Consider the following 56,747-nt stretch of genomic DNA (forward strand, 5'->3'; position numbering starts at 1 on the left):
ATGATTGTAGAGTATCTCAATGAAACCCACGATTATGTATTGGCAAATTTGAAGGGATTAAAAGATGACTTCTTAAAAGAGGGACGAGAAAAGGTAAAACCTTGGTATTTGGAGGGCCATACCCATCTTGACCTCATACTCCGAGCCGAAAACCATACGGTCCACCACAGGGCACAGGCAGTTAGCTATTTGCGGATGAAGGGGATTCAACCTCCGGGGTATTCCAAACACAATACGTTGTAATCATAGATTTTCATCCAAAGAAATCCCAGTTACTCTATTACAAATTCCACAATTTCCCGAAGCTCCTCTTCCAAGGACAATTTTGAAAAAGGCCTATTTGCCTGTCGGTACCAATAGCCGGCATTGAATCGGTCGCCCTCCTTTCGGTGGAGGTAGGCATGGATCCAACTCCCTAATGAATTATGCATTTCCTGGGCAATGTCGTGGGATGCTTCCCAGTCGCCTTTGGCATCGAACCAAAGGGCTTTTAGTCCCTCTGGCCAATCGGATGGTGGATGGGATGCTAAAAGTGTCGCTTCAAATTCGGTATAATCCTTTGGTTTCATTTTGTAACGCGTTCTACTAATTTACCAACAGTGAGACCTTGGGCAATAATGGAAAAGACCACCACTACATAGGTTATAACCAAAAACAAATCCCGATTCATATCCTGCGTCAGACCCAAAGCCAAGGCGATGGATATCCCGCCCCGCAGTCCGCCCCAGGTCATGACCAAATTGGTTCCGGGTACAAAATCCAACCGTTTCTCAAAAAACTTTATGGGCATCAACAAACTTAAAAAACGACATCCCAACACGATGGGAATGGCAATCAATCCGGCTACGATATAACTGGTTTCAAAACTGATGACCAACATCTCCATACCGATGAGCACGAACAACAAGGTGTTAAGGAGAATATCTAGCAATTCCCAAAACTTGTCCACATAAGTTTCCGTGGTTTCGGACATGGCCGAATTTCGCACCGTATCGTTCCCCACGACCAAGCCTGCAGTTACCATGGCCAATGGTGCGGAAAGATGCAACTTTTGGGCCACCACCGTTCCCATCATTACCGCGGCAAGCGTAATAATGACCTCGATATCGTAATCATCTATACTGCGCATCATTCGGTACGTAACCCAACCAATCAATAATCCCCAAAGAATACCACCAATGACCTCTACCCCAAAAAGCTCCAAAATTTCGATGGGTTCTACTGGGGCACCACCGGAGGAGGCCATTTTAAAAATCGTCAAAAATACGACCACGCCTACCCCATCGTTGAAAAGGGATTCACCCACAATTTTGGTTTCCAGCTTTTTGGGAGCTCCCACTTGTTTCAAGATTCCCAAAACCGCGATGGGATCCGTTGGGGAAATAAGCGCCCCGAAAAGCAAACAATGGATATAGTTTACGTCCATGGGCATCATTTTCAATAGATAAAACATGATGGTCCCCACCAAAAAGGTAGAGACCAAAACGCCCAAGGTGGAGAAGACCAAAATGGGCCATCGCTGCACCTTCAATTGCTCAAAGTTCGTATGCAGGGCCCCGGCAAAAAGCAGAAAACTCAGCATGATATCCAAGAGCACGGTCTTAAAGTCGATTTTGGAAATAATATACCTTTCGGCATTCAAAAGGGTGTCATCCACATAACCTATAACAAAAACGGCTAGGGTAAACACAATGGTGATCAGCATCAGGCCAATAGTATTGGGCAACTTTAAAAATCGGACATTGATGTACCCAAAAATTGCAGAAATAAAAACCAGTATTGCACTGATAATGAAATAATCCATACCTTTTATTTAAATCATTGCTAAAAACTCCTTTTCCGTGATAATCGGGATACCCAACGACTCCGCCTTGGTCCTTTTGCTAGGTCCCATTTTGTCCCCGGCGACCAAATATGCTGTTTTGGAAGAAATGGAGGAACCCACCCTGCCGCCGTTGTCCTCTATTAGTTTTTTAAGTTCGTCCCGACTCACTGTTTCGAATACGCCCGACACTACAAAGGTAGCACCTTGCAAAACATCGGTTTGATTTTCCAGTTTTTCTGCCGATAGTTCCAACTGCACCCCCTTCTGTCGCAATCGACCTATAGCCTCTAAGTTCTTTGGGTTTTGAAAAAAATCCACCACGCTTTCTGCAATCCGGTCGCCAATTTCATCCACCGAAACCAGCTCCTCCTTGGTAGCCACCATCAGCGCATCGATTGATTTATAGGCTTTCGCCAATTTCTTGGCAACGGTCTCGCCCACATAGCGAATGCCCAAGGCGAACAAAACCCGCTCGAAAGGCACCTTAACGGAATCCGCAACCCCCTGGACCAAATTTACTGCCGACTTCTCCGCCATACGCTCTAAGGGCAACAATTGCTCTTTGGTAAGATCGTACAAATCCGCATAATCATTGATCAGGCCTTCCTTAAAGAGCAACTCTACCGTTTCACCGCCCAAACCCTCAATATCCATGGCCTTTCTGGAAATATAATGCTGGATCCTACCCGTAATTTGTGGCGGACAGCCGTACTCGTTTGGGCAATAATGCTTGGCGTCGCCCGGGGTACGGATCAATTCAGTGTGGCATTCCGGGCACTTAGAAATATACTGCGTCGGTTTGGAATCTGCTGGCCGTTTGGATACATCCACCCCAATGATCTTGGGAATGATTTCCCCGCCTTTTTCCACAAAAACGGTATCCCCTTCGCGGATATCCAGTTTTTCAATTTGATCGGCATTGTGCAAGGAGGCTCGTTTGACGGTCGTTCCCGCCAACAAAACGGGCTGCAGGTTGGCCACGGGAGTTATGGCCCCAGTACGGCCCACCTGATAGGTAATTTCGTTCAATACGGTGTATACCTGCTCCGCCTTGAATTTATAGGCCATGGCCCATCTTGGGGACTTGGCGGTATACCCAAGTTCCTCCTGGTGCTGGATACTATTCACCTTCACCACTACGCCGTCCGTTTCGTACGGCAAACTGTGTCGGTTTACGTCCCAATATTCCACAAAATCCATCACCTCTTGGGTACTATGGCACAATTTCGCCACAGTGGGCACCTTAAAACCCCATTCCCTCGCCTTTTCCAACATTTCAAACTGGGTGCTTATCCCCGTGTTCCTACCAACGATACTATATAAAAGACACTCCAAAGGCCGTTGAGCCACTAAGGAACTATCCTGTAATTTCAAACTTCCCGAAGCCGTGTTTCTGGGATTCATATAGGGTTCCTCCCCGTTGGCGATACGCTCCTCGTTCATCTTGGCAAAACCATCAAATGGCAGTATGATTTCCCCCCGGATATCGAACTTGTCCGGATAATCCCCTTTTAATTGCAAGGGAACCGACTTGATCGTTTTGATATTTGTGGTGACATCATCGCCCTGAAAACCGTCGCCACGGGTCACCGCGCGCACCAATTTCCCGTGTTCATAGGTTATACTGATAGATGCGCCGTCATATTTAAGCTCACAGGTGTAGGATACAGGTGCGTCGCCCAAATTACGCTGGATTCGTTTTTCCCAATCTTCCAGATCCTCCTTGGAATAGGAATTGTCCAAGGAATACATGCGATGCTCGTGCACAACGGTTTCAAAATGCTTTGTAACCATACCACCCACGCGGATGGTAGGCGAACTTTCATCATAAAACTCGGGATGCTGTGATTCCAAAGCTTGAAGCTCCTTGAGTTTCATGTCAAACTCATAATCGGAAATCGTTGGCTTGTCTAACACATAATAATTATAGTTGTGGTCTCTCAGCTCCTCCCGTAAGGCCTTGATGGTTTCTTCAATATTCATAGTTGGCTATTCTTTATGGCTTTTATCATTCGGTCGTTCCCGTACATATCCTTGCGCAATTCAATGGTATTGAAATCGAAAGTATCCAATAAGGTGCATGTTTCAGGGCCAAGGTATTGATTGATTTCCAGGTACAACATACCGTTTGGTTTTAGATGTTTGGATGCAAAACGGGCCACTCCCCTATAAAAAATCAATGGGTCTTCATTGGAGACAAAGAGTGCGGACTCAGGTTCGAACAATAGTACATTTTTATTCATTTTATTTTTTTTCAACTCCCTGACATAAGGAGGATTGGATATAATTATATCAAATGACAGTTCACTAAGAAAATCCAACATATCGGCCTTAAAAAAATGAACGTCGACCTCGTTTTTAAGGGCATTCCCTCGGGCGACTTCAAGCGCCTCTTCCGAAATATCCAGAGCCTGAACACTTGCATTTTTCAAGGATTTGGCAAGGCCGATGGCGATACAACCGCTCCCCGTTCCCATGTCCAAAATGTCCAGATTAGCCTGTTTATCCACATCGGCCAACACCCATCGCACCAATTCTTCCGTCTCCGGACGGGGTATCAGCACCTGCGGACCCACCTTGAAGTCCATACCCATAAAGTGCGCCGACCCGATTATATGTTGAATGGGGCGATGCTCCTTCAATGCTGACAATGCTTCGAACATCTTTGGTTCCTCATTCTTTTGGATTCTCAAGTCGGGCTGAATGGCAAGAACAAATCGCTCCAGACCCAAATATTCCTCGGTCAGCAAATAAAAAAAACTGGAAACTTCCTCTTTGCCGTACAGCGCATCCAATTCTTTATGAAAAATCCTTTTTAGTTCACTGAGCAACATATTACAAGGTCTTCAGCATCCAAACGGGACAGGAATAATGCCCCGTATTTCCCATGGGCGCATCGATATAGTCGAAACCCGCCTTTTTATAAAGCTTTTGGGCGTCTTCCATGTAAGGCATGGTTTCCAAATAACATTTCTCAAAACCGAATTCCCGTGCGCGTTCCAAACAGGTCTCCATCATTTTTGCACCCAAACCACGCCCACGGGCAGCCTTTAAAAAGTACATTTTTTGAAGCTCACAAACGTTGCCATCATAGTTTTCCAACTGGGCAACACCGGCACAACCAATGATTTTGCCACCGTCATCGATAACAAAATAGGTGGCCCTGGGCACATCATAGGTTTCATACATGCGGTCCAAGGCGGCATCCGCGTAGGCGGTACCTACTTTGGGAACACCCATTTCTACCAAAACCTCGCGCACTACACGGGCCACTTCCTCATTATCGGCGGGTCTTATCTCCCGTATTACAACCTCTTGCATTGCTTTTAAATAATAGGCCTTAAAGTACTATTTTTGATTGGTGAAGATACACGAATTGGGCAAAAAGCTAAAAAACAGTTTTCAACAAGCCGTACCTTTTGGGTATGGACTCCATCAACCCGAACCACCCTATGTCCGTGAATGAAAAATACATGCGACGTTGCCTTGAAATCGCCAAAAATGGTATAGGCTCTACGGCTCCCAATCCTTCCGTAGGTGCCGTTATCGTCCATAGCGACCGTATTATTGGGGAAGGCTATACCAGCCCCTTTGGTGGACCCCATGCCGAAGTAAACGCCATTTGTTCCGTAAAGGATAAAACCCTGCTTTCAAAATCAACCCTCTATGTAACCCTGGAGCCTTGCTCCCATTATGGAAAAACTCCGCCCTGTGCCAATTTAATTGTTGAAAACAAGATACCCAAGGTCGTCATAGGTCTAAAAGATCCACACGAAAAAGTTGCCGGAAAAGGCATGGAAATCCTGGAAAAGGCTGGATGCTCAGTCACCTTAGGGGTTTTGGAAAAAGAATGCAGGGAACACCACAGGCGATTTCTGACTTTTCATGAACAAAAACGCCCGTACATAATACTAAAATGGGCGGAAACAGCCGATGGTTTTATAGCGCCCATCAAGGAACTTCGAAATTCCAAAGCCGAACCTTATTGGATTACCAACACCTATTCAAGGCAATTGGTCCATAAATGGCGGAGCGAGGAACAGGCCATTTTGGTGGGCACCAATACCGTATTGGAGGACAATCCAAAATTGGACACAAGACTTTGGAAAGGAAGTGCACCCATCCGACTCATCATCGATAAAAATCGCAAAATACCAAAAGGTTTTCATGTTTTGGACGGGAAACAGCCCACCATTGTTATTAGTTCTATTAATAATTTAGATAATAAAATACAAAATTATGATTTACAGTTTATTGAATTTAATGATAAAATTATTTTAGGGTTGTCTAAAAATCTCTTTGTAAGGAATATACTGAGTGTTTTTGTGGAAGGTGGGGCCAAAACCCTGCAAGCTTTTATCGATGCAAATCTTTGGGACGAAGCCCGAATCTTTATCGGCAAAAACACGTTTGAAAAAGGAATTAAAGCCCCAACATTCCAGGGGCAACTCACAACAGAAAGATCAATAGTAAACGACCAATTAAAAATAATAAGGAATGATAAAAAACATCATATTTGATTTTGGGGACATCTTCATCAATTTGGACAAAACGGCGGTGTTCAAAAAGATGGCCGCTTTTGGATACACGGAATATACCGATGCTTTGGATTTGCTATGCAAGGAATATGAAATGGGCCTTATGTCCTCTGAGGATTTTTTGGCAGGTTTAAAGGAAATGTATCCGGAAGCAACGGAAACTGATCTATTGGATGCCTGGAATTCCATTTTACTTGATTTCCCGGAACACCGATTGGCATTCATTGAGAATTTGAAAGCACAAGAATCTCACCGTTTGTTTTTATTGAGCAACACCAATGACCTACACATTGAATATGTAAAAAAGACGATGGGCCAAGATCGTTTTGACCGGTTCAAGAATTGTTTTGAAGGCTTCTATCTGTCACAACAAATCAAGATGCGGAAACCGAACAGCGACATTTACGAGCATGTACTCAAAAATAACGCATTGATTCCCCAAGAAACACTATTTATTGATGACACCAAGGCAAATACGGATAGTGCGGAAAAATTGGGAATACGTTGCTGGAACCTCCAAGTTGGCAAGGAAGAAATTACGGAGTTAAACAAAAGATTGTAATGGAGTATTTGGCGTTAAGCGTTCTTGCATCCAGCTTGATCTTCGTGATTTTTAAATTATATGCCAGATACGGGGTCCAGACCCTCTATGCCATAATCGTCAATTACTTTATCGCATGTTCCGCGGGCCTCTATTTCTATCAAGGAAAGGTTACGTTTTCAACAACCACTCAAAGGCCATGGTTTATGGGAACGTTGGCTTTGGGGATTTTATTCATCATCGTTTTTAACCTAATGGCGGCAACCTCACAAAAAATAGGTGTTTCCGCGGCATCGGTTGCGACAAAAATGTCCTTGGCCATCCCTGTCGTCTTTGGCGTCTGGATGTACGGGGAAAGGCTTGGCCTATTTGAAATCCTAGGCATCCTTTTGGCCTTGGTGGCGGTGTATCTCGCCACCATGCGTAAAAAAACGGTAGTGGAACATACGTATTTGCTGTTATTGCCGATAGCCGTCTTTATAGGATCGGGGATAATCGATACGAGCATTAAATATGCCCAACAAATATCCGTTCCAGAAGAAGAATTTCCGCTGTTTTCTGCCATGGTATTTGGCTCTGCCGCCACCTGTGGTACCCTCTTTGTTTTAGTAAAGGCCGTTAAGAATGGTATCCTTGTAAATCTAAAGAATGTGCTGGGCGGTATATGTTTGGGTGTTCCCAATTATTTTTCTATCTATTTTCTAATGAAGGCATTGGATAGTAATACTTTAAATAGCGCTTCAATATTTACGATTAACAACGTAGCCATTGTCATGTGTTCTACCTTTTTGGGAATTCTATTTTTCAGGGAACGGATAAGTAGTAAAAATTGGTTTGGAATAGGCCTGGCCATTGTAAGCATCGTACTTGTGGCTTTGGGAACCAGAATAGAGTATATATTATTAGGACAAACCCCATAGATGGAACCGGAAGCAACCAAATACCAATCGGTCGATAAACCAAGCGAGGAGGTTCTTTTTAAGGAAAGGAAAAGCAAATTCTATGGCTATACTTTTCCCATAGATTCCGAAGAAGCCGTAAAACCGATTCTTGAGGAACTCCGTAAGCGGCACCCATCGGCGAATCATGTTTGCTATGCGTGGCAATTGGGGGTCAGCGATATCCGGTACAGGGCCAACGACGATGGGGAACCCAATAATTCCGCAGGAATGCCCATTTACGGACAAATCCAATCCTTTGACGTAACCAACATTCTTGTTGCCGTAGTCCGAATTTTTGGCGGCACCAAACTAGGGGTTGGCGGTTTGATAAGCGCTTACAGGGAAACGGCCAAAATGGCCTTGGAAAATTCCCTAATCATGGAAAAAGTGCTAACCCAGCAATTAATTCTTGTCTTCGAATATTCGGAAATGGATTCCGTCATGCGATTCATTAAAAAGCATCAATTGGACATTGTGGACCAAAAGCTGCATTTGGATTGCGAAGTGGTGCTTAAGGTTCAAAAAGACATGGTACCGGATATTTTGAAACAATTGAAAGCGTTTCACAAAATTTCAATCAAAATACCCGAATAGTTTTGTAGGATTTACGATAACTTTTTCAAAATATATTCTGGACATTTTATTGGTTTTCTTTTATTGGAATCCATAAATACCAAAACAGTATTTGCCTCGATTAAAATCTCACCCTTTTCATTCGTGATAATATAGTCAAATTCGATACGTACGGAGGGTATTTTGTTAAGCTGTGTACGTACCGTAATAAGATCGTCATAAAGTGCCGGAATCTTGTAATCGATCTTGAGGGAAATTACCGGCAACATTACCCCATGTTCCTCCATCCATTTATAGGATAACCCAAGGGACCTTAGCCACTCAACTCTTCCCATCTCCAAGTATTGCGCGTAGTTACCGTAATACACCACGCCCATTTGGTCCGTTTCTCCATATCTGACCCGAAAAGAAATTTCATTAAATCCCATTGATTTCTAATTAAATACTATATATTTAAAGCCCCCGTTGGTAGGCAACGAACATGAGAAAAAAAAAGGTCAAATTCAATAGGCGTTGATTTTTTTTTTAGAATTTTTGTTCACATATTTGTCCACCTTACAGAGCCAAAATAATGGTCTCTATTTTTAGAATTTGTTCGCTTTTAACTAACCAATAACAAGAGCTTTAATTATTATGAATGTTACTGCCGATTCCGTATGGAAAAATTGTTTGGTATTTATCAAGGATAATATCCAACCGCAGGCATTCAAAACTTGGTTTGAACCCATTAAACCTATAAAGCTCTCAAACAATGCTTTGAGCATTCAAGTCCCCAGTAAATTTTTCTATGAATGGCTGGAAGAGCATTATGTGAAATTGCTCAAGGTCGCATTGACAAAACAATTGGGTGAGACTGCCAAATTGGTGTACATTATTAGAATGGAGAACACCTATGGCAATAAAGAACCATTCACGGAAAAAATTCCTAGTTCCAACCGGGGCAATATGAGTCCCCAAGAAATGGACGTCCCCATTAAATCCAAAAACCCGGAACTTCGCAATCCTTTTGTAATTCCAGGTATACGGAATATCAAAATTGAATCACAATTAAACCCCAATTATAATTTCGATAATTATTTGGAAGGCGATTCCAATCGCTTGGCCCGTTCCGCAGGGATGGCCGTAGCCAATAAACCCGGGGGCACCTCCTTTAATCCCTTATTGATTTTTGGCGGCGTTGGATTGGGAAAAACACATTTGGCTCATGCCATTGGGGTTGAAATAAAGGACAAATATCCAGAGCGTACCGTATTGTATATATCAGCGGAAAAATTTACACAGCAGTATATCGAGTCCGTTAAGAAGAATACCCGAAACGATTTCATTCATTTCTATCAATTGATAGACGTGCTGATTATAGACGATGTGCAGTTTCTATCCGGAAAGTCCGGTACCCAGGATGTGTTCTTCCATATTTTCAACCACCTCCACCAAAACGGAAAACAGGTAGTCCTAACTTCGGATAAGGCTCCTGTGGACATGCAGGATTTTGAGCAGCGTCTGTTGTCCCGCTTTAAATGGGGATTATCGGCGGAGTTGCAGAGTCCGGATTATGAAACTCGAATTTCCATTTTAAAGAACAAGTTATATCGTGATGGTGTGGAAATGCCGGATGATATTATTGAATATGTGGCCAAACACATCAAGACCAATATTAGGGAGCTGGAAGGCGCCATTATTTCATTGATCGCACAGTCCACCTTGAATAAAAGGGAGGTCACCATAGATTTGGCACAGCAGGTCGTTGAGAAATTCGTAAAAAATACAAAAAGGGAAGTTTCCATTGATTACATTCAAAAAGTGGTATCTGATTACTTTGAAATGGATGTAGCCACCCTACAATCCAAAACCAGGAAACGTCATATTGTACAGGCCAGGCAATTGGCCATGTTCTTTGCCAAAAAATTCACCAAGGCTTCTTTGGCCAGCATTGGTTCACAAATAGGCAAAAGGGACCATGCCACTGTGCTGCACGCATGCAAAACGGTCGATAACCTTGCTGAAACGGACAAACAGTTCCGAAAATATATAGATGACCTGACAAAAAAATTCTCCTAAAAAGGTATGAAAACCAAAGTCTTAATGGTTTGCCTTGGAAATATCTGTAGGTCGCCATTGGCCGAGGGCATTCTAAAAAACAAGGTAGATACAAGCATGGTTTTTGTGGATTCTGCCGGAACGGGAGGCTATCATATTGGAAATCCGCCCGATTCCAGATCTATTGCGGTCGCTAGAAAATACGGTATCGATATCAGTAATCAGATATGCCGAAAACTAACCGCTGCCGATTTGGAAGAATTTGATGTCATCTATGCCATGGACAAAAGCAATTATGGAAACATCATCGGGTTGAGCAAGAACAAGGAACAGGCACGTAAGGTTAAACTATTATTAAGTGAAGTCAAAACAGGTGATGTAGAGGTACCCGACCCATATTACGATTCGGTCGATGGATTTGAAAAGGTCTTTCAGATGATAGATGCGGCCTGTGGGGAAATTGCCAAAAAGCTTTCAGAATAACATGGCAGACGCTACATCCAAAAAGGGCAAACTCTATCTGATACCATCCACACTTGGGGAAATCCCGCCTTTGGAAGTGTTGCCCATTTCCATAAAACGGGCCATCGAGGAAATAAACATCTATATTGTAGAAAACGAAAAGACGGCCCGTCATTTTATCAAGAAACTTTCACCTAGAAAATCGCAACCCTCATTAACACTTTTTGCACTGAACAAATTTACGGAAGCATCGGAAATACCAAGTTTCCTGAATCCTTGTTTGGAAGGAAACGACGTGGGCATCCTATCCGAAGCAGGTTGTCCCGGTATCGCAGACCCAGGTGCCGCCGTAGTTCGCATCGCCCATGAAAGACAAATCCAAGTAGTACCTTTGGTAGGCCCTTCCTCCATTATACTTGCCCTTATGGCGAGTGGCATGAACGGTCAGAATTTTGCTTTCAATGGGTATTTGGCCATTGACGGTGCGGAAAGAAAAAAACAAATAAAGAAGCTGGAAAGAAAATCCAAGGAAGAAAATCAATCCCAAATCTTTATCGAGACCCCTTATAGGAACAATAAATTATTGGAGGAACTGGTGAGAACGGTTTCAGGAACTACGAGAATCTGTGTTGCCTGCGATATTACGCTGAATACCGAATTTATCCGAACCAAAACCGCTTCCGATTGGAAAGTTGAACAGGTGGACCTTCACAAACGACCCGCGATCTTTATCATCCAAGCATAAAAAAACCTTGACATCGCTGCCAAGGCTTTCCCATTTTCATATCTACTTATTACTTTAAATCCTAGGATTTTTTACCGGTTTGATCATCGTAATGTCATAGCCCGAAAACATTTTAAGATAATTCGCGATGGTCGTACCGTAGCCATCGATAACATCGGTTCTACCAAAGGAACGTAAATACCTTTTTACGTTTCCCGGCCCTGCCAAATGCGCTGCGGCCACGATTCCAGATTCGGTAATCTCAATTCCATTGATCTGTTTGCCTACAAATCTTTTGATATCCTTCCGTAAGATCCATTTGTTTCGGGCAATGTTCTTTTCGAATACCTCTTCCTGTAAAGAAGGGTTTTCCAAAAAGTGTATGGAATCATGTACACCTACCAAAGCCAGTGTATTCACACCAAATTGGTATTTACCCAAATAACCAAAGGAATTTACAGCTGAATAGCTTCCTTGCGATTCCTTAAAGGCCAAGGCCTCCTTAAAACCGATGTACCTGCTACCAATAAAGGGCGGCCGTACGTTCATTTTCTCAAAATAAGCTTTGTCCTGGGGGAACAAAAACGGAGGGGGTTCTTTTACTTTTAGAGCTTCTGGAACTTCAACGTTGTACAGACTGAAACTGAAGCTCGAAAAAATAAAAATCACGATAAGAGGACAAGTAAACAATATCCATCTTTTCATAAAGTGTTTTTCTTAAGACTTACAGCGAAAAAAGTGCTTGCTTAAATTTCTGGGGGCAAAGTTAGACATGTTAAAAAGGTAAAATGGCAAGAATTTGTTAAAAATATACACTTTTAGTTAACATGTCTTAAAATTCCGATTAGGGCCTATCTGTTGATTTTCTGAGCGTTAAGCCAGCGGATATACTGCTCCTTATTTCGGTTATGTTGCGCAATGTTCTCCGCGAACATGTGGTATCCAAAGTCCTCAACATTGGCCACAAAATAGTAATAGTTGTGTTTTTCAGGATTTAGAACAGCGTCTACGGCGCTGATATCGGGCATGGTAATGGGCCCTGGGGGAACACCGGCATATTTATAGGTATTATAGGGAGAGTCCATTTCCAAATCCCTGTACAGCACCCTTTTAATTATAGTGTCGTAATTACCTGTTTCCTTTTTTATAGCATAGATTACGGTAGGATCCGCCTGTAAGAGCATACCGGCCTTTAATCGGTTAACATAAACACCGGCTACCCGCGGCCTCTCGTCCACCTTGGCGGTTTCCTTGTGGACAATGGATGCCAACGCAACAACTTCATTGGGGCTCATATTTTGGGCCTTTGCCTTTGCCAGCCTATCCTCGTTCCAAAACCGTTGATACTCCTTTAGCATACGGTCCCGGAATTCCTCCGCGGAAGTGTTCCAAAAAAATTCGTAGCTATTGGGAATGTAGAGGGCCAACTTGGATTCCTGGTCAAAGCCGTTACCCTCCAAAAAATCCCCATCGTCAAAGGCTTTCAAAAGACTGAGACTATCGGCTTCAATTTGTTCGGAGATCCTACCCGCCAAAGAGGCCGTATTCTCCTGATTGTTGAAGGAAACGCGAACGGGAATATTGTTTACCCTTAGGTTGTTTATGATATCATTGTTGGTCATTCCCTTAGTAATTCGGTATTTACCACCCCTAATGTTGGAGGCATATCCCTTTCTTTCCGCGGCCTTTTGAAAGGAAGAAACATCGGTCAGCAGTGGTTCCATTTGTTCCTTTACATCGGCAAAGGAATCATTTGAGCCAATATAAACAAAGGCCTCCTTATTGTTAAAACTGGTATTGGGCGTAAAAAAAGTACTATAGACTACATACGCAAATATGCCTGCTCCTATCAATCCGAGCAGCAAAATGGCGACCACAATTTTTTTGATGTACATTATTTAAAAATCTTTTGAAACAACAGTTCGTTTTTAAAAATACCTTCGTTGAAAATCCAATCCCGTTTGGTTCCCACCAATTCAAAACCCAGTTTTTTAAATAGGTACAGGCTTCGTTCGTTTCCTTCCAAAATATTGGCGTACAACTGGCGTAAATTTAAGGTCTTGAATGCATACTTACACAGTATTTCCAATGCTTCCGTACCGACCCCCCTGTTTCTGTTCCCTTCATCCGATATAACAATACCCACTCCCGCCCTTCTATTTTTCGGGTCGAAATCAAATAAATCTATCAAACCGATGGCCTCATTATCCAAGGTAGAAATTACCAAACGTAATTGTTTGACATCATAAATATCCCTGTGGGCATTTTCAAGATATAAATTTAGGACATCCCTCGAGTAGGGTGCCATGGTACCACTGATTTCCCAAACCGACGGATTGTTCTCCAATTCAAAAAGCAAATCCAAGTCCGCCGTTTCCAGGGCTCTCAGCTTTATGATATTTCCCTGTAGACTTACCACGAAATCTCCCCTTTAAACACTTGCTTGGCCTCCCCTATCAAATGCACGTTGTTATAGGTATTATCGCTGTAATCAAATTCAACCTTCAAATTACCGCCCATTGCCTTGATATTCGCATAGTTACCGTTGATCTTACCTAAATGGTGCATTGCCAACGTTACGGCGGTAACCCCTGTTCCGCAAGAAAGTGTCTCATCCTCCACGCCCCGTTCGTACGTCCTTACCTTGAAAGTGTCCTTAGACTCCTGTTCCACAAAATTGATGTTGCTACCGGTTGCCCCATAGATCCCGTATCGTATTTTGGAACCCTCCTTGGCCACGTTGAACTTCTCCAGATTCGTGACAAATTGCACATGGTGGGGCGAACCCGTATTTAAATACAAGGCATTGGGTTTGGTCTTCAGTTCCTTTACATCCTGCATTTTAAGGCTTACCGTAGTCCCATTGACCGTTGCGCTATGAGGTCCATCCACGGCAATGAATTCGGTTTTTTCATCGATGATACCCAAAAATTGGGCAAAGGCCACAACACATCTTCCCCCGTTTCCACACATACTCCCTTCCTTGCCATCAGCATTGTAATACACCATCCTAAAGTCGAGGGAGTCATCATTTTCAAGAAGAATGAGTCCGTCGGCTCCAATGCCAAACCTCCTATTACACAAAAAAGCTACGAGTTCATGGTTTTCCTTTGGAAAAAATAAGGTCCGATTATCGAATAGAACAAAATCGTTCCCTGTTCCCTGATATTTAAAAAAAGTAGCGGTCATAGGCCAGATTAAAGCACAAAGATATGATTTAATTGAGGCTTCCTTGCAGTTAAAAAGTCGTTAAACCACTACTACAAAAATGGAAATGATGTAATTTTACTGTTAAAAGGTTAAAACAGTATAGATTATGAAGAGAATTGGAGGACTTTTACTTGTTTCCATCTTTGCAGGTGCCATTACCCTGGGCGCCTATAAGTTATTCTTTGAACGACCCAATTATGCCATTGTAACCTCGGATGAGGCACAGCCTGTTTTCAGTACAAGTTATACACCAACTTCCGCTTTAGGTTCGGGCATCAATGAGGTAGACTTTACGAACGCTGCGGAACGTACCGTCAACTCCGTGGTGCATGTCAAGAACCTGACCCTTAGTACCCGTAGAAGCAGTGTTTTTGACTTCTTTTATGGTTCTGGAGGTACCGTAACCCCCCAAGTAGGAACAGGATCCGGGGTCATCATTTCCCAAGATGGTTACATCGTTACCAACAATCACGTAATAGCCAACGCAACCCAATTGCAGGTAACCTTGAACAATAATCAGACCTATGAAGCTGAATTGGTGGGTACGGACCCAAATTCAGACATTGCCCTGATTAAAATAGAGACGGATGACAAGTTGCCCTATTTGGCATTTGGGGATTCTGACAATACAAAAATCGGGGAATGGGTATTGGCTGTTGGAAACCCATTTAATTTGACATCTACCGTAACTGCGGGAATCGTGAGCGCCAAGGCCAGAAGCCTGGATACCCGTTCCAATCAATCCTTCATCCAGACGGATGCCGCGGTAAATCCTGGAAATTCCGGCGGGGCCTTGGTAAATACTAATGGTGACCTTATCGGCATCAATACGGCCATTTCCTCCCAAACTGGATCCTATGTGGGGTATTCCTTTGCCGTACCCAGCAATATCGCAAAAAAAGTAGTAAACGATATTATGGAATATGGGAACGTTCAAAAGGCGTTTATGGGTATAAGTCCCGCTCCCGTTAATACAAGGGATGCCATAGAAAAAGGCATAAACAATATCGACGGGGTATATATAGAAAGAATCGAGGAAGAATCCGGAGCCGATGAGGCAGGTTTGGAATTAGGCGATATCATTAAAAAAGTGGACCAAATAGATATTCATAAGTACCCGGACCTTACGGGGTATTTAGGCACCAAAAGGCCGAACGACACCATCAATGTAACCGTTGAAAGAAATCAGGAACTGCTCACTTTGCCAGTTGTGTTAAAGGAACGACAATTATTGGTGGTACCTGCAATGGGCATGGAAGTAAAAAATTTGACCAAAGACGACCAAAAAAGATTCAGGACAAAATCTGGGGTAAAAATTACCGGGGTACCGGAGCGTTACCGAGGATATGGCCTGGAAGGTAAGGTTATAGTGCAGGTAGATGATAAGGAAATAAAGAACATTTCAGATGCGGATACCGCATTTGGAGCCATTTCCAGGTATGGCAAAACAATAATTACCATGGTCAACGAGAAGGGCGAACGAGAACGCTTAATTTTTCAATAATTCAAATTTTAAGTTTGGAAAGCATCCGCCATAAACGGATGCTTTTTTTGTATTTAGTTGTTACAAAACTTTACAAAAGGCTTAATTTTGACATTATTTATAACAATAAAACCATATGTCTCGTAAAATATCCTTCGAAAAAGAGCTGGCCTTCCAGGCAGATAGAAGAAAAGCTACCACGGAATTCATTAAGATCATCAGCGACCTGTGGTACGACAGGTCCATAGAAATCGTACTTTTTAAAAATCCTTTGATAGATCACAATGTTAGCGACATCATCCGGTTACATGAGTATGCAGGTGAGTTCGTGCAAAAACCCATTTCCATCTTTGATTCCGTTGAAATCCTTAGGGCCATCAATGATCTAAAACTACCTCCTGCGAAATTGGATATTGGCAAATTGACCTTTGAGTATCATTCTGATGAAAATAACTTCAACAACGTAAAGGCATTTGTTATTGACAAACTAAAGTCAGCCACGGAATACAAAGGCATCAAACCAAAGGATGTCATTTTGTACGGTTTTGGTAGAATTGGTCGATTATTGGCTAGGGAGCTCATGTCAAAAACCGGGAAAGGTAATCAAATGCGGTTAAGGGCCATAGTGGTGCGTGGGGAACTAAATGAGGAACTATTGGAAAAGAGGGCCAGTCTCTTGCGCACCGATTCCGTCCATGGCAATTTTACGGGTACCGTAACGGTAAATGCCAAAGCCAACACCTTATTGATAAATGGCACTACGGTTCAAATCATCAGTGCCAATAAACCGGAGGAAGTTGATTACACCCAATATGAAATATCCGATGCCCTCTTAATCGATAATACCGGGGCGTTTAGGGATCAGGCCCAACTATCGCGGCATTTAAATGCCAAGGGGGTATCCAAAGTGCTATTGACCGCACCGGGCAAAGGAATTCCCAATATCGTCCATGGAGTAAACCATTTGGAGTACGATCCGGAGACTACGCACATATTCTCGGCCGCATCCTGCACCACCAACGCCATTACGCCTATATTAAAAGTCATAGACGATTCGGTAGGTATAAAAAAGGGACATTTGGAAACCATACATGCGTACACCAACGACCAGAACCTTGTAGACAACATGCATACAAAATATCGTCGTGGAAGGGCCGCAGGTCTCAATATGGTGATTACGGAAACAGGTGCCGGAGAGGCCGTGGCCAAGGCCCTACCCAATCTTAAAGGCAAATTGAGCTCCAATGCCATAAGGGTTCCGGTTCCCAATGGATCATTGGCGATTCTCAACTTGGATATCAAAAACAAAACTTCCTTGGAAGGTATAAATACAATTGTTAAAAAGTACGCCTTGGAAGGTGATTTGGTGGAACAAATAAAATATAGTTTGAGCAAAGAATTGGTTTCAACGGATATTGTTGGATCGGTGGCACCGGCAGTATACGATAGCGAAGCGACAATTGTTTCGGACAACGGTAAAAATTTGGTTCTTTACATTTGGTACGATAATGAATTTGGATATTCACAACAGGTAATTAGACTTGCAAAATATATTACCAAAGTAAGACGTTATACCTATTATTAGACTTGGTACAGAACATCCTTTTTGAAAGTTTTTACGTACCTATTAATTAAAGGCTGAGGTTTTTCACCATTTAATTTTAAAAATTTACTTTAGTCTTCTCTAAATCAGTGTTAAACGGAAATTTAAATACGAATGAAAATTTCAAGGATACTAATATTATTTGCAGTCCTATTAACCACCAGTTTAAGTTTTGCCCAGGAATCTGAAGAAGATGAGTCCCTTTCTTTGGACAGCGGACCCATTAGCAGTCAGTTCGACTATATTTCAAAAAAATCCGGAAACTATCGAGCTGACGGCGTGCGCTATGAAGTGGTAAAGGAAGTGAACCTTTATAAACTACGTGAAAATGTATTGGACTCGGTTAGGGCCTTTAACCAAAGAGCGGCCGGTTTGAATGCGACCATTTCAGAACATGAAACTACCATTAGCTCCTTGAATAAAAAACTGGAAGAAACGACTTCAAACCTCGCAGCAGTTACCGAAGAAAAGGATAGTATGTCCTTCTTGGGGATTTCGGTTTCAAAGGCCACCTATAATATTATTTTATGGACAATTATTATAGGGCTTTTCATTCTTCTTGGTATTTTCGTTTACAGGTTTAGAAATAGCAATATCCTGACCCAGGAAGCAAAACAAAATTTGGCCGAATTGGAAGTAGAATATGAAGATCATAGAAGAAGGGCCTTGGAGCGTGAACAGAAAATCAGCCGGAAACTACAGGACGAACTCAACAAACAAAAGAAAACGAAATAATTTCCAAAGCTCCTTTAAGGGAGCTTTTTTTATAGCATGATTGTCATAAAAGCTACTCTTGAAAACCTAGAACAAATAGTTCCATTATTTGACCAATATAGGTTTTTCTACAAGCAAGCGTCCGATTTAAAAAGAGCCGAGAATTTTTTAAGGGAACGATTTCAAAATAAGGACTCCCTTATATTCATTGCATTGTCAGAAGAGGTTCCTGTGGGTTTCACCCAACTTTATTTTACATTCTCCTCCATATCCTTAAAACCCACCCTGATTCTAAACGACCTTTTTGTACATCCGGATTACAGAGGTCAGGGCTTTGGTGCACTTTTATTGAAAAGCGCACAACAATATTGTGCCGAACACGAATTTAAGGGTTTGGCCTTGGAAACGGCCGTTGACAACCCTGCCCGAAGACTTTACGAGAAAATGGGTTGGGAAAAGGATTCGCACTGTTTTCACTACTTTTGGTCCGCGCAATAAAATAGCTCTTGCCATGCGAATTGATATTATAACCGTTTTACCGGAATTATTAAAAAGCCCGTTCGATGCCTCCATTCTAAAAAGAGCCATTGACAAGGGTTTGGTTGAAGTCCATCTTCACAATTTAAGGGATTATACGGACAACAATTACAATCAAGTGGACGACTATCAATTTGGAGGGGGCGCCGGCATGGTAATGATGATAGAACCGATAGATAAATGTATATCCCAACTGAAATCCCAGCGCAGCTATGATGAGATTATTTATATGACCCCGGACGGAAAGACGCTGAATCAGAAAATTGCGAACAGTCTTTCCTTACTGGAAAACATAATCATTCTTTGTGGCCATTACAAAGGTGTAGACCAACGTGTGAGGGACATGTTCATAACCAAGGAACTTTCCATTGGGGATTATGTACTTTCAGGTGGTGAATTGGGCGCTGCCGTCCTTTGTGATACCATTATAAGATTACTGCCGGGCGTGCTGAACGATGAAACTTCTGCCCTCACGGATAGTTTTCAAGACGGATTGTTGGCACCTCCAGTATACACAAGACCGGCGGAGTACAAAGGAGTGAAGGTGCCGGAGGTTTTACTGAGTGGGAATTTTAGAAAAATAGAGCAATGGCGAGAAGAAATGGCGCACGAACGAACGCAGAGACTACGACCAGATCTGTTGGAATAAAGCCCCAGGAAAATAAATAGAATAAAATATTTGTGGATTTTAAATTTCGAAGTATTTTTGCACCCTGTTAAATCAACCTCTGACGAAAATCGTGAACGTTGTTTTAATTTAATTCCGATATAAAAAATAAAATGGAATCATTAATAAAATTTGTTCAGGACGAATTTGTAACCAAGAAAGAATTTCCAAATTTCTCCGCCGGTGATACGATTACCGTGTACTACGAAATCAAGGAAGGTGAAAAAACACGTACCCAGTTCTTTAAGGGAGTGGTAATCCAAAGAAGAGGAACCGGAGCAACTGAAACTTTTACAATCCGTAAAATGTCTGGAACTGTTGGTGTGGAACGAATCTTCCCGATCAATCTTCCTGCCCTGCAAAAAATCGAGGTTAACAAGAAAGGTAAGGTACGTAGGTCACGTATTTACTACTTTAGAGGTTTGACCGGTAAGAAAGCGAGAATCAAAGAGGTTCGTTCTTAATTTCTTTACCCGAATTATACTAGAAAGACACCGAAAATCCTTCGGTGTTTTTTTATGAACAATTGTTAACATCTAAAGTTCATAAATTGTTCATTATTAATTAGTTGGAAAAACACCCTTTATTAAAGATTTTTTCATTATATTTAGGTGTGATTTTAGGAAGAAACCTGAGGTAGATAGTAGTAACTTCCAATCACTATAAAGTTTACGTTCTTTATATTGTGGCTTAATCGGAATAGCTTTTTTCTAGGGAATTAGTTATGAACATGAGCATAGGCTTTAAAGGCTGTCGCTTTTAAACCCATGTGGGCAATAAGATTTTATAACTATTACGGTTTTCAATTTTAATGCTAAGGCAACAAAAACGAAATGTAGAGTAAATGCTTGGTTACAGAATTAAGATTGAAACACATTTCAAACGTTGATTTAGTGACGCAGAAGCAACCAAGGGTTGCAGTTCTAATTAATTTTAGAACAACATGTCTGTAAGCTATTTCTAAAAAGCCATATCAAGGTATTAGTACATTGATATGGCTTTTGTTATTTAACAAAACTTCCCAAAAGCCTGAAATATTAAGGCGCTAGCTCCAACTTTAGGCTGGATAAAATTGTATATTTGCACCGCTTGAATTAAAAAATATACGAATGTCCAAAATTTTCTATACCAAAACGGATGAGGCACCAGCCCTGGCAACGGCTTCCTTTCTACCTATTGTTAAAGCATTTACAAAGACTTCGGGAATTGAAATCGAGACCAAGGATATTTCCTTGGCAGGTAGAATTGCCGCCGTTTTTCCTGAATATTTGACCAAAGAGCAGCAAGTTCCCAATGATTTGGACGTGTTGGGAGAACTGGCAAAACAACCAGAAGCCAATATTATAAAACTACCGAACATTAGTGCTTCCATTCCGCAATTAAAGGAGGCCATCGCCGAACTACAATCGAAAGGATATAGATTACCGGATTACCCTGACGAACCAAAGACGGACGAAGAAAAGGAAATAAAGGCCAAATACGACAAAATAAAAGGAAGTGCGGTAAACCCTGTTTTAAGGGAAGGAAATTCAGATAGACGAGCTCCAAGGGCGGTAAAGAACTACGCCAAGAAAAACCCGCATTCCATGGGTGCATGGTCAGCGGATTCCAAGACGCACGTGGCTACAATGTCCCATGGTGATTTTAAATCGAACGAAAAATCACTTACAATTCCTGCCGCTACTTCAGTACAAATAGTTCTGAATACCACAGACGGCAACAAAATTTTATTGAAGGATAAAATAGCGCTTCAAAAAGGTGAGATTATAGACGCCACCGTAATGAGCAAAAATGCACTTTTGGCATTTTTAAAGGAACAGGTCCAAGATGCAAAGGATAAGGGAATTTTGTTCTCCGTTCACTTAAAGGCCACTATGATGAAGGTTTCGGACCCCATCATCTTCGGGCATGTGGTAGAAACTGTTTTTAAATCGGTTTTTGATAAAAACGCGGCGACTTTTGAGAAAATAGGGGTTAATCCTAATGACGGCTTGGAAGTACTTTTCAATAAACTAAAAAAACTACCGGCCAATCAAAAATCGGCCATCGAAAGTGAAATCAATGACGTCCTAGAGGAAGGACCGTCACTTGCCATGGTAAATTCGGATAAAGGAATTACCAATTTGCATGTTCCCAGTGATATTATAATCGACGCATCCATGCCAGCGATGATCCGTAATTCCAGACAAATGTGGAACGCACAAGGTAAAGTCCAAGATACAAAAGCGGTGATACCCGATAGTAGCTATGCAGGAGTATACTCCGCCACGATAGATTTCTGCAAGGAACATGGAGCTTTTGATCCTACCACTATGGGTACCGTTCCCAATGTGGGCCTCATGGCGCAAAAGGCCGAAGAATATGGTTCTCATGACAAAACATTTGAAATTCCAAAAGCAGGAACGGTCCAGGTTATCGACCTAAATACCGAAGAAGCCTTATTAGAGCATTCCGTGGAAAAAGGCGATATATGGCGCATGTGCCAAGTGAAGGATGCACCTATCGAAGATTGGATCAAATTGGCGGTTTCCCGTGCCAGGGCCACCAATGTCCCCGCTATTTTTTGGTTGGATGCGAATAGGGCCCATGATAGCGAACTTATCAAAAAAGTAAAAAAATATCTCCCAGAGCAAGACACAGATGGTCTGGACATCCAAATTATGTCCCCTGAAGAGGCAACGAAATATACGCTAAAAAGAATCAAGGAAGGAAAGGACACTATTTCTGTTTCTGGGAACGTGCTTAGGGACTATTTAACGGACTTGTTCCCCATATTGGAAGTAGGCACAAGTGCCAAAATGTTGTCCATTGTACCGTTGATGAACGGTGGTGGACTTTTTGAGACAGGAGCCGGGGGATCAGCACCAAAACATGTGGAGCAGTTCCTGGAAGAAGGACATCTTAGATGGGATTCTTTGGGCGAATTCCTAGCCCTTGGTGTATCCTTGGAATTTTATGGTGAAAAAAATAACAATCCAAAAGCCAAGGTGTTGGCTGATGCACTGGACGCCGCCACGGAAAAGTTCCTATTGAACGATAAATCCCCCTCACGAAAAGTGAAGGAATTGGATACTAGGGGCAGTCATTTTTATTTGGCTATGTACTGGGCAGAGGCTTTGGCGAATCAAAATGAGGATACCGAATTAAAGTCTATTTTTTCTACCATAAATTCGGAAATTAAGGGTAGTGAAGAACAGATTTTGAATGAGTTGATGAATGCACAGGGAAGTCCACAGGATGTTGGCGGTTATTACAAACCAAATCCCAATCTGGAATCCATAGCAATGCGACCCAGTGATACGTTAAATAGAATATTGGGTACCCTATAAATTGCTCAAATATTTACCACTTAAAAGCCTCTTTACTAGAGGCTTTTAAGTTTTTAATTTTAAAATATCGTTAACCTTTTAATTGGTTAGGTATTTCTAGTTATTTTTGAAAAAAACTACTATGACCAAGCCGCTTTGGCTATTTCTATTTCTTTGTTCCTGCTTTTACACACCTGTTTTTGCCCAGGAAAAATATACACTAAGCGGTGTAATTACGGAGGAATCCAGCAACGAGACCCTAATTGGTGTTACAATAGCCTTTCCTAGCTTGGGAAGTGGCGTTACAACAAACGAATATGGCTTTTATTCCATTACGCTTCCCAAAGGCGACTATCAGGCGGTAGTAAGCTATTTGGGATTTAGGGATATTATCCAAACTATTTCTTTGGATAGGGATAAGAAAATTGACTTTCAACTAGCGGAAGAAGCGGAACAGCTACAGGAAGTAGTCGTCACGGAAAACGTGGAAAAATTGGATATTAGAAAACCCCAGATGAGTGTCAACACCCTTTCTGTGGGAACTATCAAAAAAATACCTGTAATCCTTGGTGAGGCCGATGTTATAAAGTCAATTTTATTACTTCCTGGGGTCACAAATGCTGGTGAGGGGGCATCGGGGTTTAACGTGCGTGGTGGCTCGGTAGACCAAAATCTCATTCTATTGGACGAGGCCATCATCTTCAATTCCTCCCATTTATTCGGATTCTTTTCGGTATTCAATCCAGATGCCATTAAGGATATCAAACTATATAAAGGCGGTATTCCTGCCAGATATGGGGGAAGGGTTTCATCGGTTTTGGACATTTTTCAAAAGGAAGGGAACAGCAAGGAATTTAAGATGAACGGGGGCATTGGAGCCGTTGCGAGTAGGTTACTTTTAGAGGGGCCGATTGCCAAGGACAAGGCTGCTTTTCTAATTGGCGGAAGGGCTTCCTATGCCCATTTGTTCCTTCCGTTGTTCGATATTGACAATACAGCCTATTTTTATGATCTGAATACCAAGATCAATTATAAAATCAATGATAACAACAACATATTTCTATCCGGTTATTTTGGTAGGGATGTATTTGGCATAAGCGATAGCTTTGTAAATACCTATGGAAATGCGGTTGGTAACTTTAGATGGAACCATCTTTTTTCGGATAAACTCTTCTCCAACCTTTCCTTGATTTATTCGGACTATTACTATGGATTAAAATTAGACTTTGTGGGCTTTAATTGGAACTCTGGCATCCGGAATTTCAATGTGAAATACGACCTAAAACATTACTTGAATGACAAATTACAGGTCAATTATGGCCTGAATAATATTTACTACCAATTCAATCCCGGTAAAATAGAACCCAGTAATGAGAATTCTGGGATCTTGGAAGAACAACTTATCCAAAAATATGCCAACGAACTTGCGGCCTATGTGGATGTGGAACATAGGTTGACGGACAATCTTAGTTTGGGCTATGGTCTCCGGTTCAGTTATTTTAATAGGCTTGGGCAGGATGAAATCAATGTGTATGCCAATGACAATCCTGTAAATTTTGACCCCCTCTTATTCATTTATCAGGAAGCGGATCCAATATCCGTTGCTACACCTGGCAGAAATGAAAGTTTGGCCCAATTTACCAATTGGGAACCCAGATTATCCTTATCCTATACTTTAAGCGAGGATAGTTCCATAAAAACGAGCTATACACGTTTGGCCCAATACCTGCACCTATTGTCCAACACGGCCTCCCCTACTCCCTTGGATGTCTGGACACCCAGCGGTCCATTTGTAGAACCGCAATTGTTGGACCAATATGCCTTGGGGTATTTCAAGAGCTTCAATAATGACGATTATAGTTTGGAGACCGAAGTATTTTACAAGGACGTACAAAATAGAATCGATTATATTGATGGGGCGAACCTAATAGCGAATAATTCCATAGAGCAGGTAATATTAAACGGGGAAGCCAGGGCGTATGGTCTAGAGCTTTTGTTCCGCAAAAATGAAGGCAAATTCCAAGGGTGGTTGGCCTACACTTTATCCAAGTCAGAACAGCGGACACCGGGAAGGACCATAAACGGAACCAATACCTTGGAAACAGGAATAAATAATGGAAATTGGTACAACACTCCATTTGATAAGACCCACGATGTTTCTTTATTTGCGAGCTACGATTTGAATGAAAAATGGAGCTTTAACACCAATTTTGTCTACCAAACGGGACAACCTACAAATTACCCCGTAGGTCAGTTCGAGTTTCAAGGCCTAACAGTGCCTTACTACGGTCTTAGAAACGAGGAGCGTCTACCGGCTTACAACCGATTGGATGTTTCCGCAAGTCTTACCCCCAGAAAAAACAAAAACCGAAAAATGAAGGGAGAATGGGTATTCAGCATTTACAATGTATACAACCGGAGAAATGCTGCAGCCATTAATTTTAGAAGGAACGATGATACAGGAGCGAACGAAGCGGTACGGACTTCTATCTTTGGAATCGTACCGGCGGTAACCTACAATTTTAAATTATAAGTGATGTATAGATTTATTTATTGCTTATTGGGCATAATACTTCTACAATCCTGTGAGGATGTGATAGAAGTCGATTTGCCAACAGAAACGTCACGTTTATCGGTAGATGCGGTTCTTAGAATGGACACATCGGAACCCATTACTACAGCTCAAATAAAATTGAACTTGACCAGCTCATTTTTTGAGGAGAACAATCCGCTGTCCAATGCGGAGGTCCGTATACGCAACCTGGATTTTGTTTCCGATAATTCATTGGAAAGTAACGAAATCAACTTGGCGGAAGTTTCACCAGGAACTTATGAAGCAACAAGAAATACGACCTTTTTTACTTCAGGACAATTGGCATTATTTATCAATTTTAAAAACGAACAATATTATGCCACTACGAGTTTTGTCCCTACATCACCCATAGAATCGGTTGTCCAGGGCGAAGAAACACTGTTTACCGGTGACGAAACTGAAATTATAATAAGTTTTACGGATGATGGTACACGGGACGATTTTTATATTTTCGATTTCGGCTTCAACGAATTTTTAGTCACCGAGGATGAATTTTACCAGGGCCAGCGTTTTGAGTTTTCGTACTTCTACGAGGATATTGAACCCGGTCAGGAAATGACCATCAGCATCCTTGGCGCAGATGAATCCTTCTATAATTATATGAACCAAATTATTGTTCAGGCTGGCGGTGACCAGGGTCCATTTCAAACCCCGGCCGCAACCGTTCGAGGAAATATCTTTAATGTGACGGGTATAGCAAATCCCGAGGAATTGGAATCCATCGGGCAGAACAACGATTTCCCCTTAGGATACTTTGCTGTGGTCCAAGAGTTTAAGAGAACCATTGAAATAGAATGAAAACCGATAAGGAAATGCTTTTTAAAGGTATCAAGAAGTTGGCCTTTACGGTTTTGCTTATGTTTTTAGCGCCAATAGTCATTTGGCAGGCTTTTAAAAACGAAGGTCACCCTCTATACTGGCCCGTACTAGTCATTGGACTGATTTTGGCCATGTATGCCATTTATTCCGGTTTCAAAGGTATCCAAACAATAGTTGATGCGCTTTTTGGAGGTAAGGGAAGGTCGAAAGACTAATTGCTTGGGTTATTCTTCACGACGGGCTTTTTCCACTTATTATAAAGGGAACTGTAATCGTAATCCAAAACCGTTTCCTGCCGTTCCAATTGCCCAGCGGCAAAAGCCCTTTGTAGAATGTCCTCTATGAGATAATCCTCCTCCACTTCATCTGGGTGGAACTCTTCCTTGATACTGATTTTAAAAAGTTTGGCAGTCGTATTGTACCAAAAGGCTCTCCATCCGTTCCTAAGATCTTTGACTAGATCAAAGGCCGTGGTTCCCGTTTGCCTGTATATTAGCTTTACTAAAATTTGCCCCTCCGTTCTGGTGAGTTTTTTCAATTCCTCTGAAAATTCCTCTTCTATATACTTTTGAACTTTGCGGGTGTATTTCTTCCGTTTTCGGGTCTTTGTAATTTTGGTAAGACTGTCGTTCAACTCCAACAGGCGCTCCGCTGCCAATTTCGCATACGGATACACTTTGTGGGTCTTCCGTCGTAATATGTAATACCTGAGTTTATCATCGTAGGAAGAAAACTGAAGCTTGCCAAAGACGTAGGCCTCCTGCAGGGCGATGGAACTTTGAACTATCGAGTCCCCTGCCAGGATAATCATTTTTTCAGAAAGGGAATCCAACTCCTGTTCAGGAACCTGACCCGCCAAATGAAGTACGGAAGTCAGAAAAACAAATAATAGTAGCCTATTTTTCAACATAGCATAGTGCGTGCAAAAGCCCTGCCAAAATTAACGATAATTGCTACAGCATATTATTAAAAACAAGTGAATATTGCTAAGTTTGTAAGCAACATTAACAAGGTAAGGCTTGCCATAATTTGAACCGATTCCGCTATTGGTCGTGTCAAGAACTTACTTTAGTAAATCTCGATTATCCAGTTAAACTAAATATTCATGGCGAACAAAAACATCATCAATAAAAAATCTCTTGATTTTTTTGAAAAATACCTGAACAACGCGTCCCCAACCGGTTATGAATGGGAAGGACAAAAGCTTTGGATGGACTATTTGAAACCTTATGTGGACACCTTTATTACGGATACCTACGGAACCGCTGTGGGAGTTATTAATCCCGATGCGAAATATAAAGTGGTTATAGAAGGGCATTCCGATGAAATTTCATGGTATGTCAACTATATTACCGATAATGGCCTTCTTTATGTAATCAGAAATGGGGGTAGCGACCATCAAATTGCGCCCAGTAAGTGGGTGAACATCCACACCAAAAATGGTATCGTAAAAGGAGTTTTTGGATGGCCGGCCATTCACACCCGGAAAAACGACAAGGAAGAACCGCCAAAATTGGACAATATTTTTATCGATATAGGTGCCAAGGACAAGGCCGAAGTGGAAAAAATGGGAGTACATGTAGGTTGCGTCATCACCTATCCAGATACATTCCAGGTATTGAACGGCGATAAATATGTCTGTAGGGCGATAGACAACAGGGCTGGTGGATTCATGGTTGCCGAGGTTGCACGGCTTTTACATGAAAACAAAAAGAAACTTCCTTTCGGACTCTATATCACCAATTCCGTTCAAGAGGAAATCGGCCTTCGAGGTGCAGAGATGATAACACAGACTATAAAACCGAACGTTGCCATCGTCACAGATGTTTGCCATGATACTACCACCCCTATGATCGAGAAAAAGACACAGGGACATACAGAAATTGGTGCAGGCCCCGTAATTTCCTACGCTCCTGCGGTTCAAAATAAACTTAGGGAACGTATTATTGAAACGGCCGAAGCCAAAAAAATACCTTTCCAACGCTTGGCTGCTTCCAGAATGACAGGAACGGATACAGATGCCTTTGCCTACAGTAATGGCGGAGTAGCATCGGCTCTTATTTCCTTGCCCTTACGCTATATGCATACCACAGTGGAAATGGTGCATAAGGATGACGTGGAAAATGTCATTCGATTGATTTACGAAACACTCTTGAATATTAAGGAAGGGGAAACCTTTAGCTATTTTGATTAAGCCCCTACTATTTCCTCCCCGATGGAGAGGATTAAAAACATTCAGCAGTAAATATACCTAGGCGTAAATAGGAATCAAGACCTGTCAGGTTTTAAAAACCTGACAGGTCTATTTTCCATTTTTCGATGACTTCCTTACTATGGATGAGTTAATAGATATTTTGGATGCGGACGGAAATCTTACCGGACAATCGTGCATGAAATCGGAAGCACACCGGGATGGACTTTTTCATCCTACCGTTCATATTTGGATTTATACGTCCGACGGTGAGGTACTACTTCAACAAAGAGGTAAGGATAAAGATACCCACCCCCTACTTTGGGATGTTTCCGTAGCCGGACACGTTGGGGCCAGTGAAGATTTGGAGAAATCGGCGGTTCGGGAGGTAGCCGAGGAAATTGGTCTAATAATAAGGCCTTCTGATTTACAAAAGATTGGAGTGTTCAAATCGGTTCAGAAACATTCAGTACGTCTTATCGACTGTGAATTCCATCATACCTTTATGTGCGAATTGAAGGAACCGATTGAAAACCTAAAAAAGCAGGAAAGCGAAGTGGAAGCTTTGGACAGTATACCCATTTCCCAATTCAAAAAGGAGGTTTTGGATACGATGCCGGACAAATACGTTCCACACAAAAAAGAATATTACGAAACGATTCTAAAGGCACTGAAAAGCAAACTTATAGGGAATCGATAAACTGCTGCGTGTCCGCAAGAGAATATGTTTTTTGCTCTCCGTTTTGCATGTTCTTCACCACGAAAGAACTATTGTTCAATTCCTCCTCACCCAAAAGAATTACATAAGGTACATTCCGATTGTTGGCATATTTGAACTGCTTGTTCAGTTTTGCATCGGAGGGGTATATATCGGCCTTAATTCCATGCTTTCGTAAAACCGTGGTAAGCTTCAAGGCAGCCAAACCTTCCTTGGTCCCAAAATTCAAACATAGCACTTCTAAGGAACGATCTATGGCTTCGGGAAACAGATTCAATTCCTCCAAAACAAGGTAAATTCGGTCCAAGCCAAAAGAAATTCCCACACCGCTAACATCCTTTAATCCAAAGATTCCCGTTAAATCATCATAACGACCGCCGCCGCCAATAGATCCCATGGAAACACCCTTAGGAGCAGCTACTTCAAAAATGGCCCCTGTATAATAATTGAGTCCACGGGCCAAAGTAACGTCAATGACCAATTTGGCTGACTGCATACCCAAACTGACAATGGTTTCCATAATAAACCGAAGTTCATCCACGCCTTTTTTCCCTTCTTTGGAGTTTTCCAATAAGGCATCCAAGGCATCCAATTGATCGGTATTACTGCCTTTTAAGTTGAACAAGGGTGCGGCCTTTTCAATCGCGAATTCCGAAATTCCTTTGGACAACATTTCTTTCTTAACACCGTCCTCCCCTATCTTATCCAATTTATCCAAGGCTACGGTAAAATCTATCAATAAATCCTTGGCACCTATGACTTCGGCAATACCGGCAAGAATTTTACGATTGTTCAATTTAATGGTAACGCCGTCCAACTTCAATTCCGTAAAAACGGTATCGTACAACTGAATAAGTTCCACTTCCTGCAACAAAGAATCCGAGCCAACTACATCCGCATCACATTGATAGAATTCCCTGAACCTCCCTTTTTGTGGCCTATCCGCACGCCATACAGGCTGTATCTGATAGCGTTTAAAAGGAAAATCCAGTTCATTTTGGTGCATGACTACGTATCGGGCAAAAGGTACGGTTAAATCATAGCGTAATGCCTTTTCAGAAATACTTGAAGTTATTTTATTAGAATCCTTTAAACTGTATAATTCGTCATTGACCTTGTTCAAAAAGTCTCCCGAATTCAAAATCTTAAAAATGAGTCGATCGCCCTCATCCCCATATTTACCCATCAAGGTTTCCGAATTTTCAAAGGACGGAGTTTCAATAGGCTGAAAACCAAAGGTTTGAAAATGCCTTTTGACTACATCAAAAATATAGTTTCGCTTTACAACTTCGGAGGGTGTAAAATCGCGGGTACCTTTGGGTATGGAAGGTTTTTGTGCCATGGATATTTTATGAGTTGCAAATATAAGTCTCCCCATAATCCCTTCCAAAGAAGAGGAAGTACTAACCGAGAAACTTATTCTCCCCCATTGGAGGAGTTAGAGGGGGCTTATGGGGCTTCTATAACGTTATCGAACCACTGGAACAATTCCCCTTTGGTGATGACCGCACCTTGTTTGATCAATTCAAACTTATCTTGATTTGGGTCGTCCGTATACGCTTTGGAGGCCGTCATATAATCTACGAAATCCGATTGCCAGTTTTTTCGGAACCAATCAAAACCTACCTTGGTCGTCAAATCGATTTCCGGATTCATAATTTTTACGGCGATTAGTTTCATTTCCTTATCGGTCAGGTGAAAAAGGTGCATTTGCTGGGCTGAAATATTCTCCAAATAAGTTACTTTGGACAAAACCCCTTCCCAAACCAAATCGCTGAAAACATCCAACTCCTCTTCCGCCACTTGTGGCTTGTGTTTCTTGATTTCATCCCACTCGGTCTTATCGATGGACTGTGTAGCCAAAAAATTGATGAACTCTGGATGAAGTTCTTCCAATTGTTCCTTCGTAAGTCTCGCGTATTTCATATGGTTCTTTGAATAGATAAAATAAATAAGCCTTCCAGTTTCCTGAAAGGCTTATCATATTATTTACAAACAAATTAATTCTGCTCTGCTACTACCTCAAAAGGGAAATCTACAACTACCTCCCTGTGAAGTCTAATCTGGGCATTGTAAGGACCGGTTCTTTTCACGGAACCACCTTGAATACTAATAAACTTCTTGTCGATAGTGTGACCTTCCTTTTCGATTGCCTCGGCCAAATCGCCATTGGTAACGGAACCGAACAATTTGTCCCCTGCGCCAGCTTTGGCAGTAATTTTCAATTCCAAGGCCTTTAGGGCTTCAGCTGTCTTTTTAGCGGCATCCACAACTTTCTTTTCTTTGTGGGCCCTTTGTTTTAAAGTTTCGGCCAATACTTTTTTAGCCGAAGGTGTTGCCATGGTCGCCAAGCCTTGTGGAATAAGGTAGTTTCTACCGTATCCATTCTTTACGCTCACCAAGTCATCTTTAAAACCTAAATTCTCTACGTCTTCCTTTAATATAAGCTCCATGATTCTTTTCTTTTATTTTAATAAATCACCAACATATGGCATTAACGCCAAATGACGAGCTCTTTTTACCGCTTGGGCCACTTTTCTTTGATACTTCAAGGAAGTACCTGTAAGCCTTCTAGGTAACAACTTACCTTGCTCGTTTACCAATTTCATCAAAAAGTCCGCATCCTTATAATCCACATATTTAATGCCGGATTTTTTAAACCTACAGTACTTCTTTTTGGTATTGGTCTCAATATTTAATGGGGTAAGGTATCTGATTTCCCCATCTTTTTTACCTTTTGCCTGTTGTTGTAATGTTGCCATAGTCCTTACGCTTTAGCGTTTTTGTTTCTTGCTCTTCTTTTTTCTGCCCACGCGATGGCATGTTTGTCCAATTTAACGGTCAAAAAGCGCATAACGCGTTCATCTCTCCTAAACTCCTGCTCGTAAGGCATTACTACCTCGCCTGTGCTGGTAAATTCGAACAAGTGGTAAAAACCACTTTTTTTGTTTTGAATCGGGTACGCCAATTTCTTTAGGCCCCAATTCTCCTTGGCCACCATTTTGGCGCCATTGTTAATTAAGAAATCCTCGAATTTCTTAACTGTTTCCTCTATCTGAACATCAGATAGAACGGGATTCAAAATGAAAACAGTTTCGTAATGGTTCATATTATATTTATTTAAAAGGAGTGCAAAAATAGATACTTTTTTTCAATAATTATAAGAAATGAAGAAATTCTTCGTTATAGCTAGGAGGAAAAATTTAAAATGTATAAACCAAATCTTAATAATCTATGATCATTGCCATCTATACAATAAGAAAAGCATTGTTTACATCTTTTGTTGCAGTTGACCGTGTTTTTTCGGTAATTTGTCGATGATTTAACCCCACAAATCAGCCCTTATGAAGTTAAGAAGTATTATCGTTGACGATTCGTCCATGCAGCGTATGGCGGTCGCCAAGTTGGTAAACAACCTCCCAAACCTAGCTATGGTGGCAGAGTACAGCAACGCCATCGAAGCAAAGAACGGCATCAAGAACAATGAATCGATTTAATCTTTTTGGATGTTGAAATGCCCATCATTACAGGATTCGACCTACTTGAATCCTTGGACAATAGTCCCCAAGTAATCTTGATCACCGGCAAACCGGATTATGCCCTAAAGGCTTTCGATTATGACGTAACGGATTACCTTCACAAACCCATTACCATGGCACGTTTTGATGCTTCCGTAAAAAGAGCGGTAGCCAAATATGAGCAAATGCACAGGGTGAACGAAGACGAAGAACATATTTTCGTAAAAAGTAACTTAAAGAAAAGAAAGGTTATCCTGAACGATATCAAATGGATAGAGGCTTTGGGAGACTACATCAAATTGGTCACCGATGAAGCCAACATCGTAATTTTATCAACAATGAAATCTTTCGAAAAGCAATTGCCGGAAGATAAATTCCTTAGAATTCACAAATCCTATATTGTGAACTTGGAAAAAGTTGAGAAGTTCAACAGCAAAAATGTAGAGGTGAGCGGCCGCTCCATTCCTTTGAGTAGGAACAAGAAAACGGAATTGGCCGAAGCCCTGAGCAATGTATAATAATTGCTTATGAAAAAAGAATACACTGAAAACCGCCTTTTGGGCGGTTTTTTATTTTTTAAATGTGGCCCACATTATAGATGATCCTTACACTTCTAAACTTACTCACAGAATTAAAGGACTTTTCAATTCTCTTGATATTCTTCTTGGTTCTTCCCAGGGATTCATTTTTCCCTATTTTCACCAAAACATGCTTTAAATATTGATTCCGAATTCTAGAAATGGGCGGAAACTCAGGTCCTAAAACCGTACCTCCAAAATTTGTTCGCAAAGCCCCACTGAACCATTCAGATGCTTCGTTGAGGGTATTGTAATTCTTATGTTTAAAGGTAATTTTTATAATTCTGTTTACTGGCGGATATTTATACTGTTCCCTTTCGTATACCTGTTCTTGAAACATGGTTTCATAGTCCCCTGTGGTTACCTGTTTTAAAATCTGATGGTATGGGTTGTAGCTCTGGATGATGACCTTTCCCCTTTTCTGGGTACGCCCTGCCCTACCTGCAACCTGGGTCAGCATTTGAAAGGTACGCTCATGGGCGCGGTAATCCGGAAAATTTAGGAGCGAATCAGCATTCATGACCCCTACCAAACTTACGTTCCTAAAATCCAGTCCTTTTGTAAGCATCTGCGTACCTACCAAAATATCCAATTCCTGTTGTTCAAAGGAAGTGATGATCTTTTCATAGGCATGTTTGCCTCGGGTGGTGTCCAAATCCATGCGACCTACCTTGGCGGCGGGAAATAGTTTTTTGACCTCCTCCTCTACCTGTTCCGTACCGAATCCCTTGGTATCCAATTCCGGACTACCACAGGCGGCGCAGCTCTCTGGTAATGCAGTGTGAAAACCACAATAGTGACATCGCAACTGATTTTTATATTGATGATAGGTCAAGGTAACGTCGCAATTGGAACATTGTGGCGTATGACCACAGGTAAGGCACTCCAAAACCGGGGCAAACCCACGCCGATTCTGAAAAAGTATGATTTGCTCACCATTGCCCAGACTTTCCTCGATCTCCTGTAACAACCTTTCGGAAAAGTGTCCTTTTACCCGTTTTTTACGTAGGGCTTCCTTATAATCCACCAATTCCATATCTGGCATGAGTACATTGCCAAAACGCCTATTTATTTCTGCATAGCCATATTTTCCATGCTTGGCATTGAAATAGCTTTCTATACTGGGCGTGGCGGAACCCAAAAGAATATTGGCCCCATGGAGGTTTGCAAGGACTATGGCCGCGTCCCTGGCATGATACCGCGGTGCTGGGTCGAACTGCTTAAAGGAGCCTTCGTGTTCCTCATCTACGATAATCAGTCCCAAATTAGCGAATGGTAAAAACAAGGAAGACCTGGCTCCAATGACAATCTGGGCCTTTTCAGCACCTTTCAAAACATTGTTCCAAACTTCTACCCGCTCCTGAATGTTGTATTTGGAATGAAACACGGAAATGCGTTCGCCAAAATAATCCTGCAACCGGGATATCAACTGGGTGGTCAGGGCGATTTCAGGAAGTAGGTAGAGAATCTGCTTTCCCTTTTCCAGAAAATCACTGATCAACTGAACGTACACCTCTGTCTTGCCCGATGATGTAACTCCTTTTAAAAGGGTCACCTTATCTTCCTTGAATGCTTTTTTTATGTCGGCTAGGGCATTTAATTGATGTTCGTTCAAGGTTTTAATTTCAGAATTTTCAGCGCCATCATACGTAACACGGTCTTTCCGAATAAAATACTCCTCCAAGATTCCTTTCTCGACCAACGAACTTATGACCGCTTTTGAGGCCTTGCTGTATTTTTCCAAATCCGATACCGATATCGGTTTCTTGCTACCACTCTGCAATTGAAATAAAGCCAGAACCACCTGACTTTGCTTGGGTGCCCGGGAGAGCGTTTCCAACAGTGATTCCAAGGCTTCATCTGAAAGATATTCCTTTCCCAACTTGACATACTTTACCAATTTGGGTTTGTATTGCTCGTAGACCTCTTCCTTCAGGTAAATAATATTCTTTTCAAGGAGTCGGTTTAAAACGGGCAGTACATTTTTTCGGTCCACAATTATGGAAACCTCATGGACCTTCAAAGTGGATTGATGCTGTAGGGCCTCAAAGACCAAAAACTCGTCGTCCTGTAATTGGGATTCATCCACATTGGCTTCATCATTTCGTAAAATCAGGGTTTCACTTTCCAGCAAAAATGCCGATGGCAGGGCACTGCGCATCACCTCCCCCATGGTACACATATAATAATTGGCTATCCATTCCCAATGCTTTAGCTGAAGGGGGGTTACCAAAGGAACCTCATCCAAAATCCGGTCTATTTCCTTGGCCTCGTACACCACAGGAGGTGTATTATGTACTTCAAGAACCAGGGCCGTATATATTTTTGATTTCCCAAAGGGAACGGATACGCGCATACCAGGTCGAATAAATGACGCTTCCGCCGGAGTGATGCTATACGTGAAATGACGCTCCAGGGGTATGGGCAAAACTACATTGACAAAGTACTCCATAAAATCTATGCTCCCACCCTGATCCATGTTTGGGTTCTGAAAAGAAAGGCCAAATAACCACGGACTTTCAATTCGTTCTTATTATCGGGGTTTAACCAGATCTTAAAACGGAAGGTCATGGCCTGTTCAGGGTCAAAAAGGTGTTTTCCCTTCCATTCGCCGTCGTCAGTTTTTTCTCCGCCCTTTATAATCTCCATACCCACTATGGGTTCATCTTTCAATTCCCCTTCACATTTGATACAGACTGCATCTTCCCTACCTTCTTCTAGGATTTTTTCAACGTAGCCATATAGTTGACCGTCCTTCTGTACAATATTGATAATACCTTTGGGTTTTCCCGTTCTATCGTCAATGGTCTTCCATCTGCCAAAAACCGACTGGGCCGCCAGACAATTTATTCCGATCAAAAAAAATAAGGATACAAAGACTACTTTATTGTTTATCATTCTTGTTTACTGATTTTACGTAAGGAATTTAAGGAAGCGTTCAATTCGAAACCAAGGAGCAATATATTGGAATTCAACCAAATGTAGACCATCAAAATCAACAATCCTCCCAAAGCACCATATAGTTCGTTGTATCGGGCAAATTTCTCCACATAAATACCGAACAAATAAGAGGTCAATAAAAACAAAATAGTGGTAACCAATGCCCCGATTGAAAAAAAACGGGCCTGTTTCCCTTCTTTGGTCCCAAAATAATAAAGAATCGCCGTAGTGAAATAGGACAGTACGATAAAAAAGAGGATTTTGGCAATCTGGACACCGATAATCTCATCCTCATCCAAAACATATCCGCCCTGCCTAGCGGCGAATTCCGTCAAATAGCCCAGTACATAAAACTCAAAATAAATATAGGCCACAAAACCGACTATAATCAGTATTGCCAAAATAAGCCCTACCATTAGGGCATAAAGGTACTGCCTGAAAAAGTTGCGTTTCAGCTCTATATGATAACTCGTTTCAAACCCTCCAAAGATGGAATTCACGCCATTGGCAACCAAGAAAATGGAAAGCAAAAAAGCCGATGAAAGCAAGCCTCCCCGCTTCTGATCTTTTATTTGCCTGAAAATATCCCCAAAGTAATCCCCCGTGGCATTCGGTAAAAAGGATTCCAAAAAAAGTTGGAACTGTAATTCAAAATTTTCGTTCTGAATGCTGATATATTCCACAAGAAAGGGTACCAAGGTCACCATGAAAATCAACAACGGAAATAAGGCCATAAAAAGACTAAAGGAGATGGCACTGGCACGGGAGGACAGGGCCCCCTGCACGATCCCATTGATATACATTTCCATTAAATCATAAAGGGATAACCCCTCGAGTCCGGGTAATTTGATTGTCTTGAGCAACCGTACTACCTTATTGAGTATGGGGATTTTATCCAGTTTTTCTTCGACCTCTGCGGACATCTACACGGCTTTTAAACTTAAGTCCATGTTATGGACGGAGTGCGTCAAAGCCCCAGAGGATATGTAATCCACACCGCATTCCGCGTAATATCGAATGGTTTCCTCGGTGATATCTCCCGATGATTCGGTAAGGCAGGTGTCCCCAATAAGCCGAACGGCTTCCCGTGTGTCCTCGTAATTAAAATTGTCGATCAGGATGCGGTACACGCCATCGGACTTTAAAATTTCCTTGATTTCATCCAAATCCCGAGCCTCTACTATAATTTTCAGATCCCTGCCCGTTTCCTTCAAATAGGACTTGGTCTTTTCGATTGCCTTGGTAATTCCGCCCGCAAAATCGATATGGTTGTCCTTGAGCATGATCATGTCATACAAAGCAAAGCGATGATTTTCTCCACCGCCTATTTTAACCGCCCACTTCTCCAAGGCCCTGATTCCCGGTGTTGTCTTTCGGGTATCCAGGATTTTTGTACCTGTCCCATCCAATAAATCCACGAAAGTTTTGGTTTTGGTTGCGATGGCACTCATGCGCTGCATGGCGTTAAGCACCAGTCTTTCGGCCAAAAGAATACTTCTGGAACTCCCAGAGACATAAAAAGCGATATCTCCATACTTCACCTTAGCACCATCTTCCAACACGGTTTCAAAAACCATGTCCTTGTCCACGTATTCAAAGACCATTTTTGCGAACTCGATCCCAGCGATGATTCCCTCGTCCTTTACCAATAATTTTGCCCTTCCCTTTGCATCCGGCGGGATACATGCCAAGGAGCTATGGTCGCCGTCACCTACATCTTCCCTGATCGCATTGGCAATTATTCCTTCCAATTCCTTTTCTAACTGCTCTTGTGAAATCATAAACTATTATTGCTTCCCGCTAAAATACGAATCCATTTTGGGAATTTGATTTACTTTTGAAATATGACGATAAAACTGTTGGCCATTGGTAAAACGGATAGCAAGGAACTGCAAAAGCTCATCTCTATGTATGAGCAACGGTTGGGCCATTACGTCAAGTTTGAATTGGAGATTATCCCCGACCTAAAAAAGACCAAAAACCTATCCGCCGAACAACAAAAAATCAAGGAGGGCGAGCTCATTTTTAAATCGCTCGCAAATACCGATATCCTGGTGCTTTTGGATGAAAATGGCAAACAATACTCCTCCTTGGAGTTTTCCGGTTACCTACAGAAAAAAATGAATTCCGGGTTGAAGCAGCTCGTCTTTTTGATTGGGGGGCCTTATGGGTTCAGCGAGGAAATATATAAAAAAGCATCGGGGAAAATCAGTCTTTCCAAAATGACCTTTTCCCATCAAATGGTGCGCGTGTTTTTTGTGGAACAACTATACAGGGCCTTCACGATTTTACGGAACGAGCCCTATCATCATCAGTAGCCTTTAACCTTTAGCCTTTAGCAAGGAAAATCTTTGAAAAGGATGGTCAAAAAAATTAATAAAGCACCCTGAACTTTATCGTGTTTTCGACCTTTTTCAAGGCCTTGATAACGTCCTTATTGTATTCCTTGTCCAAATCGGTAATTACATAGCCCACCTCACTATCGGTCGATAAATATTGGCTGGAAATATTAAGCTCATACTTGGCCAATACCTTATTGATTTTCGCCATAATTCCCGGAACGTTCTTATGGATATGAAGGAACCTGTGCGCGTTATTTTGCTTCGGCAAGCGGATATTGGGGAAATTCACGGCATCTACCGTGTTTCCAGAATTGATGTAATCCATAATTTTATTTGGAACAAACTCGGCGATATCCCTTTGGGCCTCTTCCGTACTTCCCCCTACATGCGGAGTCAAAATCACGTTTGGAAAACCTTGAAGTCTTGTTTTGAAATCCCCATTACTACTGGGTTCCTCAGGATATACATCCACAGCGGCACCGCCAATCTTCCCGCTTTCCAATCCATCCGCGAGGGCATCGATATCCACCACGAAACCTCTGGATAGGTTTATCAACATGGCTCCTCGCTTCATTTGGTTGATTTCGCGTTCCCCAATGAAATTTTTATTTGCCTTGTTGTCATCAACGTGCAGGGTAACCACGTCGGAGACATTCAACAAATCCTCCAAAGTGCTACATTTTACGGCGTTTCCAAGGGCCAATTGGTCGTTTACGTCATAGTAGTAGACCTTCATTCCCATCGCTTCGGCCAAAACGGAAAGCTGTTTTCCGATATTTCCATAACCCACAATACCCAAATTTTTGCCACGCACCTCCCTAGATCCTGCAGCCGTTTTTTGCCACTGCCCGTTGTGGATTTCAGAACTTCTTGCAAAGACGCTACGCATCAGCATAATAATTTCGCCGATGGCCAACTCCACAACAGACCGTGTATTGCTGTAAGGGGCATTGAAAACCACCACTCCTTTACGCTTGGCATACTCCAAGTCTATTTGGGTAGTACCGATGCAAAATGCGCCAACGACCAATAATTTCTCGGCGGCATCCAATACCTTTTCCGTCACCTGTGTCTTTGAACGGATACCCAATACATGGACATCCTTGATTTTTTCTACCAGTTCCTCTTCCGACAGGCTGTGCTTTAAAAGCTCCACAGAAAAGCCTTCGCTCGAAAGGCTTTCAAAAGCATCGGAATGGACATTCTCCAGTAATAGGATCTTAATTCTGTTCTTTGGGTAAGAGATATTTCTTGGCAAATCGTTCACAAATAAAAATTCATCTAAGTTAGGTGCAACATGGTCGGCATTTTTAGCGGCTTTCTCCCGGTGTACATTTTCTGTGTAGGCAAAAAATTTATGCGCTATCCCGGCCTCCCTCATTACGTAATCACTATAGCCATCACCAATGACCTGGACCTCACCGTCCAAATTCATTTGTTTTAGGCATTCTATTTTTCCGTTGTGCTGCGAGAGTACGTTTTTCTCATCGAACCCAACGATATTTCCCTGCTCATCAAACTTAAAGGTATTGGCATACACCCGGTTCGATGGTATATTGTATTCCTTGACAATGGGATCTATAAATTCCTTGAATCCGCAGGAAATCACATAGATATCATCTGAATATTTTTCAAAAAACTCCTTGTTGGCCGCTATGGACTTGGAAATCTTTTGCCGTAGCTCTTCCACCAATTTTTCAAGATCCTCCTTATTTGCGTCCAAAAGCTTTAAACGACGCTCCAGGGATTCCGTAAAGGAAATATCGCCGTCAATACCCAAATTGGTAATCCGTTGAATTTCGCTTACAATTTCCTCCCGGTTGGATTTTCCCTCCAAGGTCATTTCCGCCAGCACGTCCAGTGCCTCGACCCGAGTCAAGGTACTGTCGAAATCAAAAACATATTTTCTACCCGTTGCAACCATATTTTAAGCCCTTTCTAAGCTAAAAAGGAGTTCTTTGAATGTAGTGGCAAAATTAAAAATTAAATTGGTTGTTTGGTAGGGGCATCCAAAATTAAACAAAAAGGAAGCGGATTGAATTAATTGTAAAACTACAGCCGTCTTTGGCGATGGGTCTTTATCTCAAAAACCCAAGTATTTCATTGGAGAATTTTTGGGTTTTCAAGGTCCCGTTATGATCTCCGGGCACAATAGACAACTTGGAACTCTTGAACACCTTGCTCAGCGCTTCCGGATTTCCATTTTCAAAATCGGTATCCCCTGCTATCACCAAAATTTCGGTCGTTATTTTTCCAAGTTCTTCCTTGCTCGTGGAAGGTTGGTACTTTTGTTGCAAATGGAGCGACCTAAAATCGGCATTTATGGATTTTGCATAGTCTACCGCTCCTTGGGTCATTTCAGAAACTTCTCCATTAAAGGCGTTCGCGAAGGCCACTCTCCGATCCCAATTAGGGTTTGTAAAATCGATTCCCATTCCCCCTAAAACGGCCTTACTGATTCGTTCGTCTTCCGTTAGGAGCTCCGCCAAAACAACACTGCCCCTGGAATAGCCAATTGCAGCATAGTGCTGTATTTTTAAATGGTCCATCAGGAGGTTTAAATCCTGTACCTCAGCATTGTGCTGATAAAACTGCTCCTCCTGGGGTTTATCGGATTGCCCGCAGCCCCTTAAATCGGGAATAATGACTCTATAACCCTTTTCCAATAAATCCATTTTCAGTTTTGTGTTTTTCCAAGATTTGCCTGAGTTCAAAAATCCATGAATTAAAAGAACTGTCTCGCCAAATCCTTCATCGGTATAACTAATATTGGTTCCATCAAAGGATTGGAAAAAATTAGTTTGCGCGGAAAATTTTGAGATGCAAAGGACAAAAGCAAAAGATAGAAATAGGAAGTTTTTCATTTCAAATTAAGTATAACTTATATATAAGAGTCCCGTCAAAATCGCCAGTCCAAAACTGACCAAAGTACCTATCAGAATATATTCCGTAAGCTTTCTGCTGTTGCTTTCCTTTAAATCGTTGAACCTAAACACAGATTTTGCGGTAATCAAAAGTCCGATGGCTTCCCACCTACCTATGATGATAAAGGTAAGCACGAACAATCTTTCGATGATGCCTATATAGGTACCGGCATTGGGCAATGATTTATGGTCCGTATTTATTTGGTTGGACATACCCTCCAACAGCTTGCCCATAATAATGGCCGAAGGTGTTGTAACGAACACAATGGCCAATACCAAAGGCCAATCCAATCCCTGTATTAGTGCCATGGTCTGTTCGTGCAAATTTGTAAAATACACAAAAACATAAATGGTCAAAATATGGAGAATTTGATCCAGGAAAAACGGGATGCTTTTATTTTTAAAAAGTGGGTTTACGTATAACTTCGCCATATCAATGATAAGATGGCCCATGGATAAAAAAAGGGCGATCCACCACTTTTGAAAATCCCAAAGAAATAGCATGTAGAGCATAAAGTGGACAAGGACATGCAGATAAAGGAACTTGGAGGCCGCTTTATTGGCCTCTTTATGTATGACCCATTTGGTAGGTTGCAGCATAAAATCCCCAATGAGATGGGCCAATAACAATTTCACGAATAGCTGCATGGTCATACTTCTTTTATTGCCTGTTCATAATAGTTCAATAAATCCATGACCAGATCAAGTCGGGCGCGTTTTAACCGTTGACTTACTGCGGATTGTTTTATGCCTAATTTTTTGGCGATTTCCTTTTGGGAAGCCTTTGGGTCCTCCAAGACCAAGGCCATTATCTCTGCCGATACCACACTCCAGCTGTCCATGAAATCCAGCGCCAATTGCAGCATTAAATTGAGGGTCCTGTCATAAAATTCGTTTCCCGTGGCGATACTTAAATTCACCTTTCCATCCTTAATGGATTCCAATTTGCGGCCCGAACGTTGATAGGCCGGACCGTTGGATTCGCTGACCCCCGAACCTATATACGTTTCCAGCCCGATACCAATTCCCATTCGGACATCCAGGTCCTTCACGGATTTTATTAGGGCTTTAATGTGTATGGCGGTCAACAAGGCATTATCCTTGGTGACCTTTAGTTGAAACTCGTCTCCTCTATAAATTTCCCAGTTCATGGGCGATGGCCCAAAACGTGTAAAATATGTTTTGAGAATGTCTATCCATTCAGAGGATTGATGCCCTTCGGAGTTAATGATATCACCCGTGATAATCGCTATCATACTATATTATTTAAAAAGCTAATATATTAAATTATAAGCTAAATAGATAATATTTATGCATATTAATTATTACGATAATCAAAAGGGGATATTAAAACCACCTTCGCGTAGCGATTTGGTAGGATTTGAATTCCTTTCCAAACCTATCAAGTAGAATCCGTTCTTCAGGGACAATCTGAAACCGATTCATATACGCCACAAAACCGGCAGCGACCAGTGTATTAAAAGCATTTCCCAGGTAGAGCCCAAAACCTAGTAGAAACAATAACAGCGCTAGATACATAGGATTTCTGGAATATTTATACAGACCGGTAGTAACCAATTGGTTCACTTTTTCAGGGTGCATCGGGTCTAACGAAGTCTTTCTTTTAAAAAATTGGTAGACCGAAACCAAGCCTATGAATCCGGCCAAAACAACAAGGATTTTTGCAAGCAGGAAACGTCCAAAAAAATCGAAATAACCTACGGGCAAGAAAATGCCCAAGAGATACATGATCAATCCAAAACTTAAAAAAACCAATACAGGGGGCACTTTTAATTCCATTGGATAAAATTACTATTTTTGACGCTCTTTGCCCCATAAATTCAAGTGATTAAATACGGAGAAATGAAACTTGTTTTTGCCACGCACAACCATAACAAAGTAAAGGAAGTACAGCGATTACTACCTAAGGGTATAACCTTGGTTTCATTGAACGATTTGGGTATTACGGAGGATATTCCTGAAACCGAAAAGACCTTGGAAGGCAACGCAAAATTGAAATCGGATTACGTTTACAAAAACTACAATTTATCCTGTTTCGCGGATGATACAGGCCTATTAGTGGACGCTCTTAACGGCGAGCCTGGTGTCTATTCCGCCAGATACGCAGGAATACAAAACGATGCGCATGCCAATATGGACAAGCTATTGAAAAACCTTGCGGACAAAGACAATCGTTCCGCACATTTCAAGACCGTAATATCCTTGAACCTGGCAGGAACGACACAATTTTTCGAGGGTGTTGTTGAAGGGGAAATCACCACTTCTAAAAAAGGCGATAAGGGATTTGGCTACGACCCCATATTTAGACCCAATGGATATGACCAAACCTTTGCGGAACTTCCGTTGGATATAAAAAACGAAATAAGCCACCGGGGAAAGGCCTTTTCAAAACTCATTACCTATTTAAACGACCACCATGTTACAGACTAAAAAAAATACGGATACGGTTGAAGTTTCGGTAGCATCAGAAAGAGCGGAAGCCGTTGGAGGCGTACTGATTGCCTTTTTTGCGGCCTTGATGGCCATATCCCAAATGATCAACGGGGAACTGGAAGAGGAAATGATGATCGCCCACAATAAAGTGGTGAACTACTCCAGCTGGTACCAATCCAAAAGCATCAAGGAAAGCCTAAAGGAAAGTGAACTGGACAATCTACAGGCCCTGTTGGAAACCGGCATCGTACAAGAGGAAAATATTGGAAGCATACAGGTAAAAATCGCTAACGTAGAAAAGCAAATAAAAAAGTACGCATCGGAAAAAACGGAAGTTTTAGTAGGCTCGGCAAACATTCCACAAGAAGAATGGGCCCAAGACCTGGATGGAGAAATGGGCAAAATCGTGGGAATCAACGAATGGGAAGCGCTGGCGGAGGAATACGACTTTGCGACCAAAAAATTCGATCTGGGTATGCTTTTTTTCCAAATAAGCATTGTACTTGGAGCGGTCTGTATTATAATTTACGACAATCCATTGCTGCAAAAAACCTTTATCATCTGCATGGTCGTTTCCGGTATCATTGGTATTCTGCTATCTGTTTATGGCTATACTTTGGCCCCCTGAGCGTACCTAAAGATTTATTATTGCATTTCATTAATTCGCAGTACCTTTGCCGCTTTAAATAACGCCGCTAGTATAGCATGTGTTGCGCCGAGTCTAAATAGGTTATATAGGATAATCCCTCTAAGCAGCATTCTTATTTGCGATTAAGTATATAACGTTTTATGACAAAGTTTGAAGCATTGGGACTTGAAAAGTCCCTATTGGATGCTGTCTCGGATTTGGGTTTTGAGTCCCCTTCCGAAGTACAGGAAAAAGCAATCCCTATTTTATTGGAAAGCGAAACGGACCTTGTGGCTTTAGCCCAAACAGGTACCGGCAAAACGGCCGCTTTCGGGTTTCCCCTAATTCAGAAAATAGACAGTAATAGCAGGACAACCCAAGGCTTGATCTTATCGCCTACCCGGGAATTGTGCCTACAGATTACCAATGAATTACAACTCTATTCCAAATATGAAAGGAATATAAGCGTAGTCGCCATTTATGGTGGTGCAAGCATTACGGAACAAGCGAAACAGATTAAAAGAGGCGCCCAAATTGTGGTAGCAACGCCTGGCCGAATGAAGGATATGATCAGCAGAGGTCTGGTAGACATCACAAAAATCGATTATTGTGTTTTGGACGAGGCCGATGAAATGCTCAATATGGGCTTCTTTGAGGATATCCAGGACATTCTTTCCAACACGCCAGATGACAAATCCACTTGGTTGTTTTCTGCCACCATGCCAAAAGAAGTTGCGATTATCGCCAAAAAGTTCATGCACGCGCCCCAGGAGATTACAGTGGGTACCAAAAATTCGGGCGCGGCAACCGTTCAGCACGAATATTATGTGGTAAGTGGCAGGGACCGCTATCCGGCCTTGAAAAGATTGGCGGATACCAATCCCGATATATTTTCGGTAGTTTTCTGCCGCACCAAAAGAGATACCCAAAAAGTGGCGGAAAAATTGATCGAGGACGGCTATAATGCCGGTGCATTGCACGGCGACCTGAGCCAAAACCAACGTGATTTGGTGATGAACGCCTTCCGGAAAAAACAGATCCAGATGTTGGTCGCTACCGATGTGGCCGCCAGGGGTATCGATGTGGACGACATCACCCACGTAATAAACTACCAACTACCCGATGAGATAGAGACTTACACACATAGAAGTGGTAGGACAGGAAGGGCCGGAAAATCGGGTATTTCCATGGTCATCGTTACCCGTAGCGAACTCAGGAAGATAAAATCCATCGAAAATATCATCAAACAGGAATTTATCCAGAAGGATATTCCCACCGGCATGGAAATCTGTGAGATCCAATTGTACCACTTGGCAAACAAAATCAAGGAAACAAAGATTAATAATGAAGTGGACCCCTTCTTGCCGGCCATCAATGACGTGCTCAAAGGAATAGATCGCGATGAACTTATCAAAAAAATCGTTTCCGTAGAGTTTACCAGGTTCTATAATTACTACAACAAGACCAAGGATTTGAACGCTTCACAAACCGGTTCCCAAGAATCGGGAAGGGCGCAGTCTTCTTTCAGCGGTAATGGTTCGGTCCGATATTTTATCAACGTAGGGGAAAGGGACGGTTACGATTGGATGTCGTTAAAGGATTTTCTTCGGGATACCGTCGGACTTGGCAAAGATGATATCTATAAGGTCGATGTAAAGGACAGTTTCTCTTTTTTTAATACCGATGCCGAAGTCACCGAACAAATATTGGCTACCTTCAATGAATTTAAGGTGGACGGACGCTTCGTGAATGTTGAAATCTCCAACAACCCCGGTGGTGGCGGTGGCAGTGGCGGAGGAAAGCGTCGCGGAAAAGGGAGCAAAGACAAGAAAAAACATAGAAAAGGCTCCAAAAATGAGGACAAGGGCCGTTCCAAAGTCAGGGACCGAAGCCAGGGTAAAAGTCCCAACTCCGGTAACCGACGCAGCAGAAAGAAAAAGGGCGATTTCTTTTAGTTAATTGTATATTAAAAAATACGCTTAGGCGTATTTTTTTATTTTGTTTGTACCTTTAAAGTTTGAGGAAACAGGTTTATGCGCATTTTTTTTCTAGGAGTATGTTGTTTTTTTAGCCTATTTGGACTTGCCCAAGAGGACGCTGAAACAAATACCGTAAAGGCCATTGTTAAAAATGCCCAGACCGATGAACCCATGGAAAGCGTGCATGTTGTCAACCTGAACCAAGTCGTGGGTACCATTACCAACGAACAGGGGGAGTTTTCCATTACCGCAGCCGTCAATGATACCTTGTATTTCACCTATTTGGGATTTAAGTCCCAAAAAATCAGGGTCACCAATGACATGTTCAGGTTTGGGAATACGGAAATTGCCCTAACGGAATTGGCCTATGCCTTGGAAGAGGTCATTGTACGGCCGTACCAACTTACCGGGTATTTGGAAATAGATGTCAAGAACCTGCCGATAAACAACGCATATCAGTATAGTATATCCGGACTTTCCGTGGGCTACGAAGGTGGAAACAAAAACCCGAGTGCCGTCACCAAGGTTTTGGGGGCCATTTTAAATCCCGCCGATTTATTGCGAAATCTTTTTGGTAAAAGACCCAACCAGATGCGGAAGCTCAGGCAAATGAAAGAGGATGACAAAATACGGGATTTGTTGGCCTCTAAGTTTGACCGGGAAACATTGACGGAGCTTTTACAACTGGACAAAATGGATATTCAGGACATCCTTAATAACTGTAACTACTCCCAATCCTTTATCACTACGGCCAATGATCTTCAAATCCTGGATGCCATTAGTAGCTGCTATGAAGAATACAAGGTCCTAAATAGGAAAAAATAAATTTTAGCCTTCCATCTGCATTTTATAGCTTTAACCAAACTCAAAATGCACATGAAATATTCCAGTATTATACTGTTTTTTTCGCTGGTATTAAGTCTCTCCTGTAAGCCTAAAAAAACAGAAACTGCCCAAGATACAACTATATCAAAAGATAGTATATCCAAAAAAAATATTCCATTTGCCTGGGAGGGAGCAAACGTCTACTTCCTATTGATAGATAGATTCAACAATGCAAATCCGGATAATGACGTGAATTTTGAGCGGGATAATGCCACCGGAAAGCTAAGAGGTTTTATGGGAGGTGATATTCAAGGGATTACTGCAAAAATAGAGGAAGGATACTTTGACGAACTAGGTGTAAACGCCATTTGGTTTACACCGGTCGTTGAGCAGATTCATGGCGATACGGATGAGGGCACTGGAAACACCTATGGATACCATGGATATTGGGCCAAGGATTGGACGGCCTTGGACCCGAATTTTGGAACGAAACAGGAATTGGCCCATCTGGTAAAAACGGCGCACGACCACGGCATACGTATCTTGATGGATGTTGTGCTAAACCACACGGGTCCCGTTACGGAAGAAGATCCGGTTTGGCCAGAGGAGTGGGTCATCACGGAACCCACCTGTGAATTCACCAATTATGAAAACACAACGAATTGTACCTTGGTGAACAATTTACCCGATGTAAAAACCCTTTCCGATGCTTCCGTTGAATTACCGGACCAACTCTTGGCCAAGTGGAAGATCGAAGGGAGATTAAGTACGGAGCTGGACGAACTTCAATTGTTTTTTGAGAGAACGGGATATCCAAGGGCCCCTCGCTTCTATATCATAAAGTGGTTAACGGATTATATCCATGAACTGGGTATTGATGGTTTTAGGGTAGATACGGTCAAACATGTGAACGAAAATGCTTGGGCAGAGTTATATAAAGAGGCATCCTATGCCTTTGAAACGTGGAAGCGAAAACACCCGGAAGACGTTTTGGACGATACGCCTTTCTATATGGTAGGGGAAGTCTATGGATACGGTATTTCCGGTGGCAGGGAATATGACTTCGGCGATAAAAAAGTGGATTATTTTGATAATGGTTTTACAAGCCTTATCAATTTTGAACTGAAAAACGATGCCTCTATGGAGTATGACTCCATATTTTCCAAATATAGCCGACTATTGCGGACCAAGTTAAAAGGAAAAAGTGTGATGAACTATCTGACCTCGCACGATGATGGAAGTCCCTTCGACAAAGAACGAAAAGAGCCAAAAAGAGCGGCCAATGTCTTGCTGCTTACTCCGGGCGCTTCCCAAATTTATTATGGGGACGAATCCGCCAGGAATTTGGTCATCGATAGTACACAGGGGGATGCCACCCTACGCTCTTTTATGAATTGGGAAGAACTGGACTCCCTTCCAAATACAAAGGATATTCTTGAGCATTGGAGAAAATTGGGGTCGTTCAGAAGAAACCATTTAGCTATTGGTGCCGGAAGACACCGTAGATTATCCCATTCGCCCTATACCTTTGGAAGGACCTATATGAACGGTGATATTAAGGACAAGGTAGTGGTTGCCTTGGATTTACCGGATGGTAAAAAGTCGATCTGGGTAAAAGGTTTCTTTGGCGACGGTACAAAACTGTTCGATACCTATTCCCAAACCGAGGTTACCGTAGAAGATGGCAAAGTTGTTTTGGATAACGACTATGATATAGCACTACTTGAATTGGTCAAATAAGCTACCTCGGTGCAAGCCCACTAGGCATTCTATATAAACGAACTTTTAATTTTGAGGCCTGCCCGACAAGCATTCAGGCTGGCAAGCCTCGGGGTATTATAGCCTTTGTTGGTGCCAATAAATAGGGCAATATACCCCATTTTATTTTATTGTTCCAATTTTGACTTTAAGGTCCTAAGTCCCTCTTCAAAGTCCTTTCCTACCATTTTGTCCATACTCATGAACAGCATTAGGATACTAAATGGAAAGGCACTTTTTCCCTTAAATCCCCAGGTAACTTTACTTTTACCGGGTGATTGTTCTTCAAGGATAAGATAACAGTCGGATTGTGATTTCATGGGCTTGAGAAAACGAAGCTCCCCTTCTGCCCTTTCCCCTTCTATAATTTGGGTGATTTCCTGTTCCCCTTCCCCAACGTCCTTGTTACCGTTCCAATAACTTACAGCGCCTACTTCTCCATCAACGCCTGTAAGTTTGGTATCCATATTAGGGTCCTTCCGTGCCCATGGGGACCATTCACGCTGTTTTTCCAAAAATTTTAAATAAGGCCAAATTCTCTCTTTTGTGCCATTTATTTCAACACTTCTTGAAACATCATAGGTTTTTGGTGCAATTGCGGCGAGAAAAATAATTAAAACGATTATGGCCGCCAGGATATATACTACTATAGTCATTTGTTTATCAATTAGTTGGTTATCCTTCCAAGTTAAACAAAAAACTACTTGGTTCGGTAAAATCTGTTCAGAATGTCCTCGATACTTCTAATGGATTTTTTGGTCCAGTCCAGTCTTTTTTCCAGTATTTCGGCATCGGTCAATTGCCAAGGCAAATCGCTCTGTCTAAGTTTTGCGGTTAAATCCTGCAAAATAATTGCGGCAGAAACCGAAATATTGAGGCTTTCGGTAAAACCAACCATGGGGACTTTCAAGAACATATCGGCCTTTTCCATCACCTCTTGGCTTAGTCCTTCCTTTTCAGTACCAAAGAATAATGCGATGGGTGCCTCCAGTTTGAAGTCGGTCAACAAGGAACTATCCGCATGCGGACTCGTTGCAACGATTTTATATCCCTGTTCCCTTAAAACGGAAATAGCCTCTGTAACGGAAGTATATCGATGGATATCCACCCATTGTTGCGCCCCCATGGCAATTTTCTTGTCAAGCCTTTTACCAAACCTACCTTCTATCAAATGTGCTTTTTGCACCCCGAAGGACTCACAGCTCCTAATTACGGCACTCGTATTGTGCATCTGATAAACATCCTCAATGGCCACCGAAATAAAATTGGTTCGGTTTTTAAGAATCGATAAAAAACGCTGCTTTCGTTCTACGGAAATAAAACCCTCTAAATAGTGTAAAAGTTCTTTGTCTCCCATAAAACCAAGATAATAAAATCTATATTTTTGAATTAAACTGAAGGTATGAAGAACATTGTTGTCTTAACGGGTGCCGGAATAAGTGCCGAAAGCGGATTAAAGACTTTTAGGGATGCGGACGGATTATGGGAAGGACATGATGTGATGGAAGTGGCAACTCCGCAAGCATTCGACAGGAACCCTGAACTGGTCTTGGAATTTTATAATCAGCGGAGAAGACAGTTGTTGACCGTTGAACCCAATGAAGCCCATAAAGCCTTGGTCAAATTGGAAGTACATTATCAAGTCCACATAGTAACCCAAAATGTGGACGACCTTCATGAAAGGGCAGGAAGTTCCAAGGTGCTGCATTTACACGGAGAACTTTTAAAAGCCAGAAGTGTGAGGAACGAATTGGATATTGTGACCCGAAAAGAAGACATATTGGTAGGGGACCTTTGTAAAAATGGATATCAACTAAGACCCCATATTGTTTGGTTTGGGGAGTCGGTTCCTATGTTGGATTTCGCTATCGACATCACCCAAAAGGCCGATATTTTAATTATTATTGGAACCTCTATGCAGGTATATCCGGCGGCCAGTCTTATACATTTTATCAGCGAGGATACGCCTATTTATTTTATAGACCCAAAGCCTTCCATTCAAGAAAATGGGCAGAAACATCTCAATGTAATTCCCAAAACAGCCGTGGAAGGCGTCCCTACTTTGGTCGATTCCCTAATTGATAGAGCGACCTAGTATCTTTTGCCCACTTAACAACGGCCTCTATTTGGGCTTCCGTAAGTTTGGCCTCTTTATGGGTCCAAGTATATTCCTTTAAGGGCATGGACCTACGCTCCGTTTCCTCGTAAAGTTCTTCTAATTTATGATCCTTTTTTTTGTCCGAATATGTTTCCCATTCGGAGAAATTCAATTCGGATTTTCCTTCCTCAATATGATCTGCCAACCAAAAAGAAACAGGAGCGATATTATTGTACCACGGATACACTGTATTATTGCTATGACAATCAAAACAGGAATTTTGAAGGATGTCCCTAACCTCTTCGGGAGGGTTTGTTTCTCGTAGGAACATGGCGGTATCGTTTTCCTTAGAAAGGTTTTTTTCCGGTCTATAGAATTGAATGGCTATAAAAACCACCAATAATCCGATCAATATTTTTCTTATTAATTTCATGTGTTTAAATTTAGTTCATCCGTTTTTAAATTTTAAACTTTTTTTTGTTGGGAAGTATTTAGTTAGCCACCATAACTTCATTAGAGGAATTTGATTGTATGTATGCTTTTATTCTGTTTTTTTAAAACCATGAACCAACAAGAGCTTTACCAGTCCCTAAACTATGTGGACCATTCCAGGGATAAACGAACCGAAATGGCACAACGTGTTTTGGCGGACACAACACTAATAGCGCCCTTATTGGATATCATAAAACTAACAAAAGACCCTTTATCTTCCAAGGCTGCTTGGATCATGGAAGTAATAGCGCGTAAAAAACTGAACGCTATCGTTCCTTATCTAGATACATTTACGGAAGTTATCGGAACAGTGGAACAGGATTCCACCGTACGTCCTATTGCCAAGGTCTGTGAGTTATTGATGGAGCGTTATTTTTCAGGGAAGGATATTTACATCCTACAAAAAATAACAGAAGTACACCTTGAAAAAATCAGCACCGCCTGTTTTGATTGGCTCATTGGGGAACATAAAGTGGCCGCCAAGGCCTATTCCATGACTAGCCTTTTTTTATTGGGCTCCAAATACAAGTGGATACATCCCGAATTGAAATCGGTTTTAGAGCAAAATTATGCCAATGGAAGCGCCGCCTATCAGGCAAGGGCACGGATGGTACTAAAGAAACTTACATAAATTACCAGACAGACATACTTTTGAGGGAACTAAAAAGGCCCAATTTTAGATTAAAGAACAGTTTTAAACTCCTGTACTATTCGGTATCTTTGCAATTTTCATTTAAGAATCACATACTATGGCTCTGAACGTGCTGAATGCCATCTCCCCTATTGATGGCCGATACCGAAAAAAAGTTGAAAATCTGGCCCCTTATTTTTCCGAAGAGGCACTGATCAAATATAGGGTGAGGGTGGAAATAGATTATTTTATCGCGCTTTGCGAGCTGCCGTTGCCCCAGTTATCGGATTTTGACACCGCGAAGTATTCTGTCTTACGGGATATTTATAAAAATTTTGATGCTAAGGATGCGCTGGAAATCAAAGAGATTGAAAAAACGACCAATCATGACGTTAAGGCCGTTGAATATTTTATAAAGAACGTCTTCGATAAACTTGGACTATCAAACTACAAGGAGTTTATCCACTTCGGACTCACCTCGCAGGATATCAACAATACCGCTATTCCTCTTTCAATAAAAGAGGCCATAAACGATGTATACGTACCGGAATATCTCAATGTACTTAACAAGTTGGAAGAATTATCACAGGAATGGTCAGATGTCCCCATGTTGGCGAGAACACACGGTCAACCTGCGTCCCCTACCCGATTGGGAAAGGAAATAAAGGTCTTTGCCGTACGATTGAAGGAACAGTTCAACCTCTTGAACGATATACCCAGTGCCGCTAAATTTGGTGGTGCTACCGGAAATTACAATGCGCACAAGGTCGCGTACCCAAAAATCGATTGGAAGACATTTGGGCAACAGTTCGTCCAGGAAAAATTAGGGCTTCATCATTCGTTCCCAACCACGCAAATAGAGCATTACGACCATATGGCGGCCCTGTTCGATTCCTTAAAGAGGATCAATACCATAATCTTGGATTTGGACCGCGATTTTTGGACCTATGTTTCCATGGATTATTTCAAACAAAAAATAAAGGCCGGGGAAGTAGGTTCTTCCGCAATGCCCCATAAAGTAAACCCGATCGATTTTGAGAATTCTGAAGGAAATCTGGGCATTGCCAATGCACTTTTTGAACATTTATCGGCAAAGTTACCTGTATCCCGTTTGCAACGCGATTTAACCGATAGTACAGTTTTAAGGAATGTAGGTGTGCCCTTTGCCCATACCATCATTGCATTTCTTTCCACCTTAAAAGGCCTGAACAAATTATTGCTGAACAAGGAAAAATTCGAGCAGGACCTTGAAAATAATTGGCCGGTGGTAGCGGAAGCAATACAGACCATCTTAAGAAGGGAAGGCTACCCCAATCCGTACGAGGCACTTAAGGGACTTACCAGAACCAATGAAAAAATCAATCAGGCTTCAATTGCATCATTCATTGATACTTTGGATGTTTCGGAAGAAATAAGGAACGAACTAAAACGGATTACCCCAAGTAATTATACGGGGATTTAAAAATGGGCCGATCGTATCGGCCCATTTTTTGTTATTTATTGATCTGCACTTCGTGCGGATACGGTATTTCGATTCCAGCCTTATCCAGGGCTTCCTTGGTCCCTTCAATGGTCGCAAAATAAACATCCCAGTAATCTTCTGGTTTGCAATAGGGCCTAACGGCCAAATTTACGGAACTATCCGCCAATTCCTCAACGTTTACACTAGGCGCGGGATCCTCTAAAACCTTTGGGTTTGCTTTGAGCATCTCTAACAAGACTTCTTTTGTCTTTTTAATGTTTGATCCATAATCGACCCCAACAACGGTATCTACACGCATCGTACCCTCGGCGGTATAGTTGATGATATTTCCATTGGCCAAGGCCCCATTAGGCACGATTGCCAGTTTATTTTGTGGGGTTATGAGTTTGGTGGTAAAAATTTCAATTTCCTTTACGGAACCCAAAACTCCCTGCGCTTCTATCAAATCCCCAATCTTATAGGGTTTAAAAATCATGATAAGTACACCGCCAGCAAAATTGGACAACGACCCCTGTAAGGCAAGACCCACCGCCAAACCTGCAGCAGCAATTACCGCGGCCAAGCTGGTAGTTTCCACCCCCAAAGTAGATATCACGGTAATTATCAAGAAAATCTTGAGTGCCCACGAAATTAGGTTCACGAGGAATTTTTGCAGGGACTCATCATACGTACCCTTTGCGAACATTTTTCGCACGGCCTTTATTATTTTTTTGATTACCCAAGCACCGACAATGTAGATTAAAATGGCTTTAAGAAGGGGAACTCCATAGGTCTCTACATAACCCATGATAGCTTCCATAGATAAATTTTCCATACTAGTTTTTGGTTTAGTGGTTAATATTCCTTTTTCATTATGACCCCAATATAAGCAGAAGGTCACAATTAATGTTTTGAAGAGCAACTAGTTAAAAACAGAAAGACCCGTTAAAGCCTTGGCTAGACGGGTCTTTATCCTTTAAAAATGTTTGATTTATCCTTTAAGGAAATCGCCCAGAGCACCAAGGCCTTCACCTTTGTAATCCGACTTCTGTACTGCTTGTAAAAGCTGTACAAAATGCGCCGGATTCATATCATTTCCCAAAACCCTGATTAGGGCAAAACCTTTTTCATCATTGTCTCCATAGATGATTACCTCATCAATGGCATCGTCCTCGCCCAGATACCTTACGGTAGCTCTTCCAAAGTCCGTATTCATCTTCATCAACTCCGTGTAAATGTTGTTTGAGAGAATGGCCTTTACCTGTTTTTTTTCAACTTCGTATTGTGGCGTATTCGCATCGGTCTTCTTGAAGGCCAGTATATTTAATTTTTTAAGTGAGGTCAAAGCCGTCTTTTGGGATTCCGTTAAATCGGCCTCATCCAGCTTAAGTATGCTGGTGGGTACATCCAAATGAAGAAAATTTGGATTCTCTGTATTGTCAATGTAATATTCCTGTAAGCTCTGGGTCGAGGAGCAAGCGCTAATAACGATTGCCAGTACTATCACCGTAATGTTTCTTATTCGTTTCAAACCTATCGATTTTAATTATTAAATTCAATTTTATGAAACTGGGAAAAGGTGAACTAAATAGTCCACCTTCTACTAGTTTTTAAAATACCGGATTTATCTTCTGCCACCCGCCTTGTTCAAATCCTTGGGAAGGTCCATTTTATTGGTAAGTGAACCAATTTTATTCAGGTCGATATCTCCCGTAAGACTTACCAAAACCGTTTCCAGCTTTCGTCCATTATGTCCAATCTCCACATTTTCCATTCCAGAAACGAACATAAGCAATTCCGTTACGTGGTTTTCGTTCTTACCATTTTTTACATAGAACTTAACGTTAACGTCCTTATCCTTTACGCGCATCAATTCCTCTAGTTTGGAGCTTTTTAGATATTGCTTCACGGTTTTGGACATATCCAATGAAACGCCTTCGTCCTCGGTCATAAAGACCTTTACTCCCTGAAGCCCTTTAGCGACCTCAACAAACTCCTTTGCTTCTTCGTCGTCATCCAATGCCCCAATTTTGGAAACCAAATCGATCATGCCTTTGTTTACGATGACCGAACCTACATGGTCCATATCCTCGTATTTGTCAAAAATGGACTGTGAAAAACCCAATGACGGTAAAATGGCTACTAATACTACTACTGCTAATTTTCTCATGACTGTTGTTTTTTGTCCCGATGGCAATCGGGAGATTAATGATTAATGATTGATGATATTTATTTGATATTAATTACTTTTTTTGCTGGCCTTGCCCAATTGGTCTCCACCTGGCAGATCCATTTTATCGGTAAGTTTTGAAACCGACCTGAGATTGATATCCCCTGTCAAGGAAAGCAAAACCGTTTCCAATTTTTTCCCGTTGATGTCTATATCCATATCCTTTATACCGGTCACGAACATCAACAATTCCTTTACATGGTCATCGTCCTTTCCTTCCTTTACATAGAACTTTACATTGCTGTCACCGTCCCGTACACGCATAAGCTCTTCAAAAGTTGAACTCTTCAATCTATTTGCTACCCAGCTATCCACATCCTTGGAAATAGCAGCATCGTCCGTGGTGATTACCTTAAAACTGGTAATGGAGTTAACAAGTTCAAAAAATTCCTTGGCTTCTGGAT

61 protein-coding genes and 1 pseudogene (2 of these 62 cut by a window edge) are annotated in these 56,747 nt (G+C 41.8%); 30 read left to right on the forward strand and 32 right to left on the reverse strand.

Features of this window, described 5'->3' with window-relative positions; all coding sequences use genetic code 11:
- Positions 1-243, forward strand: partial view of a DinB family protein gene (locus PP181_RS11735; protein ID WP_272637261.1) — the final stretch only. It extends 411 nt beyond the left edge of the window; only the last 243 of its 654 coding nucleotides appear in the window; its start codon lies off the left edge, out of view; it ends in the stop codon at positions 241-243.
- Between the two features lie 29 nt (positions 244-272).
- Here the strand turns inward: PP181_RS11735 and PP181_RS11740 are convergent, their stop codons facing one another.
- Genes PP181_RS11740 through PP181_RS11760 form a run of 5 tightly spaced genes read right to left on the reverse strand, consistent with a single transcriptional unit; the run spans position 273 to position 5,146 of the window.
- Complete coding sequence (locus PP181_RS11740) at positions 273-569, reverse strand: hypothetical protein (protein ID WP_272637262.1); 297 nt, start codon at positions 567-569, stop codon at positions 273-275.
- Complete coding sequence (locus PP181_RS11745; protein ID WP_272637263.1) at positions 566-1,804, reverse strand: cation:proton antiporter; 1,239 nt, start codon at positions 1,802-1,804, stop codon at positions 566-568. The genes PP181_RS11740 and PP181_RS11745 overlap by 4 nt, the downstream gene beginning before the upstream one ends.
- A 9-nt stretch (positions 1,805-1,813) precedes the next feature.
- A complete protein-coding gene (gene ligA / locus PP181_RS11750) occupies positions 1,814-3,808 on the reverse strand; it encodes an NAD-dependent DNA ligase LigA (RefSeq protein ID WP_272637264.1) in 1,995 nt (664 codons plus the stop codon).
- The gene (gene prmC, locus PP181_RS11755) at positions 3,805-4,659 is read right to left on the reverse strand and encodes a peptide chain release factor N(5)-glutamine methyltransferase (RefSeq protein ID WP_272637265.1); all 855 of its coding nucleotides are present in this window, start codon (positions 4,657-4,659) and stop codon (positions 3,805-3,807) included. Before prmC ends, ligA begins: the two co-directional genes overlap by 4 nt.
- A 1-nt stretch (position 4,660) precedes the next feature.
- Positions 4,661-5,146 carry a GNAT family N-acetyltransferase gene (locus tag PP181_RS11760; protein WP_272637266.1) on the reverse strand — a complete coding sequence of 162 codons (486 nt, stop codon included), beginning with the start codon at positions 5,144-5,146 and terminating at the stop codon, positions 4,661-4,663.
- A gap of 104 nt (positions 5,147-5,250) precedes the next feature.
- Between PP181_RS11760 and ribD the strand changes: the two genes are divergently transcribed.
- Genes ribD through PP181_RS11780 form a run of 4 tightly spaced genes read left to right on the forward strand, consistent with a single transcriptional unit; the run spans position 5,251 to position 8,439 of the window.
- Complete coding sequence (gene ribD / locus PP181_RS11765; RefSeq protein ID WP_330072484.1) at positions 5,251-6,345, forward strand: bifunctional diaminohydroxyphosphoribosylaminopyrimidine deaminase/5-amino-6-(5-phosphoribosylamino)uracil reductase RibD; 1,095 nt, start codon at positions 5,251-5,253, stop codon at positions 6,343-6,345.
- A complete protein-coding gene (locus PP181_RS11770; protein WP_272637267.1) occupies positions 6,323-6,925 on the forward strand; it encodes an HAD family hydrolase in 603 nt (200 codons plus the stop codon). The genes ribD and PP181_RS11770 overlap by 23 nt, the downstream gene beginning before the upstream one ends.
- Entirely contained in the window at positions 6,925-7,824 is a 900-nt protein-coding gene (locus PP181_RS11775) for a DMT family transporter (RefSeq protein WP_272637268.1), read from the forward strand. The genes PP181_RS11770 and PP181_RS11775 overlap by 1 nt, the downstream gene beginning before the upstream one ends.
- Positions 7,825-8,439 (forward strand): IMPACT family protein, encoded by a 615-nt coding sequence (locus PP181_RS11780; RefSeq protein WP_272637269.1) that lies wholly within the window; start codon positions 7,825-7,827, stop codon positions 8,437-8,439.
- 11 nt (positions 8,440-8,450) lie between these two features.
- Here PP181_RS11780 and PP181_RS11785 read toward each other — a convergent pair whose 3' ends face one another.
- Entirely contained in the window at positions 8,451-8,846 is a 396-nt protein-coding gene (locus PP181_RS11785; RefSeq protein ID WP_272637270.1) for an acyl-CoA thioesterase, read from the reverse strand.
- 205 nt (positions 8,847-9,051) lie between these two features.
- On the opposite strand from PP181_RS11785, the gene dnaA reads away from it, so the two are divergent.
- From dnaA to PP181_RS11800, 3 genes are read left to right on the forward strand one after another with little or no spacing between them, the layout of a single operon-like run.
- Positions 9,052-10,476: a chromosomal replication initiator protein DnaA gene (gene dnaA, locus PP181_RS11790; protein WP_154919025.1), complete on the forward strand. Its 1,425-nt coding sequence runs from the start codon at positions 9,052-9,054 to the stop codon at positions 10,474-10,476.
- A gap of 6 nt (positions 10,477-10,482) precedes the next feature.
- Positions 10,483-10,938, forward strand: a complete 456-nt coding sequence (locus tag PP181_RS11795; RefSeq protein WP_154919023.1) for a low molecular weight protein-tyrosine-phosphatase — start codon at positions 10,483-10,485, stop codon at positions 10,936-10,938.
- Position 10,939: 1 nt separating this feature from the next.
- Positions 10,940-11,662: an SAM-dependent methyltransferase gene (locus PP181_RS11800; RefSeq protein WP_154919021.1), complete on the forward strand. Its 723-nt coding sequence runs from the start codon at positions 10,940-10,942 to the stop codon at positions 11,660-11,662.
- A 54-nt stretch (positions 11,663-11,716) separates the two neighbouring features.
- On the opposite strand, the gene PP181_RS11805 is transcribed toward PP181_RS11800, so the two are convergent.
- From PP181_RS11805 to dapF, 4 genes are all read right to left on the reverse strand, one after another.
- Positions 11,717-12,346: a hypothetical protein gene (locus PP181_RS11805; RefSeq protein ID WP_154919019.1), complete on the reverse strand. Its 630-nt coding sequence runs from the start codon at positions 12,344-12,346 to the stop codon at positions 11,717-11,719.
- Positions 12,347-12,492: 146 nt separating this feature from the next.
- Positions 12,493-13,536 carry an endolytic transglycosylase MltG gene (gene mltG / locus PP181_RS11810; RefSeq protein WP_154919017.1) on the reverse strand — a complete coding sequence of 348 codons (1,044 nt, stop codon included), beginning with the start codon at positions 13,534-13,536 and terminating at the stop codon, positions 12,493-12,495.
- On the reverse strand, positions 13,536-14,060 hold the full coding sequence (locus tag PP181_RS11815) for a GNAT family N-acetyltransferase (RefSeq protein WP_272637271.1): 525 nt from the start codon (positions 14,058-14,060) through the stop codon (positions 13,536-13,538). The genes mltG and PP181_RS11815 overlap by 1 nt, the downstream gene beginning before the upstream one ends.
- Positions 14,054-14,830 (reverse strand): diaminopimelate epimerase, encoded by a 777-nt coding sequence (dapF, locus tag PP181_RS11820; protein WP_272637272.1) that lies wholly within the window; start codon positions 14,828-14,830, stop codon positions 14,054-14,056. The genes PP181_RS11815 and dapF overlap by 7 nt, the downstream gene beginning before the upstream one ends.
- A 127-nt stretch (positions 14,831-14,957) precedes the next feature.
- Between dapF and PP181_RS11825 the strand changes: the two genes are divergently transcribed.
- The 10 genes from PP181_RS11825 (at position 14,958) to PP181_RS11870 (ending at position 26,790) form a co-directional block, all read left to right on the forward strand.
- The gene (locus PP181_RS11825) at positions 14,958-16,355 is read left to right on the forward strand and encodes a S1C family serine protease (RefSeq protein WP_272637273.1); all 1,398 of its coding nucleotides are present in this window, start codon (positions 14,958-14,960) and stop codon (positions 16,353-16,355) included.
- 115 nt (positions 16,356-16,470) lie between these two features.
- Complete coding sequence (locus tag PP181_RS11830) at positions 16,471-17,919, forward strand: glyceraldehyde-3-phosphate dehydrogenase (protein ID WP_272637274.1); 1,449 nt, start codon at positions 16,471-16,473, stop codon at positions 17,917-17,919.
- A gap of 132 nt (positions 17,920-18,051) precedes the next feature.
- On the forward strand, positions 18,052-18,672 hold the full coding sequence (locus PP181_RS11835; RefSeq protein WP_154919006.1) for a tRNA (guanine-N1)-methyltransferase: 621 nt from the start codon (positions 18,052-18,054) through the stop codon (positions 18,670-18,672).
- A 36-nt stretch (positions 18,673-18,708) separates the two neighbouring features.
- Positions 18,709-19,149 (forward strand): GNAT family N-acetyltransferase, encoded by a 441-nt coding sequence (locus tag PP181_RS11840; RefSeq protein WP_272637275.1) that lies wholly within the window; start codon positions 18,709-18,711, stop codon positions 19,147-19,149.
- Positions 19,150-19,162: 13 nt separating this feature from the next.
- Positions 19,163-19,837, forward strand: coding sequence for a tRNA (guanosine(37)-N1)-methyltransferase TrmD (trmD, locus tag PP181_RS11845; protein ID WP_272637276.1), 675 nt, complete (start codon positions 19,163-19,165; stop codon positions 19,835-19,837).
- Positions 19,838-19,968: 131 nt separating this feature from the next.
- Positions 19,969-20,319 carry a 50S ribosomal protein L19 gene (gene rplS / locus PP181_RS11850; RefSeq protein ID WP_138258912.1) on the forward strand — a complete coding sequence of 117 codons (351 nt, stop codon included), beginning with the start codon at positions 19,969-19,971 and terminating at the stop codon, positions 20,317-20,319.
- Between the two features lie 645 nt (positions 20,320-20,964).
- Positions 20,965-23,184, forward strand: a complete 2,220-nt coding sequence (locus PP181_RS11855; RefSeq protein WP_272637277.1) for an NADP-dependent isocitrate dehydrogenase — start codon at positions 20,965-20,967, stop codon at positions 23,182-23,184.
- A gap of 121 nt (positions 23,185-23,305) precedes the next feature.
- The gene (locus tag PP181_RS11860; protein WP_272637278.1) at positions 23,306-25,696 is read left to right on the forward strand and encodes a TonB-dependent receptor; all 2,391 of its coding nucleotides are present in this window, start codon (positions 23,306-23,308) and stop codon (positions 25,694-25,696) included.
- Positions 25,697-25,699: 3 nt separating this feature from the next.
- Entirely contained in the window at positions 25,700-26,554 is an 855-nt protein-coding gene (locus PP181_RS11865) for a DUF4249 family protein (protein WP_154918996.1), read from the forward strand.
- A complete protein-coding gene (locus tag PP181_RS11870) occupies positions 26,551-26,790 on the forward strand; it encodes a DUF6095 family protein (RefSeq protein ID WP_138258916.1) in 240 nt (79 codons plus the stop codon). Before PP181_RS11865 ends, PP181_RS11870 begins: the two co-directional genes overlap by 4 nt.
- Here the strand turns inward: PP181_RS11870 and PP181_RS11875 are convergent.
- Positions 26,787-27,485, reverse strand: coding sequence for a DUF4294 domain-containing protein (locus PP181_RS11875; protein WP_154918994.1), 699 nt, complete (start codon positions 27,483-27,485; stop codon positions 26,787-26,789). The two genes, PP181_RS11870 and PP181_RS11875, sit on opposite strands and share 4 nt — an antisense overlap.
- Before the next feature lie 195 nt (positions 27,486-27,680).
- On the opposite strand from PP181_RS11875, the gene PP181_RS11880 reads away from it, so the two are divergent.
- Positions 27,681-28,769 (forward strand): M42 family metallopeptidase, encoded by a 1,089-nt coding sequence (locus tag PP181_RS11880; RefSeq protein ID WP_154918992.1) that lies wholly within the window; start codon positions 27,681-27,683, stop codon positions 28,767-28,769.
- A gap of 139 nt (positions 28,770-28,908) precedes the next feature.
- Positions 28,909-29,466 carry an NUDIX hydrolase gene (locus tag PP181_RS11885; RefSeq protein ID WP_272637279.1) on the forward strand — a complete coding sequence of 186 codons (558 nt, stop codon included), beginning with the start codon at positions 28,909-28,911 and terminating at the stop codon, positions 29,464-29,466.
- Here PP181_RS11885 and hisS read toward each other — a convergent pair.
- The 5 genes from hisS to rpsF form a co-directional block, all read right to left on the reverse strand.
- Positions 29,450-30,826 (reverse strand): histidine--tRNA ligase, encoded by a 1,377-nt coding sequence (hisS, locus tag PP181_RS11890; protein WP_272637280.1) that lies wholly within the window; start codon positions 30,824-30,826, stop codon positions 29,450-29,452. The two genes, PP181_RS11885 and hisS, sit on opposite strands and share 17 nt — an antisense overlap.
- A 107-nt stretch (positions 30,827-30,933) precedes the next feature.
- Entirely contained in the window at positions 30,934-31,410 is a 477-nt protein-coding gene (locus tag PP181_RS11895; RefSeq protein WP_272637281.1) for a DUF6495 family protein, read from the reverse strand.
- 74 nt (positions 31,411-31,484) lie between these two features.
- Complete coding sequence (rplI, locus tag PP181_RS11900) at positions 31,485-31,937, reverse strand: 50S ribosomal protein L9 (protein WP_138258922.1); 453 nt, start codon at positions 31,935-31,937, stop codon at positions 31,485-31,487.
- Positions 31,938-31,949: 12 nt separating this feature from the next.
- The gene (gene rpsR, locus PP181_RS11905; protein WP_138258923.1) at positions 31,950-32,246 is read right to left on the reverse strand and encodes a 30S ribosomal protein S18; all 297 of its coding nucleotides are present in this window, start codon (positions 32,244-32,246) and stop codon (positions 31,950-31,952) included.
- 5 nt (positions 32,247-32,251) lie between these two features.
- Positions 32,252-32,593 (reverse strand): 30S ribosomal protein S6, encoded by a 342-nt coding sequence (rpsF, locus tag PP181_RS11910; RefSeq protein WP_272637282.1) that lies wholly within the window; start codon positions 32,591-32,593, stop codon positions 32,252-32,254.
- A gap of 235 nt (positions 32,594-32,828) precedes the next feature.
- On the opposite strand from rpsF, the pseudogene PP181_RS11915 reads away from it, so the two are divergent.
- Positions 32,829-33,520 (forward strand): annotated as a pseudogene (locus PP181_RS11915) (LytR/AlgR family response regulator transcription factor).
- Positions 33,521-33,578: 58 nt separating this feature from the next.
- Here the strand turns inward: PP181_RS11915 and priA are convergent.
- The 4 genes from priA to nadC are packed head-to-tail and all read right to left on the reverse strand — an operon-like array spanning position 33,579 to position 38,301.
- Positions 33,579-36,032, reverse strand: a complete 2,454-nt coding sequence (priA, locus tag PP181_RS11920; RefSeq protein ID WP_272637283.1) for a replication restart helicase PriA — start codon at positions 36,030-36,032, stop codon at positions 33,579-33,581.
- A gap of 5 nt (positions 36,033-36,037) precedes the next feature.
- Entirely contained in the window at positions 36,038-36,478 is a 441-nt protein-coding gene (locus PP181_RS11925) for a DUF2147 domain-containing protein (RefSeq protein ID WP_272637284.1), read from the reverse strand.
- Positions 36,475-37,443 (reverse strand): YihY/virulence factor BrkB family protein, encoded by a 969-nt coding sequence (locus PP181_RS11930; protein WP_272637285.1) that lies wholly within the window; start codon positions 37,441-37,443, stop codon positions 36,475-36,477. Before PP181_RS11930 ends, PP181_RS11925 begins: the two co-directional genes overlap by 4 nt.
- Positions 37,444-38,301 carry a carboxylating nicotinate-nucleotide diphosphorylase gene (nadC, locus tag PP181_RS11935; RefSeq protein WP_272637286.1) on the reverse strand — a complete coding sequence of 286 codons (858 nt, stop codon included), beginning with the start codon at positions 38,299-38,301 and terminating at the stop codon, positions 37,444-37,446.
- A gap of 63 nt (positions 38,302-38,364) precedes the next feature.
- On the opposite strand from nadC, the gene rlmH reads away from it, so the two are divergent.
- Positions 38,365-38,838: a 23S rRNA (pseudouridine(1915)-N(3))-methyltransferase RlmH gene (rlmH, locus tag PP181_RS11940; RefSeq protein WP_272637287.1), complete on the forward strand. Its 474-nt coding sequence runs from the start codon at positions 38,365-38,367 to the stop codon at positions 38,836-38,838.
- A gap of 55 nt (positions 38,839-38,893) precedes the next feature.
- On the opposite strand, the gene serA is transcribed toward rlmH, so the two are convergent.
- The 5 genes from serA to PP181_RS11965 all read right to left on the reverse strand — a co-directional run bounded on the left by serA (position 38,894) and on the right by PP181_RS11965 (position 43,586).
- Positions 38,894-40,786, reverse strand: a complete 1,893-nt coding sequence (gene serA, locus PP181_RS11945; protein ID WP_272637288.1) for a phosphoglycerate dehydrogenase — start codon at positions 40,784-40,786, stop codon at positions 38,894-38,896.
- A gap of 154 nt (positions 40,787-40,940) precedes the next feature.
- Positions 40,941-41,726 (reverse strand): alpha/beta fold hydrolase, encoded by a 786-nt coding sequence (locus PP181_RS11950; protein WP_154918974.1) that lies wholly within the window; start codon positions 41,724-41,726, stop codon positions 40,941-40,943.
- Positions 41,727-41,732: 6 nt separating this feature from the next.
- Entirely contained in the window at positions 41,733-42,434 is a 702-nt protein-coding gene (locus tag PP181_RS11955; protein WP_272637289.1) for a DUF3307 domain-containing protein, read from the reverse strand.
- A gap of 2 nt (positions 42,435-42,436) precedes the next feature.
- Positions 42,437-43,042 carry a SatD family protein gene (locus PP181_RS11960; RefSeq protein WP_272637290.1) on the reverse strand — a complete coding sequence of 202 codons (606 nt, stop codon included), beginning with the start codon at positions 43,040-43,042 and terminating at the stop codon, positions 42,437-42,439.
- Between the two features lie 91 nt (positions 43,043-43,133).
- The gene (locus PP181_RS11965; RefSeq protein WP_272637291.1) at positions 43,134-43,586 is read right to left on the reverse strand and encodes a methyltransferase family protein; all 453 of its coding nucleotides are present in this window, start codon (positions 43,584-43,586) and stop codon (positions 43,134-43,136) included.
- Positions 43,587-43,649: 63 nt separating this feature from the next.
- On the opposite strand from PP181_RS11965, the gene PP181_RS11970 reads away from it, so the two are divergent.
- The 5 genes from PP181_RS11970 (at position 43,650) to PP181_RS11990 (ending at position 49,412) form a co-directional block, all read left to right on the forward strand.
- On the forward strand, positions 43,650-44,237 hold the full coding sequence (locus PP181_RS11970) for a non-canonical purine NTP diphosphatase (RefSeq protein WP_272637292.1): 588 nt from the start codon (positions 43,650-43,652) through the stop codon (positions 44,235-44,237).
- The gene (locus PP181_RS11975; RefSeq protein ID WP_272637293.1) at positions 44,224-44,868 is read left to right on the forward strand and encodes a DUF4337 domain-containing protein; all 645 of its coding nucleotides are present in this window, start codon (positions 44,224-44,226) and stop codon (positions 44,866-44,868) included. Before PP181_RS11970 ends, PP181_RS11975 begins: the two co-directional genes overlap by 14 nt.
- A gap of 161 nt (positions 44,869-45,029) precedes the next feature.
- Positions 45,030-46,823, forward strand: coding sequence for a DEAD/DEAH box helicase (locus PP181_RS11980; RefSeq protein ID WP_272637294.1), 1,794 nt, complete (start codon positions 45,030-45,032; stop codon positions 46,821-46,823).
- A 78-nt stretch (positions 46,824-46,901) separates the two neighbouring features.
- Complete coding sequence (locus PP181_RS11985) at positions 46,902-47,672, forward strand: carboxypeptidase-like regulatory domain-containing protein (RefSeq protein WP_138258936.1); 771 nt, start codon at positions 46,902-46,904, stop codon at positions 47,670-47,672.
- A gap of 51 nt (positions 47,673-47,723) precedes the next feature.
- A complete protein-coding gene (locus tag PP181_RS11990; RefSeq protein ID WP_272637295.1) occupies positions 47,724-49,412 on the forward strand; it encodes an alpha-amylase family glycosyl hydrolase in 1,689 nt (562 codons plus the stop codon).
- A 146-nt stretch (positions 49,413-49,558) separates the two neighbouring features.
- Here PP181_RS11990 and PP181_RS11995 read toward each other — a convergent pair whose 3' ends face one another.
- The gene (locus PP181_RS11995) at positions 49,559-50,086 is read right to left on the reverse strand and encodes an SRPBCC family protein (RefSeq protein WP_272637296.1); all 528 of its coding nucleotides are present in this window, start codon (positions 50,084-50,086) and stop codon (positions 49,559-49,561) included.
- 44 nt (positions 50,087-50,130) lie between these two features.
- Complete coding sequence (locus PP181_RS12000; protein WP_272637297.1) at positions 50,131-50,787, reverse strand: TrmH family RNA methyltransferase; 657 nt, start codon at positions 50,785-50,787, stop codon at positions 50,131-50,133.
- 45 nt (positions 50,788-50,832) lie between these two features.
- Here PP181_RS12000 and PP181_RS12005 point away from each other — a divergent pair, with 45 nt between their 5' ends.
- On the forward strand, positions 50,833-51,525 hold the full coding sequence (locus PP181_RS12005) for an SIR2 family NAD-dependent protein deacylase (RefSeq protein WP_272637298.1): 693 nt from the start codon (positions 50,833-50,835) through the stop codon (positions 51,523-51,525).
- Here PP181_RS12005 and PP181_RS12010 read toward each other — a convergent pair.
- Positions 51,488-51,961: a heme-binding domain-containing protein gene (locus PP181_RS12010; protein WP_154918950.1), complete on the reverse strand. Its 474-nt coding sequence runs from the start codon at positions 51,959-51,961 to the stop codon at positions 51,488-51,490. The genes PP181_RS12005 and PP181_RS12010 overlap by 38 nt on opposite strands.
- 129 nt (positions 51,962-52,090) lie before the next feature.
- Here PP181_RS12010 and PP181_RS12015 point away from each other — a divergent pair, with 129 nt between their 5' ends.
- The gene (locus PP181_RS12015; protein WP_272637299.1) at positions 52,091-52,651 is read left to right on the forward strand and encodes an adenylosuccinate lyase; all 561 of its coding nucleotides are present in this window, start codon (positions 52,091-52,093) and stop codon (positions 52,649-52,651) included.
- A gap of 118 nt (positions 52,652-52,769) precedes the next feature.
- Positions 52,770-54,113 (forward strand): adenylosuccinate lyase, encoded by a 1,344-nt coding sequence (purB, locus tag PP181_RS12020; RefSeq protein ID WP_272637300.1) that lies wholly within the window; start codon positions 52,770-52,772, stop codon positions 54,111-54,113.
- A gap of 31 nt (positions 54,114-54,144) precedes the next feature.
- On the opposite strand, the gene PP181_RS12025 is transcribed toward purB, so the two are convergent.
- From PP181_RS12025 to PP181_RS12040, 4 genes are all read right to left on the reverse strand, one after another.
- Positions 54,145-54,948 carry a mechanosensitive ion channel family protein gene (locus PP181_RS12025; RefSeq protein WP_272637301.1) on the reverse strand — a complete coding sequence of 268 codons (804 nt, stop codon included), beginning with the start codon at positions 54,946-54,948 and terminating at the stop codon, positions 54,145-54,147.
- A gap of 156 nt (positions 54,949-55,104) precedes the next feature.
- On the reverse strand, positions 55,105-55,644 hold the full coding sequence (locus tag PP181_RS12030) for a DUF4252 domain-containing protein (RefSeq protein ID WP_272637302.1): 540 nt from the start codon (positions 55,642-55,644) through the stop codon (positions 55,105-55,107).
- A gap of 93 nt (positions 55,645-55,737) precedes the next feature.
- Entirely contained in the window at positions 55,738-56,283 is a 546-nt protein-coding gene (locus PP181_RS12035; protein ID WP_138258945.1) for a DUF4252 domain-containing protein, read from the reverse strand.
- A 69-nt stretch (positions 56,284-56,352) separates the two neighbouring features.
- Positions 56,353-56,747, reverse strand: partial view of a DUF4252 domain-containing protein gene (locus tag PP181_RS12040; RefSeq protein WP_138258946.1) — the 3' portion only. The gene runs 160 nt beyond the window's last position; the window shows 395 of its 555 coding nt (coding positions 161-555); its start codon lies off the right edge, out of view; it ends in the stop codon at positions 56,353-56,355.

Origin of the sequence: Maribacter sp. PR66, from assembly GCF_028464205.1 — a bacterium.
GTDB lineage: Bacteria > Bacteroidota > Bacteroidia > Flavobacteriales > Flavobacteriaceae > Maribacter > Maribacter flavus.

Bases quoted from the DNA above. Each gene is read 5' to 3' on its own strand.
- PP181_RS11970 (WP_272637292.1), top strand. From the start codon at position 43,650: ATGAAACTTGTTTTTGCCACGCACAACCATAACAAAGTAAAGGAAGTA.
- nadC (WP_272637286.1), bottom strand. From the start codon at position 38,301: ATGATTTCACAAGAGCAGTTAGAAAAGGAATTGGAAGGAATAATTGCC.
- purB (WP_272637300.1), top strand. From the start codon at position 52,770: ATGGCTCTGAACGTGCTGAATGCCATCTCCCCTATTGATGGCCGATAC.
- PP181_RS11960 (WP_272637290.1), bottom strand. From the start codon at position 43,042: ATGATAGCGATTATCACGGGTGATATCATTAACTCCGAAGGGCATCAA.
- PP181_RS11775 (WP_272637268.1), top strand. From the start codon at position 6,925: ATGGAGTATTTGGCGTTAAGCGTTCTTGCATCCAGCTTGATCTTCGTG.
- PP181_RS11745 (WP_272637263.1), bottom strand. From the start codon at position 1,804: ATGGATTATTTCATTATCAGTGCAATACTGGTTTTTATTTCTGCAATT.
- ligA (WP_272637264.1), bottom strand. From the start codon at position 3,808: ATGAATATTGAAGAAACCATCAAGGCCTTACGGGAGGAGCTGAGAGAC.
- PP181_RS11740 (WP_272637262.1), bottom strand. From the start codon at position 569: ATGAAACCAAAGGATTATACCGAATTTGAAGCGACACTTTTAGCATCC.
- PP181_RS12035 (WP_138258945.1), bottom strand. From the start codon at position 56,283: ATGAGAAAATTAGCAGTAGTAGTATTAGTAGCCATTTTACCGTCATTG.
- PP181_RS11990 (WP_272637295.1), top strand. From the start codon at position 47,724: ATGAAATATTCCAGTATTATACTGTTTTTTTCGCTGGTATTAAGTCTC.
- PP181_RS11770 (WP_272637267.1), top strand. From the start codon at position 6,323: ATGATAAAAAACATCATATTTGATTTTGGGGACATCTTCATCAATTTG.
- PP181_RS11880 (WP_154918992.1), top strand. From the start codon at position 27,681: ATGGCGAACAAAAACATCATCAATAAAAAATCTCTTGATTTTTTTGAA.
- PP181_RS11980 (WP_272637294.1), top strand. From the start codon at position 45,030: ATGACAAAGTTTGAAGCATTGGGACTTGAAAAGTCCCTATTGGATGCT.
- PP181_RS11955 (WP_272637289.1), bottom strand. From the start codon at position 42,434: ATGCAGCTATTCGTGAAATTGTTATTGGCCCATCTCATTGGGGATTTT.
- PP181_RS11870 (WP_138258916.1), top strand. From the start codon at position 26,551: ATGAAAACCGATAAGGAAATGCTTTTTAAAGGTATCAAGAAGTTGGCC.
- PP181_RS11925 (WP_272637284.1), bottom strand. From the start codon at position 36,478: ATGATAAACAATAAAGTAGTCTTTGTATCCTTATTTTTTTTGATCGGA.
- PP181_RS11860 (WP_272637278.1), top strand. From the start codon at position 23,306: ATGACCAAGCCGCTTTGGCTATTTCTATTTCTTTGTTCCTGCTTTTAC.
- PP181_RS12000 (WP_272637297.1), bottom strand. From the start codon at position 50,787: ATGGGAGACAAAGAACTTTTACACTATTTAGAGGGTTTTATTTCCGTA.
- PP181_RS11975 (WP_272637293.1), top strand. From the start codon at position 44,224: ATGTTACAGACTAAAAAAAATACGGATACGGTTGAAGTTTCGGTAGCA.
- trmD (WP_272637276.1), top strand. From the start codon at position 19,163: ATGCGAATTGATATTATAACCGTTTTACCGGAATTATTAAAAAGCCCG.
- rpsR (WP_138258923.1), bottom strand. From the start codon at position 32,246: ATGGCAACATTACAACAACAGGCAAAAGGTAAAAAAGATGGGGAAATC.
- PP181_RS11875 (WP_154918994.1), bottom strand. From the start codon at position 27,485: ATGTTGAAAAATAGGCTACTATTATTTGTTTTTCTGACTTCCGTACTT.
- PP181_RS11805 (WP_154919019.1), bottom strand. From the start codon at position 12,346: ATGAAAAGATGGATATTGTTTACTTGTCCTCTTATCGTGATTTTTATT.
- PP181_RS12010 (WP_154918950.1), bottom strand. From the start codon at position 51,961: ATGAAATTAATAAGAAAAATATTGATCGGATTATTGGTGGTTTTTATA.
- PP181_RS12025 (WP_272637301.1), bottom strand. From the start codon at position 54,948: ATGGAAAATTTATCTATGGAAGCTATCATGGGTTATGTAGAGACCTAT.
- PP181_RS11930 (WP_272637285.1), bottom strand. From the start codon at position 37,443: ATGTCCGCAGAGGTCGAAGAAAAACTGGATAAAATCCCCATACTCAAT.
- PP181_RS11795 (WP_154919023.1), top strand. From the start codon at position 10,483: ATGAAAACCAAAGTCTTAATGGTTTGCCTTGGAAATATCTGTAGGTCG.
- PP181_RS11895 (WP_272637281.1), bottom strand. From the start codon at position 31,410: ATGAAATACGCGAGACTTACGAAGGAACAATTGGAAGAACTTCATCCA.
- PP181_RS11760 (WP_272637266.1), bottom strand. From the start codon at position 5,146: ATGCAAGAGGTTGTAATACGGGAGATAAGACCCGCCGATAATGAGGAA.
- PP181_RS11995 (WP_272637296.1), bottom strand. From the start codon at position 50,086: ATGACTATAGTAGTATATATCCTGGCGGCCATAATCGTTTTAATTATT.
- rpsF (WP_272637282.1), bottom strand. From the start codon at position 32,593: ATGAACCATTACGAAACTGTTTTCATTTTGAATCCCGTTCTATCTGAT.
- ribD (WP_330072484.1), top strand. From the start codon at position 5,251: ATGGACTCCATCAACCCGAACCACCCTATGTCCGTGAATGAAAAATAC.
- PP181_RS11835 (WP_154919006.1), top strand. From the start codon at position 18,052: ATGAAAATTTCAAGGATACTAATATTATTTGCAGTCCTATTAACCACC.
- prmC (WP_272637265.1), bottom strand. From the start codon at position 4,659: ATGTTGCTCAGTGAACTAAAAAGGATTTTTCATAAAGAATTGGATGCG.
- PP181_RS11950 (WP_154918974.1), bottom strand. From the start codon at position 41,726: ATGAAAAACTTCCTATTTCTATCTTTTGCTTTTGTCCTTTGCATCTCA.
- PP181_RS11800 (WP_154919021.1), top strand. From the start codon at position 10,940: ATGGCAGACGCTACATCCAAAAAGGGCAAACTCTATCTGATACCATCC.
- mltG (WP_154919017.1), bottom strand. From the start codon at position 13,536: ATGTACATCAAAAAAATTGTGGTCGCCATTTTGCTGCTCGGATTGATA.
- PP181_RS11885 (WP_272637279.1), top strand. From the start codon at position 28,909: ATGGATGAGTTAATAGATATTTTGGATGCGGACGGAAATCTTACCGGA.
- PP181_RS11965 (WP_272637291.1), bottom strand. From the start codon at position 43,586: ATGGAATTAAAAGTGCCCCCTGTATTGGTTTTTTTAAGTTTTGGATTG.
- priA (WP_272637283.1), bottom strand. From the start codon at position 36,032: ATGGAGTACTTTGTCAATGTAGTTTTGCCCATACCCCTGGAGCGTCAT.
- dnaA (WP_154919025.1), top strand. From the start codon at position 9,052: ATGAATGTTACTGCCGATTCCGTATGGAAAAATTGTTTGGTATTTATC.
- rplI (WP_138258922.1), bottom strand. From the start codon at position 31,937: ATGGAGCTTATATTAAAGGAAGACGTAGAGAATTTAGGTTTTAAAGAT.
- PP181_RS11825 (WP_272637273.1), top strand. From the start codon at position 14,958: ATGAAGAGAATTGGAGGACTTTTACTTGTTTCCATCTTTGCAGGTGCC.
- PP181_RS12015 (WP_272637299.1), top strand. From the start codon at position 52,091: ATGAACCAACAAGAGCTTTACCAGTCCCTAAACTATGTGGACCATTCC.
- PP181_RS11830 (WP_272637274.1), top strand. From the start codon at position 16,471: ATGTCTCGTAAAATATCCTTCGAAAAAGAGCTGGCCTTCCAGGCAGAT.
- PP181_RS11985 (WP_138258936.1), top strand. From the start codon at position 46,902: ATGCGCATTTTTTTTCTAGGAGTATGTTGTTTTTTTAGCCTATTTGGA.
- dapF (WP_272637272.1), bottom strand. From the start codon at position 14,830: ATGACCGCTACTTTTTTTAAATATCAGGGAACAGGGAACGATTTTGTT.
- PP181_RS11855 (WP_272637277.1), top strand. From the start codon at position 20,965: ATGTCCAAAATTTTCTATACCAAAACGGATGAGGCACCAGCCCTGGCA.
- hisS (WP_272637280.1), bottom strand. From the start codon at position 30,826: ATGGCACAAAAACCTTCCATACCCAAAGGTACCCGCGATTTTACACCC.
- rlmH (WP_272637287.1), top strand. From the start codon at position 38,365: ATGACGATAAAACTGTTGGCCATTGGTAAAACGGATAGCAAGGAACTG.
- PP181_RS11785 (WP_272637270.1), bottom strand. From the start codon at position 8,846: ATGGGATTTAATGAAATTTCTTTTCGGGTCAGATATGGAGAAACGGAC.
- serA (WP_272637288.1), bottom strand. From the start codon at position 40,786: ATGGTTGCAACGGGTAGAAAATATGTTTTTGATTTCGACAGTACCTTG.
- PP181_RS11865 (WP_154918996.1), top strand. From the start codon at position 25,700: ATGTATAGATTTATTTATTGCTTATTGGGCATAATACTTCTACAATCC.
- PP181_RS12005 (WP_272637298.1), top strand. From the start codon at position 50,833: ATGAAGAACATTGTTGTCTTAACGGGTGCCGGAATAAGTGCCGAAAGC.
- PP181_RS11840 (WP_272637275.1), top strand. From the start codon at position 18,709: ATGATTGTCATAAAAGCTACTCTTGAAAACCTAGAACAAATAGTTCCA.
- rplS (WP_138258912.1), top strand. From the start codon at position 19,969: ATGGAATCATTAATAAAATTTGTTCAGGACGAATTTGTAACCAAGAAA.
- PP181_RS11780 (WP_272637269.1), top strand. From the start codon at position 7,825: ATGGAACCGGAAGCAACCAAATACCAATCGGTCGATAAACCAAGCGAG.